Genomic DNA, 45,013 nt, shown 5'->3' with positions numbered 1-45,013 from the left:
CAGTTGCACTCCTTGGCAAAGTACGCGGCGGCCTTTTTTAAGATGTCTCGCTCTTCAGTCACGCGCTTGAGTTCTGCGCGAAGCTTGCGCAGTTCGGCTTGCTGCTCATCGTCTTGCTGACGCTGCTCTTGGGGTTTGCTGTAGAGCTTGATCCAGGCGTAGAGGCTGTGAACAGACATGCCCAGGCGCTGGGCAACATCGGCGACAGGATTGCCTTTCTCGGTCACTTGCTTGACCGCTTCGATCTTGAATTCTTCGGGGTAACGCTGACGACTCATGGCACCTCCTATTTGGGCCTCATTATGAGGCTTGGAGGTGTCTACGAAACCAGGGGCGATTCAGTTCATGTTCGCTACCGTTGCATGAGGCTGTATTCGGATCCAACCCATCGTAGATCACTTGGAAATCAGCATGCACTGATCTAAGGCTTCCGCAGATCACTCGTCCGGACTGTCAGAAACTCGAGTGATGTGGATTGCGTTCGCGCCATCGTCACCGGTCAGATACAGGCGCAGGGCAAAAAGTAGGTCTGGCGTAAGGTCACCCTCGGGTTTTTCGATATTGATCTGTACCCTGCAGGACATAACGACAGTCGATTGCGCAACGAGTTCGCTCACCCGTTCGACGCTGCGGGCCAAGGCCTTGGTTATCTGTTGATGAGGTTGGAGCAGCATCCTCAGTTGGGTATCCGCGGCATCACGCGTGCGAAGCACACCCAGCAGGAGTTCAAGCAACTCGGTGTTGGCGCGCATCCAGTTGACAGCAGCTCTGTCGCCATTGGCACTTTTCTTCTCAGGACATGGATTGATTTGACCCAACGCCAGGTTGAGAGACGTCAACACCATTGTCATTTGCGCAGAATCGAACTGCTCAACGAAGTGCCGGTCTCGCCATATCGCGCAAGCAAAGGTGCGCAGGACGCTTTCCGTGATGTTTCGCATGAGGCCCGAGAAAAGGGCTCGCTGCCAGGGTTCATCCAGGCGTCCCAGCGCGAAGCCAATGGCTTGCGGGTTGCGAATGCTGCCCTTCTCGAGCTCCCCGGCTAGGTGCTGGATGAAGGTGCTTGGGGCGTCTTTGTGCATGCAACACATCAACACGAAAATCGCGTTTTTCACCGATGCTGGAAGATCGTCCTCCTCCAGCAGCGAAACGAGATAGTCAATATGGATGCGGGCTGCTTCGGCAAAGACGCCGGGGCAGTCGGCGTCGTCGATGGAGTGACCATCGCGCCATGTCTGGATGACGGGGTAATACAGGGATTTGCGGATCTGGGTGACGAGGTTCTTGCTGGTGGTTTCGTCGAACCGCTTCAGTCGTTGCATTTCCTCGTGATGCTCGCCTGCGACGCGGCGGCCAGAACACTTGCCGTCCTGTTCGTGGCGTTCGAATGAAATGCTGTCGCCGACGCTGAAGTCCGTGTACGCATGTCCGTCCAGGATATTTTTCTGATGAACGAACACGCGTTCCTGTGTGGTGCTGGTGGTGGCGAAAGTGAAATAGCCTCCGTTCTTGTCAGGGCGCCACTCCCTGCAGATCACGGCCTTCGTCCTGGCTCTGGGGCGGATGTAGATATCCTGGTCCAGTCGCGCGATCGCGCGGGTTATCCAGTCGAGCAGGTCAGTGGTTTCACTGCTGCCGGGTTTTGGTACATGGCGCAGATCGGCCCAGGCCATAGGAGCGGGATACTCCGGAGCGGGGGCGTCGGTGACCACCAGATCCCTGGTACGCCGCCAGGTGGCTCGCACGTGTGCGAAGGCGCCATTGCGCGGGATGAACGTCAGTTGATAGGGATCGTCGGCCCCGTATTCGAAGGTCAGGTGGAGCGCACAGTCGACACTTTCCTCCAATGGAAACGCGGAAGAATCCAGGCGGGCCGAGTAGCCGAGGTCTTCGCTGCTGTCGCCAAGGAAGAGCGGGAACTGGTAGAACGGTCTCTTCGCCGGGAGGGTGAAATCTTCCTTTACCTCGATGCTGACCGGTCTGCCACGGATCGGAGTGACCGTCGTGCCGCGGGATACAAGCTGGAAGCGCTGCTGACGTCCGTCCTTGAGTGCCTTGATCGTCAGTTCAGGTATCTGGTCGCGCCACAGGGGGATCTCTCCGGCACGCTGTTGCAGCGCATGAAAATGAAGGCCTCCGGATACCGGGCTGTCCGTCACGGTGATGGAGAAGGCGAAGCCGCCGATGCGTGGATCCTGTTTCAGCATCGAGGTATCGAGGGAGGCCGGCCTGGCCGGGACAGCCGGCGGATGCCATTGGTCCTGGTCGTCGATGGAGGCGATGGCGCAGCCGGGTTCTGACTCCTGCGCAGGAGTGTCCGAGAGGATCACCGGAGGATGCCGCTCCCAGTAGAAACCTCTCGTTTCCGGGAGCTTGTCCTTGAGCGCCGGATCGAACCTGGCGACCAGTCTCGTGACGCAGGTCGTGCCGCCGACGTTGTCGATCACGACTATCGGAAAGCCAGCGTTCACTTTCGAGTAGTCCACGCGTTGAACAGCGGCGGCAATACTGCGGGGGAGCGGCACCGCGCCCTGGAAGCGAGCGTTGAGATTGCGCCGGGTGACGTCGAGTTCGAAATCACTGAGGGCATCGGGCACGAGCCAGATCAGCGTGTCGCTCCTGAACACCTCGTGCAGTCTGGAGGTGAAGGCGCGTGCAGCGCGGTCCAGATGCTCGGGAGCGGCTTTGGAGAAGAACAGATCCGTCGGGAACAGGGTCGTCACCTGTGGATGCCGATAAATCGCGTCTGAGATGAACAGGTCAAGTGCTACTTCGGTGTTCTCGCCTTGCCATTGTTGCCATAGGAAAGACCCAGGCAGGTACCTGGCCGCTTTACCCGCGGCATAGCGTGGGAGTGAAGTCGCCAGATCAACGCACACCGGTGTCCGGATTTCGATCCTTGTGTCGCGCTTGATCTTTTCCGGTACCGATTGCATCGCGACGCTGTTGAACCAGGGGCGGATCTCGAAGGTATCGAAGTCGAAGAAAATCGGCATGTCTGCCAGGTAGTGACGACCCTCGCTCCATATCCGGCTGTAGGTGATCCAGCGATGCCGGGTCTGGCGACGCGCGTGGACCTCGGACAGGTCGCGAGCGGTGTCATCCTCCAGGGTCTGCAGCCAACGCCAGGCGTCCCATACCCGTCGGTAATCGCGATGTGACAAAAGCGTGTTGTTGGGCGGCAGGTTCTCCCAGCTCCCGATGTCCCGCGTTTCTCCGGAGCGCAGCCAGGACAGGATCGTCAACAGCAGGTCGTCCTGTCGATCATGGCGCTCGCCGCACAGCTCCAAGTGTTGCGCGAGACGCACCATGCATGCCTTGAACAGGCGGTTCTCCGGCAGGTCGACGGACTGGAACCGCCGAACACCTTGCAGATAGGGGTTGCCTGCGAGCTTTTCTCGCAGGTTGCGTCCGGGGCGATTGCTCAGCTTGATGAAACTGGTGGCATCGAGTTCGCGCACCGCATGGGCGGGCAGTAACGCTTGATCCCGGCGAGGTGCTTCGTTGAGGCCGCGGACAAGCCGATCTACCGCCGCGCGGCAATGTTCGGTGATGCGCCAGAGGCGGTCGCGGCACGGGGATCCTGCCTCGGGCGGTGAGTATCTGGCGATCCTGGCCAGAAATACCGACAGTGATTGAGGCAGCGCCTGCCCGCTCCTGGGGTCGAAGTCGACGACATGGCAGAACCAGTCCGACTGCTCGAGAACCTCGCTGATGGCGGCGCTGTCTTGCGCCACGTTGCGGCGTACGGAGTCAAAGCTCAACAGGCGTTCACTGGTCATGGCCGGCGATTCTCCCTTTCCTGGCGTTTTCCTCCAACGTCCTGCGCAATTCGTTTCGTTTCTCCGGGGACTTCAGGTTCCAGACCCTGCGGCGCTCGTCCGGATCCGTCAGGCCTGTGTTGAACAGGGAAGGCGGTTCTTCCAGGGTGTTTGAGGTCGGAATGGCGGGGTGGGCGTCGTGTTCCAGCACCGCTGGCGAATCAGATGCGTTGAGATAGTTCGCCGATTGCCAGATGAACTGGCCGTAGCCCAGCTCGCAGGCTATATCGAAGTCCTCGGTGAGGTTGAAGGGACGGCCACCGATGCCATTGACCAGTTGGTTGCGGATCTTGTCGAGGCACTCCGTCTTGCTCTTGCCGCGAGTGTCGATGCCACGCAGCTTGGGCATGACCTTCTGTACCAACTGGTCTTCGAACGCAGTATGCATTGCGTCGGCAAGTCGGGATGGGGACGTGTCATTCTTGGCCGCCCGGACCTCCGGGTAGTTGGCCATGTAGTACTCGATGGATTGCCATACCCGATGGCCAAGTGCCCGACCAGACACGGATAGTGCTCCATTCAACGCCTCGATGAAGGCCATGTACGGCTTGACTTCGTCCTCCGAGAAGCTGCTGCCTTCTGCCAGCCAGCTTTGCCAGGCGGTTTTGTGCAGCGCCGGGCCGCGATTCCGGTCATCAAGCGGCAGCAATTTCAGGCGGCGTTTCAATTCGGTCGGCCGCGGGAAATTGACGATGATGGAACGGTCCAGAACCTTGTCGGAAAGAGACTTGGTGGTTTCATCCTGGTTCATCGTTCCTGTCCACAGCACATTCCGGCCCAGCGGCAGTTTGTAGGCTGGCATGCCTGCCCCGACCTTCACCGGCAGCCAGGGCACGTCGTTGCCCTTCCTGCCACGGCGCAGCTCGAGCTTGCTCAGGAACTCGGCAAAGTACAGCTCCGGATGGGCAAGGTTCATCTCGTCGAGCAGGACCAGGCACATAGCCTCGGATAAGCCGGGGTAGTCCTCGCTCCAGGGCTTCTGGCTCTGCGCGAGGAAGTTCAGTACCGGTTGGGCGTCGAACTTGTTGTCGATCGAGTTGAAGAAGCCGAGCATGGACTCCTGCGAGTCCCAGTTCGGCTGGACCGACAGCGGCTCGAAGAAAATGCCGCCGAAGTGGGCGTACAGGCGGGGCAGTTCGGACTTGCCGGTGCCGGAGACGCCCGAGAGCACGGTCAGGGGCGACCACTCGGCGGTCTTGAGCGCCGTGTGGAAGGCGTTGAGGATCCGTGGGTTGAAACTTAGGCCATAGTTTCTGCACGCATTGCTGATACCCTTGAGCCAGATCAACTCGTCGATCTCCGCCTTCACCGGCAGCGTGGCACGATCCACGGCGAAATGCGGCCGTTCGATTTCCTTGTGCCGTGCCTCGACCTCGGCAGGGCGTTCATAGGCGGCACGGAGACGGTTGAGTTCGGCTTGTGCTTCGTTTGCTGCGCCCTCGAAGATCGAAGCCTTCTGCATCAAGGACTGGTTTTCCGCGGAGAGCTCGGAGTTCTTCCGGCGTAGCTGGCCAACCTCCGCAACGGCGGTGTCATTGCTCGCGATCTGTCGGGCAAGTTCATCCGCCCGGGCCTTGTGGGACCTTATTTCGGTTTCGAGTTCGAGGGTTCGCTTGCGCATCTCCTCGGTGGGCCGGTTGGCGAGCTCCTCACGCAGGCGCTTCAGTTCATCGGTCTGACTGTTCAGGTCCCGCAGGATCTCGGACGGGTCTTTCCCTCCGAGCTGGCGCTTCAACTGCTCGAAGACGCCCAGCAGGTCGGCCTGTATGGCAAGGGTTTCACGCAGGCGCCTGTTGTCCTCGATACAGGACTGCTTCTGCATTTCCAGTGATCTGCGCGCTTCCTCTAGGTTGCTCTCGAGCTCATCGGCGAATTGTTCACTACGCCGCTTGGATTGCTGTTCGAGCCGCTGTTCCTTGCGTTCCAGATTGCGCTCGGCGGCTTCCAGTTCCATCGCACGCCCGTGTACTTCGCTCTGCAAGGCGCACAATGCCCCCTTCTGTTTAGCCAGCTCGGACAGTTCTGCATCCAGTCGTGCGCGAGCGTCGTTCTGTTGTTTCGTCCAGGCCTCACGCAGCCTGCTCAATTCGTCGCGGATGCGCTCGCGCTCGGCGTCGCCGGCTGCGGATACTTCTGACAGGCGCCTGGACCGGAGATTGGCAAGTTCTTCTTCCAGAGCCGATAGCTGCTGCTCCCGGATTTCTGAAATCCGGCGCTCGCCCTCGGCGCGTTTCTGGCGCAACTCCGCATTCAAGGCGGCGCGCTTCTCGTCATGGTCCGCTGCGTGTTGCTGTTCGGCGAACTTGAGCTGATCTTCGCGCCGGCTGAGTTCGGCGGCTTTTCTGGCGAGGGCCTCTCGCTCGGCAGCTATCAGCTGTTTTTCTTCCTCCACGGCGTGCTGGCCCTTGGCGATAGCCTCGGGGAGCGCGATCTCGGTGTCGCGCAGCAGTTGCGCGGCGGCATCCTGCTTTGTGACGTCTTCCCTATTGTCGGATTGCTCCATTTCCTAAAACTCGATCAGTGCTTTGATGATTTTGTACGATGCCTTGCGCAGCTTCGCGACATCTGTGCTTGCTAATGGCAGTGGCTCATTACCGTGTCCGCGTCTGGCTATGAGCGCGGCTGCATCGTCGACGAAGGACGGTTGGGTCGCTGCGATCGACTTGAGGAGCAGCTCGTCAGCCATCAGCAGGAAGGCGATCATGCAGGCCCCGAGCGACTGGCCGCTGCCTTGCAGCGTCTGGCGTACAGCCGAAGCCCTGACGGTGCGCAGGCTTGGCGGCAGCCGATGGCACAAGCCGGACCCGATGGCCCTGTCTTGCGCTGCCTCGATCAGCAGTGCATCTGCCATGTCCGGTGGCAGCCAACGGTTCAGCGACAGCTCGAGGACGGACTGCATTGCTGCATAGAGGTCGCGGACGAACGCCAGGACATCTTCTCCCTCCTGGCAGGACAGGAAGACCCGTTCGGCATGGACGAGCCGCTCCTTCACGTTCGTCCCGAGGCGGTTGAATGCGCCGAAGCCGAACTCGTCCTGGATGCTCGCGCGGGCATCCAGTAACACGTCCGCGTAAGCGTCAGGGTTGCTGCTGGCGGTCGGCTCGCGGGTGAAGGTCACTTCCTGCAGCATGATCTCGATGATTTCGCGCACCAGTGGTTCTGCCAGCAACTCCGATTCCGGGGCGTCGGCACTGCCTTTGCCATGTCCCTTTTCGTCACGCGCCTTCTTGATTTCGAGTAGGCGGCTGATCAGTGCAGGATCGCGCGCAGCCAGACGTCGCAAGGGGTGAGAACCATCGAGCTGCGCGCGAAGGATGCTCAAGGCAAGCACCGTTTCCAGCTCTGCCTTTCCCTCCTGGAAGTCCCGCAGCTTGCCCTCCCGAACAGGCCTGAAACCGGATCCCGGTGGTAACAGCCCGACCTCGCTGGCCGCCCGACCGAGCAACTGCGCATGCTCCGCCTGCGGGGTGAATCTCAAGCGCTCGATATCACCTTCGAAGGGGCGCTTGGCACAGGCGTAGAACAATGACCACTCCACGGAGGCATAGAGCTGGGCGATCGAGCGGAACGCGGCGTTCGGCAGCAGCCGCAAGTTACTGATGAGCTTGGGGTATCGCTGCTGGTTGGCAGGCGTGTCGAACGGTTCTTTATTACGGGGATCCTGGGATGGCGAGCGCGGCTGGCTCAGTGAGGCTTTCCACTTGCCCAGCCACTCCGTTGCGTATTCATCCTGTTCGAGCAATTGTTCGAATGCCCGTTCGAGCACCAGTGAAAACCCGTTGCCGAAGGGATCTGCGATACGGAATTCGCCGTCGCTTTTCTGAATGGCGATAGGGCAGTCCAGGTAATACCGTTCCGGCTGCTCCACGATCATGATTTTGTGCAGTGCAGGCGTTCGCTCCGCTTTCCCGAACTCCGCGGCCCTTCTTTGCATCGCTCGCGTCACCTTGATCACATCCCGCTGGGTGGGCGGCATTTGCTCGGCAGCGAGAGCGCGAATCTTGTAGGCGGCCTGCTTCTGTTCCTTCTTGCGCAGCGGTTGGTGTTCCAGCAGTTGCATGAAGGGCAGGACCTGCCCGCTGACGAGCTCGCGAAACAGCAGCGCGGTCACGAATGCCGTAGCGCCGGCTTCGCTTGCAGCGTTGCTGCCGGATGCTTCAAGGACGTCGTTGAAATCGTCGATCAACCCTCTGTCCCGAAGACGCAACAGGATGCTTTCTACCAGGTCGCGCGGAATGCAGGTTTCCTCGGCCAGTGCCTGTGAGGTCATGTTTCCAAGGGCGAGCAGGCTGAGGATGACCTGCTCGAACGGGTTGAGGCTCAGGCCGTCTTCGTCAGGCTTGGGCAGGGTGATCCGGTAGGCGTCGACGGGCCAGGACAGATTGCGGCGTCGGCCGACGGTTGCCCCGAAGGGGGCAGGGGTGCCGTAATCCAGAAGTTTCAACATTCCAGCACGACTCCTTGTTCACGGCAGAGCTTATGGAAATCAACGAGCCCAGGAATGAACTCGGCTGCCAGGTCGCCTTCCAGCAGGCACGGGTCGCCGACCACTACCAACAGTTTTTTCTGACGGCTCATCGATACATTCAGGCGGTTGTAGAGGCAGAGGTGACCGAATAGTGATTGCGCCTGTTTCTCGCGGTCATCGGTGGTGGATTTCCACGGCTGTGGCACGGTCCTCACCGTCGACAGGAAGACCACGTCGAACTCCATGCCCTGGAACGAGTCCACCGTGCCGATACGCAGTCGCTTGTCATTGTTACCGAGTGTGCCGAGTTGCTGCCTGATGTATTCGGCCTGCGCCTTGTAGAAGGAAATCACCCCGAAGGTCAGGTCCTTGCCAGCCTCGCAATTCATCCATGCGAGTAACTGGCGGACGATCAAAGTGGCCTCGATCGGGCGAATCCAGCTGGTTCCGCTGCGTCGGTGCTTGCCTTTCTCCACGGGTACCGCCAGCCACGCGGCGGGTTTGCCGCCGGTATCGGGGAGGGCGTGGGCGAAATCGACTGTAGGCCTTCCGGAGCCGAACTTCTCGGAGGGGTCGAAGCGCTCGTAGAAGTTGCGGCTGATGAAATCGCCCAGCAGCTCATGCATGCGGTACTGCCTGTCCAGCGTGACCCGACGAGTGATCTTGTCGCCGTCCTCTAGGGTCTTCAGGCGCTCCGAAAACAGGTAGTGGAACATCGACTTTTTCAGCCAATCGGTTTCCGAAGGGCCGCTTTCGCCGTCTTCCATCCGGCGTGCGACCTCGTCATCGATGATGTGCGGCAGCTGGCGGTGGTCACCGACTAGGATGATGCGCCTGCCCTGTGCCATCGGCACCATCAGGTCGCGTGGCGAGACACGTGCGGCTTCGTCGACGATCACATACTCGTATTCCAGTTGCTGCTGGTTCAGGTTGGTGTCGCCCTCCCGAATGCCCTTCTGGAATTGCATGCTCCGGTTGACGCTTTGCTGGCAAGTCGCGGCGAACGCGAAGCTATAGTCGGATACAGCCTCCAGCATGGCGCGAGGGTTGTTGTCGAGCTGGGCGAGAAACTCGGCCAGTGCGGCGGATTTCCTGTCCCGCCCCGAGTGTCCCTTGCGCTTGATCTGCTCGATTGCGAGGCCTGCCAAGGCGACGATCTCGTCGTTGGCTTTTTCGATGCGGAAAACCGGGGGGGCGCTGAAGCGGGCGAGCAGCGTTCTCTTCAGTCTTGCCAACCGTTGCAGGAACGGCGGGAGGCCATTTTCATTGCGCCACAGGCTGGCATCGTCGAGCAACGCAAGGTCCTCGCGGTCCAGCACCTCGCCGAGATCGGCCAGCGCGTCGGCTGCGCGTTCGGGACCGTCGTCGGCGAAGCTTTCAGGCCGGCAGCGGAGGCGACGCACGACGTCGAGCCATTGGTGGCTGGCGCCGTTGAGCTTTTCTTCCAGGCCCATTTTCTTCTGCAAATTCTCGGCCTGACGCACCCGCTCTTCGCCCAGGACCGCAATGCCGAGCGCTGCGATCCGGGAGGCAAGGCGGGCGCCGAGCACCCGTGTCGGCGTCTGAAGGTATTGCAGGTACAGGTGCCGGATCTCCGTTTCCTGCTCGATTTCGGCGATCTGCGGGTTTCGTTCACGCAATTGGGTGGCTAGTTTTCCACACCACCCATCGAGTCGTTCCTCGAAGAGGCTGGCGTCATCCGTGGCTGCATTGGCGCGCTTGCCAAATTTCGGAACGGGGAGGCTGTTGAGCGAGAGGCGCTCGATCATGTTCTCGACCGCGTCGTGCTGGAACCCTGTCAGCAGCACCTGGCCCTTGATGGTAGTACCACGCTTGTCTGCCATTTCGTTCAAGCGCTCGAGAATGGCAGCGATGACCGTGGTCTTTCCGGTTCCGGGGGGGCCCTGGATAAGGGCAATGTCCGGCGTTTCCAAGGCACAGCTGATGGCATCCAGCTGTTTTGGCGTGGGAGTGTTCTTGAAGACCTTGTTCAGGACGAACGCCGTCAGCGGCTTGACAGGTGACGGCCTGCGAGTCTGGGTAATGACGCCTTTTTCCTCGATCAGCGGTCCGAGCTGGGGGTTGGCTGCCCGGCCTTCGAGAATCAACCGGCGCGCCACCAGGCGGCGCTTGATCTGGGCAACTTCGCCTGCGAGTGAAAGGATGAGCATGCCCGACTTTTCTGGAAGCCGTTCAGTCTTCAGCTTGAGCGTGTTCGATGCCTTGTCGAACTCGACTACCTTGTAATGCTTGGGGTTGGCTTGTAGTTCATCCTGAGGTGAAGAGGGGGGATTTTCCGCAGAGCGCTCGATGCCGCTGGCGAAGTCCTTGAAGAGCAGGGTGGGGTCGAGCAGATAGTCCGGGAGCTCCTCGACCGACCGGAGTTCGCCGGCCTGGCCTTTATCTAGGACTTTGAGTGCGGCCTCGGAGGCCTGGGTCACGCGTACGGCCACGGTTCCGTCTCTGTTCTCGACGGCGCCAGCAACGTGCAAGACTCCCACTTGGCGTGCCTTCTCCAGCAGCAGTTCGCCTTCGAGGTCGCCGAACTCGTCCCATTTCCTCAAGTAACTGACTTGTTCCTGCGTCAAGGCTGTCATCTGGGCTTTGGCAAGGAGCCGGATATGTCCGGTTCGGCTCCAGTCGGCGAAGTGAAGCTTGCCTTTGACTAGGCGTAGCGCGCGGTCCGGGTGCTTGCGGGCCTTGGTCAAGCGCGAGGTGAGGAAAATCGATTTGCCTTGGGATAACAGCTTCTCTGTCGCAACGAAGCGCAATCCATCCCCGCTGATGCAGAACGAGTTGTTGCGGGTTGGTTGCGCGCTTCGAGCGGGCAGTACGTCGCCGGGCGTTGCGTCCTGGGCGGCTTGCGATTCCGGGTCCGACGCCAGGTCGGTGTCGTCACCGCCTGCTGCTTTCTCTTCCTGGACGGGGTCGGGCTTGAGCATTTCGTCGATGGCCGGACCTGCGGTCAGGAAAAAGAAGTCGCTGTCGCCTTGTCGAAAGCAGAAATGGCGCTCCAGCAGCTTATAGAGCTGGTCACCCTTGGGGCCGCTCCTGCGGCGCTCGAGGCTTGCCATTGCCTGTTCGACATAGTCGTCCACGCCGATTTCCAGTTCACCCATCTCCAGGCACGGGCCGGAGAAAAAGGCGATCTGCAGTTCCATGCTTCCGTCGGCAGCACGATTGGTCAGTTGCGCGAGCAGAGCGCGGCCAATGGCGAGTTCGGCGCTCAGCCGCCGGGTATCGATCGGTGTGATGGTCTGCACTGCGATCATTGCGTCCTTGAGACGCAGCTCGAACTCATCGGGACGCGAGGGATCGTTCTCGATCGAGTAGACGGCCTGGTCGCGCCAGTCTGCCGAACAGTGGTCAGCCGGTCGGACGCGGATGGTAAGGATATCGGCCGGTATGTCTTGGAATTTCATTGCACGCCCGCCTCGAAGGTGAAGGTCAAGCTGTCGGGGAAAGCAGGAGTGCCTCGTACAGGACGCGCCGTCCTGGTGTTGAAGTCGAGGTCGACTTCGTACACCTGGGTCTCGTTATGATCGAACGAGAAAGGATGGAAAAGTCGGTGCGGCAGGGGGAAGTGCCGGGTGCTGGCGGGAATCACGATCTCACCCCGCGAAGTCCGGGCGCAGGCGAACGGCGGACGGGGTGCGCCGCAGTAAGGGCAGCGGGTGTGTTCGTCGGCCAGGTAGCTCATTTTGCAGGCATCGCAGTGCAACGAGCGGTCGAACGCCTTTTTCAGTTCCAGTGCCCAGAAGGCCATGGTTGGACGGCGATGCGGCTGTAGTCTTCCGGCCCCGAAGGTTTCTTGGAAGAGCCTCCGAAGCCCGGGTGTGGCGACCAGCTCACGCGGCAGCCCGCCACCCCCGGCGTTGGATTTGTCCTGCGCGTCATCGATGAAGGGCAGATAACCCGCGTACGCCTGTTCATCCAGGTCGGCGGTCTGGCTATCTTCGTCTGGCTCGGAGTCCCAGCCGCTGTCATCTTCCTCGGGTTCGAGCACTGCCTTGCCGATGAACGGATGGCAGAGTGCAAGGGTCTTGAAGGCCATGACCGCGAATGCCCAGCAATCCGAGCGTGGGCGCGAGGCATCGGTGCCACGCACCACTTCCGGCGCGCCGTAGGCTGGTGTGTAGACCGAGACACCTCCGCGAGCCATTTCGAACCGCAGGTTGTCGGCATCGATGAGCCAGACATCGTTCGATTGCGCACCGATGAAGGCGTTGTTGCTGGAGATATCGCCGTAGACCATTCCCGAGCAGTGCAGGCGGGCGAGGATGGCAGCGCACTCCGACAGTGCGAACAGGCGACGGCGGGTCGAGCCCGTACGAGCGTAATGGACGAGACGCAACGCTAGGTCTCTGCCAGGGACCTTCGCCAGCCATTCAGGAAGGATGAGCTGCTGCACTTCGAGGACCTTTTTCGTCTTGCCGTCGAGATCGAAGACGCTGAAGGGCGTCATGTCGTTGAGCAGGCGCATCACGTACCCTGGCTGATCCCGCAGGATGGCCAGCGGTAACGACAGTGGAATGCGCGGCGGCAGGGGCAGCAGGCGGATGTTCTGGAAGCGGTGACGCAGGTCGCTGCTGGTGTCCGGCTCACCCTGGGGGTTGAGCGGTTGCTTGATGGCCAGGTCCGCGTCCTTGGTGCGGAACACGACGCCTTGACCACCCCTGGCGAGCTCATCGGCTAGCGTATGGTGATTACCGTATTCGTCGCACAGCGGCGGTGTTCCTTCAGTCTTGTCCAGGGGTAATCTCCTCGCGACAGAGACAGGCGATGGTCTTGTCGTCGCTGTGCTTTGGGGTGGGCCATTTTTCGAGCATCGTTTGAAGACGCCGGTTGGCGGTGACCGCTGTCAGCGAACGGTGCGCATCGATCACGCCGGTCACGAAGCCGGGATTGTCCTCCAAGTCGTCTGCCACGCCGTCGGAGCAGAGCAGGATGGCCAAGCAATCCCGCTCCGGCAGCGAGGCGACCTGCCAGTCCCGCTCGGACACGCGCTGGGAAAGTGCTGCCGTGATGTTGGAAAAGCCTTGCGACTTGTCGTCCGCCAGGGACATCACCGAACCATCCGATCTGATTGCGGCGACCAGGCCATCGCCCAGCATTCCCAAGTGGATCACGCCGTTTCGCGCCCGGAAGGCGAACAGGCACGTAGCGGCGCAATCACGGGGTTCGAGTGGTGCGACGAGAGACAGCCAGTTCGACGTGATGCGTTGCAGCAGGGACGCCGGGTCGGCTTCGGTGCGGGAGCGGCAAGCCTGTGCTACAGCCTGGCAGGCCGCCTTGCTGCCGAAACTGGAAAACGGCTTCGAGCCGAGGCCGTCGGAAACCACGATGGCATCTCCCCAGCTACGGTGGAAGGCTGCCCATGCGTCCTGGTTGGGGAGGCCGGCAGCCAGGTGCGCGGGGCCTGGAACGCTGGCGCCGAAGCTCTTCCACAACGTCATGCCGAGGGCGCTTCCAGCCATCCGTCCAGTGCCGCGAACAGGGCCTCGGCCAGGAAAACGTCCGGACCTTTGAGCTGCGGATTGGCATCGGCGCCGGTCTTGATGACGCGTACCGAGTCGTGGGGAAGCCCCGCCCGCCACTGTTTCAGGTGCCGGGTTTCGGTGCTGGACCAGAAACCGTCGGTCAGGAGCAATACTTTTCCGTCGGGTGAATCACCCAGCAGGCGGGTTAGGGCGGTTGCGTTGGAGGTACCGCCGCAAACGAGCATGTGTTCCGGGTAGTCGTCGGTTATGGTCCAGTCGCTGAAGACGGCTTCGCTTCCCCAGGCGCACAGCCTGACCTGTACCCCTCCGCCGGCCAGATGTATCCACTGGGCGATGGTCGTGACCGCCGTTCTCGTGATGAATGGCTTGCCCCCCTCGCTCATGCTGCCGGAGGTGTCGCACACCAGAAAGAGTGTCATGCCGGCTCCCCGGCCAGCCTGGCGCGTGCGGCGATCCCGCTCATCAAGCTATCGAGCTGCTCCAGGAAGGAACCGCCGCAACAAAGTGCCAGCTTCGCGTCGCTGATTTTTTTGCGCACCGAGTCCGACCTTGGCGGGAAGCAGCAGGCGACGATTCCACGACCTTCGACGCCACCATAGAAGCGGACGAGGTTCTGCAGCTTCATCACTTGCTCCTGCGTGACCTTGCCCCCTTTGCATTCGACGATGTATAGCGAATGTCCGTCGGTGAAGGTGACGTCGAGCTCGTTGTGTTGCACGTCGCGGTGGAATGAACCGGTCATGTCCTGGTTGAGTTGCAGGGTGAGGTTGATTCGAAGGTCCCGGATGATGCCGCGCTCTTCGTAGGGTTTGCACTGTAGATAGACGAACTCTTCGAACCAACCACCGGACATGTATTTGGCGAAACCCGTCCAGTGCTTGAAGTGCAGGTTCAGGCCGTTGCCGACAACCGATGCCTCGGCTTCCCGAGTGAGGGTGAATACGAACCCGTGGCATTCGATGCGAAATGGTGTCAGTGGCTCACCTCTTTGCAGGCTTCTTTCGTGTTCGTTGTTGTATCTGCACAAGGCGGAGTAGGCGTCAGCGATCTTGCTCCGGTATTTCCACAGTGTCTTGGTCAGGCGGCGCCGGTCCGCCGATAGCTCGTCCTGGGGATCGACGGTCGACACTTTCAGCCCATCGCCATTGAGCAGCAGGAAGGTTTCAATCGAGTCGATGGGCCGGATGGTCTCCCGACGCAGGCTGTCGACATAGGTCACGCGCTGGTTGCGGCTGTCGAAGTAGAAGGGCACGGCACCCAGTGCCCTGGCTGCGGAAAGCGCGCCTGCGAACATCAGCTTGGTGCCGCCCGTAAGGTTCACGCCGATACGCGCGCCTGGCGGCAAGGTTCTGGCATGGGCAATGATCCTTTCCTGTACGTCCTTGGCATCCCACGGGTCGACGGGGAGTTCGTAGAAGTCTGCATCCTGGATGAACGCGCGCATGCAGGTCGCTGGAAAGTCCTGGGAGTTCACGAACACATGCCGGTTCGAGGCGAACTGGCGGATGCCCAGCAGCGATGGCATGCGTTGCTCGCCGAACAGGTGATAGGTCACGGCGAACCCTTCGTGGGCATTGCCGATCGCCGCCTGGCTGGCGCCGTGGCGCTCCAGCCAGGCGGCGGGCAGGGCAATGGCTTCCGGCGGTTTGCCGACAACGGGCGAGACTATGAGGCGTTTCTTCAGGTGAGGATGGGCCAGGGCCGCCAGTGCCCACATGAACGCCATGACCGGCGTGCCAGGGCTCAGGTACAGCGTCACGAGTTTCTCGCCGGCGGCTTTGGCGACGAAATCCAGGGCGCGCATGGCACAGGCGTAGATGCCTTCTGAGTCGTTCAGCTCGCGGGGTGTTTCGCTCTTCAGCGAAATGCGCGCCTGCCTGCCGAACCTTGGCAGTTGCGCCTCCAGCCAGCGGGCGAAGTGCGCGTGGGCGGCAGGCGTGTTGGCGAAAGTGGAGACGAAATCGTTGGTAACGCCGCGATCCTGTTGCTGGTTGGCAGCATGGATCGCCGCCAGCCGGGTCGCCAGGTCCGCGCAGGTGGGTGTCGACACGTGATCCTGGAGGTCGTTTCGCGTGTAGCCAAGAATGACGATTTCGCTATAGTCCTCTGCCGCCAGCGCTGCGGCGATCGGACCTTCCGTGCTTTCGAATCCCAGCGACGCGCGAAAGTCCGTGATGCCATACCAGGTGAGTAGAAACTTCTTCATAGGGAACTCTTGGCGACGTAGGGGCGGAACCAGGTCGTTTCACAGGTCATTCGGTTCACCAGAACGGCCCGGTTGGGCTTTTCGAGACCTTTGAACTTGCCGATGCCGGTGGAGACCAGCGAGCCGGCGTCGTCTTCGCTCATGCAATACCCCAGGCGCAGTTCGAAGCACGAAAGAAGGTCCTTGCAGGTCGATGCGCAGCGCTGCCAGCGCTCGACGAAGGCGAATACGAACACCCCCTGGCGCGGGCCATCCTCGGCAATGCGCTTGAGGAGATCGCCGGGGGAGGGTGGTTCACCCGGCTTGGGGGGCCTGAACGGGGTCGGTGGGTGCAACAGTCTTTCCGAATCGAGACCGTCGATGATCAAGGCGACGCGGCGACTGCCGATGGCATCGGCTATCGCTTGCAACGGGAGTGCCGCGATGTCGTCGAACACTTGCACGGGACCGCCGGGGGCGCGCATCTCTGAGGTGAATTCGCCTTTCGCGGTGACGCCGCGGGCGTTGAAGAAGATGATCTCGTCGAAACGGCTGGATGCCACCAGGCTGGACAGCGTTGCGTTGAGCAAGCCGTCGTGGATGGCATCGTTGTAGCCGCTGAACAGGACATTGAAGGCCGGGCGCTGGATGAGCGGAACCGTGAGCATGTCGGCGTCGAACGTCAGCTGTTGCCCGAGGAGCAGGGCGCCGTCCCCTGAACAGACGTTCTGGTAGGTAGTGGCGCAAGGCGGCTCAGGCAGGCGGGCGCCATTGAAGATCCGGGTCTTGTCCACCATGCCCTGGCGCGCGGCTTGCTGCGCCAGCGTGCTGATGTGTTCGAGGCAAGTGTCGCTGTCTGCCAGGGGTATCAGGAACTTGACGTTGCCGGACCTGGCTCCGTTGGAATTGTTGATGATGCCTTCGGGCGGGCTCTGCAGCTCCGACGCGGCCCAGTTGTTCGCGCCCAGGATCATCGCCGAGTCTTCCTGGCCGCAGGCCAGGGCAATGCGGCAGCCCAGCTGGGTGATGATGCTGCCCAGGGACATGGCGTTGATGCCCTTGAGGGTCTGTGTCGCGAGCAGGACATGAATGCCGAATGAGCGCCCCTGCTTCAACAGTTGCGACAGGAATTGTTCTGCCGCCTCCGCTACCGGGCGTGTGCCGGCGAAGAGCACCTGGAACTCGTCGATGACCAGGAGGATCCTGGGTAGCTGCTCACCTGTGCTGGCGCGGAATTTGGCGAAGTCGGAGACCTTGTTTTCCTTGAATACGTGTCCGCGCCTCTGCAGTTCACCCACCAGGTGGCGAAGGACCGTGACGCCGTATTCGGGATCGCTTTCCGTGGCGACCAGCCGGGCATGGGGAAGGGGCGGGTCGGCATAGATGTTGAATTCCGTCGATTCCTTGTAATCCAGCAGGTAAAGGTCGACTTCCGCTGGCGAATAGCGCTGGCACAGGGAGTGGATCAGGACGTGCAGCAGGTTCGACTTACCTGACCCGGTCTTGCCGGCGAGCAGTGCATGGTGTTCGGACGTCGTGGCACCGAGGACGAAGGAGGCGGGCGCGCCGGCGGCCGTCCAGCCGATCGGGATGTCGAAGCCTGCGCAGGTCGTGGCGCCCTTGGAGAAACCAGACCATAGATCCTCCATGGACCGGCTGAAGCGCGCCTGCCGGGCGCACTCTTCGGCGAGCGCCGAAAGGTAGGGGCCAAGCTGTTCTTGCCTGGGCCATTGCTCGGACTTGCAGCTCGATGAAAGGCCGTTGCGCGCGACGGACGAGGTCGCGAACAGGGCGTCAAACGCTGCGACCGCCTGTGCTGCGGTTGCGCGGAATTTCTCGTAGCGCTGGTCCTGCAAGCGGTGCTCGTCGATCGCGATGATCGGCAGGACGCCGCAGCGCGGGCCGTTCTCGCACAATCGCTGGAGGAACCACAGGCTTTTTTCGGACAGTTGCTCCGGCGCATCGAACAGCACCAGCACCTTGTACGCAAGACGGCAGTCGGGGTTCTTCGCGTTGTACGCCGACCAGTTTGCGGACTCGTCATTGAAGCGATGCTGGAGCAGTTCCTCGATGTCATCCGTCAGCCGGCCGAGCGCAGACTCGATCTCGTCCGCGCGCGTCAGCACCCGTTGTTCCGGAACCAGTTGCTCGACCTTGAGCAGGGGCAGGAACGGCTCGACCGATTGTCCCAGTCGCAGCGGATCGATGAATGTCAACTCCAGCTGCGCCGGGGGCAGGGCAGAGAGCAAGCGCAGCAGCAGGCCGGATACCCACTGCGTGTGGCCCGTGTGGCCTTGGGAAAACGCCAGGGCGCTGGAGAACGGGAAGGGGATGGCATTTGGCGTCGAACAGCAGAGATCCTCGAAGCTCAGTTGCCGGGAGCCGAGATACAGGCGCGCAGGCATTTCCGTGACCGCCCATGGCGTCGTAGGGACCAGATCCGTCAACGCTGGCTGTTCGCGGCGAAGCCGCCCGCTCGCACGCAGCGCATCGGTGGCGATTCCCTCCCATTGCCGAACGAAGGCTAATCGCCAAGCCGTTGTCCGCTGGGTGCGGCTGGTGGTTGTCTGTCTTTCTTCATCAGCGAGCCGCCGTAGGGCCTCTTCCGTTGAGGCGGCCAGGGCGGTTTGCACGTCTTTGCGCAGCCCCTGAAGGGTTTGCTCTTTCCTGGTCGCGGCCGCATCGAATTCGCGGTCGATGCGGGCGAGGCCTTCCTGATAGTCGGCGATGGCTTGCATGGCCCGGGAGACAATCGGGTCCGGATGCTCCGGCGATCCCTTCATGCGTCACGCTCCCCTTGAAGTGCGCCGACGCCTTGCGCTTCCTCGAGGAGACCGTCGATGGCCGTGACCTGACGCTGGTAGTCTTCGCTGAAACTGCGCAGGCAGGCGATGTTCTCCTGGATCGGGAAGAGCACTTCGTTGGCGATGGAGGTGCCGAATCCATCCCGCACCCCAGCGTTGAACCTGTTTGCGCAGGCCGCCATCAGTCCCATGACATCGTCAAACATCGGCATCTCCCGACTCATCGTCCATGGGGAGTTCCAGGACATGCGCATCGGTGGCGATGCCTGGAAGCAACGAAGCACAACGCTCGCCCGGCAGCAGGTAACCGGATTCGAAGTCCGGATCCTCGCGCCTGATTTCGCTCAGGAACCTCTGCCACCGCTCCTCGGACAGGTCGATCGAGCGGCAGCCTGCGGTCAACTCCAGCAATTGCGCCGTGGCCTCGTCCACGTCATCCATGTCGCCGGTATCGACCGAGCGCTGCAACTGCTCCACTCCTGCCCGGACCTGTTCAAGGATGGCAGGCTCCACTACGGCAAATCGCACTTTCATGGCTGTTCTTCCTGGCTCTGGCGGATGAAATCAAGACAGGACAGGTCTATCTCGTTCTTGCTCGGCAGCATGCCTATCAGAGGCGAGCCCGCCTCGCGCAAGGCATCGCGCAGTTCTTTCTCTTTCTCGGGCGAAAGGTCCTTGATGTCCCGCGAGCAGAGCGTGCATTGCGCATCCGCTTGCTTGTGTCCTTCGGCCTGGAACACCATGTGGTCCTTCTGCGCGTAGAGGTACTGGGCCTTGCCGCACTTCACCTCCAAGGCCAGCGAACCGCCCACCGGTGCCCCCATGCCCGGACCACGCCCCAGTACGACCGGGACGCGCAGGTCGGTTATCAGCAGGTCGGTCTTGGTGTACCGGCCGTCGTCGCCAACGAACGTCCGCCCTTGTGTCTCGATGCGACCACCCAGTGGCGCCAGGGCGTGGCGAGCCAGTTGCTCACCGAATTCGCCGCACAGCTCGATGCGGACCTTGCGCACGACCCCGTTGCGCTCGACATCGCCTTTCGCGGCAACCCATTGCTCGCGGAATCTGTCGACCTTCGCCCGATACTCGGGATTTCGTTCGTACAGGTATTCCTGGAGCATTTGCCGATGCTCCGCCGACAGGTTCATTCGATCCCGCAGTACATCCGGTGTGACGACGCCACCCTGTTTCACCGGGTCCCACTTCAACCAGGAACGGAAGTCCGCAGCGACGGGATGGGTCGCGAGGTAGGCCTCCAGCGCTTGCTGGGCCGCAGAAAGGCGAGCAACACCGAGATCGATGGCCTGGCCGACGCCGAGAAGCCGTGCATTGCACTCCTGCTGCGCATGCGCCAGTGCCTGCGCAGCCATCGAGGCTGCCTGCCTGGTCATTTCCAGGCGACGTTCCATGGCCATTCGGTTCTCCATGGCCCGTTCGAGGTCGGCCCGTGCCTGCTCCAGCGCGTTGCAGGCCTGGTCCACCTCGGCCCTGGCCTGGTCAGCGCAGTCGTGCTCCCAGGAGCAATCAGGACTCGACCCGTCTTTGTCGAGCGGTTGGGCGATACAACTGGACAGCGAACTCTCGGCGGCGTCGAGACTGGCGTATGCGGTGTCCACGGCCTGCTGGGCGTCCTCGGACGCCTGGCCGGCGTCTAGTTCCTGCTGCATGGCGTCGTCCAGCAAGCTCTCGCTGTGCCAGGAGGCGTTTTGAGCGTCTTCGTACTTGTGCTCTGCCAGGGCAACCTGTGCACGGCAGGATGCCTCCAGGGCCTCATGAACGGCCTGCAGGTCGCGCACGAGGTCCTCGAGGTTTTCCACTTGTCCTATGGATACGAGTGCCATTGCCCTAGCTACGTCCTCAGCTTTGAAGGTACTCGCGCAGGCGCGACGCCAGGGCGATCAAATAGGGCACCTGTTCTGTCGCGTTCGCATTGAACTGATGGAGTTGCTGGACGAGCATGTTGAACTCCTCCTCGAACTGGGAACGTTTCTCGTCCTGCCAGGTGTCACCGAGCGACAGGAATGCGCCATCTAGGGCGCCAACACTGTCGTTGAGCGAGTCGGTGAATTGCTGTAGTGCATGCGCAAAACGCTCCAGCTCTTCCGGATCTCCGATTGCCTGTGCCATTACCAATAGCCTCCATCATCTGCATCGGGTGCCGTCGGCACCACTGAGCCCTGTCGGGCGCCGATGGTCGCTGGCTGAACATCAATCGAACTCGCTGGCGGGATGGCGTTAGGTGCCTGCGATTTGGTGCGGATGGTCACCGACATGGTCACGAACTTAAAGAAGTCCTTCATTTGCCGGGCATTCTCTGCGTAGAAAAGCGGGTTCTCCGTGCCCTCGATGAATGCTCCGAGAACTGCCTCGTCGGCGTCGGCACCGATGGCCATGGCCATGCGATCGCATTTCGCGGATCGTCCTTCGTTTACGAAATCACGCAACGCGCCTTTCCAGCTATCGCTCGGTTGTCCGTCCGAGACCAGCACTACGGTCGGACGATAAGCGCGCGATGGAACGACGTTCTTGTCTTCAATTATTGCTTTGGCCATTTCAAGCGCGACACCCAGTGGAGTCATGCCGCTGGCTGAAAGTGTTTGCCACTGAATGTCGTTGGCACTTGCTAGGGGTTGATGCAGCGTGACTTCTGAGCCGAACGTGATGATTGAGACCCAGATTTCGGTCTCGCTGGTCTCGTTGCCGCGGAACACATCGAGCATGTCGCGCACAGCGGCATTGAGGTTTTGAATCTTTTCGCCGCTCATGCTACCGCTCACATCGAGCAACAGAAGGACCGGTAGTGGCTTGGCGTTGGGAGCTGTAAATTTTGAGGGGTCAAAGGGAGTGTTCAAAGGCAAGACTCCTTAATCGATAAGAATGGATAGGCCGCGTTGCATACCGCGATGATTGCGTCGGAGGGTTGAAATATAGATGTATGCGTTGCAGAGGATCCTCTATGGAGGTGCCTCAGTCTGCTTGCGTATGGCGCTACCACTGATGTGTGGGAAACAGTGGGCTGGCTGAGTGCGCGTATCCTGATCTGGCAGGATATTGTCACCTGTTGCATGAGACTTCCTTGTTCTGAGTCGTCAACAGATAAACAGCTGTCCGAAGCCGAGGAGACCGATGTTACTCAGTTGGGTGGCGACGTGCTATCCGTTTGTTGGTGCTGGCCTTACCTGATTCATGTGTCGATGAAGGTCTGACGCTGGGTCCTGATGGCGCTCTAACTGTCAGTACTGTGATGGGTTACAGGTCTGTCGAAGATGTCCTGCACGCCACGGTTACGCAACTCGGTTACCACCTGCAACCAGAACTTGGCGCCCTCGTTCTGGGCGATCCATAGGCCGAGGATTTCCTTCTCGCCAGCCAGATTGATGCCCAACGCCAGATACACCGCCTTCACTCGCACGGCGCCTTCGCGCACCTTGGTGTGGATGCAGTCGAGGTAGACGATGGGGTAGACCGCATCGAGCGGGCGCGACTGCCAGGCCTTCACTTCATCGGCTACGGCATCGGTCACCGAGGAGATCAGGCTGGGCGACACCTCGGCACCGTACATTTCCTGCAAGTGCGCCTGGATCTCGCGCACAGTCATGCCGCGGGCATACAGCGAGAGGATCTTGTCGTCGAAACCCGCCCAGCGGGTCTGGTGCTTCTCGACAATCTGCGGATCAAAGGTGCCATGCCGGTCGCGCGGCACTTCGATGGGCAACTCGCCGAACTCACCCTTGAGTTTCTTCTTGCTGAAACCGTTGCGGGTGTTGCCAGTTGGATTGCTTACCGGCTGATGCTTATCGTGGCCCAGGTGGTGGGTCAGCTCAGCATCCAGCGCACGCTCAACCAGCTTCTTGGTCAGTTGCTTGAGGATGCCGTCAGCACCGATCAGGTCTTCAGGATTCTGGTAGTTGGCCAGGAGCTGATCCAGCAGCTCGTCGGTGATGGGATGTTGCGTCTTGCTCATGGTGTCTCCGGTTCGGAGCGACAGTGTCGCTCATGAGCCGGTTACACAAAAATTCGGACACCCTCGTACGGGGCGTATAGGGTTTGGTGCGGATATGTTTCAGTCCAAGCCGAGCGCACAAGCGCCGAAACGAACGAGAGCGGTAGCAGGCACCGTTGTCTGTCATGACGCGTTCAAAGCGGATACTCAGCCCGCGGTAGTAACGCACCGCCTGTACCAAGGCTCGACAGGCGCTGCTGCCGCGCTCGTCCTGGTGCAGGCTGGTGAAGGCCAGCCGGGACGCATCGTCGATGGCCACATGGACGAACTCCCAGCCGGCGCCATCGCAGCCCTGCTGACGATTCCCTGTCACTCGGTGGCCAGGCCTCCAGAATCGGCCAAGCTTCTTGATATCCAGATGTAGCAGGTCGCCGGCATTGGGGTATTCGTAGCGCACCACCACAGGAGCGGGTTCCAACTCGGCCAAACGATGAAAGCCTGCCTGTTTGAGACGACGCGCAACGGTACTGACGGCCACGCCGAGTAGTTGGGCGATCTGTTGATAGGTATGGCGAGATCGGCGTAGCTGGATCAACTGTGCGACCCGATCATCCGGTGTCTCATGCGGGCATGAATGCGGACGTGATGAGCGATCCATCAAACCGGACTCGCCCTCCTCACGAAAACGCCTGAGCCATTTGTAAGCCGTGCGAACACTAACTCCCGCCGCTTGTGCCGCATCCTCGGCACGCAGCCCTGTGAGCATGCGCTGGACGAGAAGGGCTCGACCTCGAGGGGTAAGACGGGCATGTTTATGCAGGTTCATCCGGGGCTCCTGGAAGGCTGTGTTGGTCGCGCTTCCAGAATTCCGGGAATGCCCCGGATGAACAACCTACTGAGAGATCACACCTAGCCCAGTGGCCGCCGCCACATCCTGACCCTGCACGGCGCTCTGCATGTCCCAGGATGCCATTGCAGCGTTGGCGTATAGGCGCTGGAACAACGCCGGCGCCGACGGCGTGGCAAAGCACAGGGCGAGGAAAGCGCCGATGGCATCCAGATGCGTGCACAGATCAGATGATACCAAGTCCCTGTAGATCTCCAGGTGCGGCACGATTTGCGCCGACGCGAGCTCGATGACTCCGTCCACGTAGACCGCACCGAAAATAGCGCTGTCCCCATAGGCGGCCAGGTAGTTGGATATGACCGTAGTGCCCAGGAACCACCCTACGAGCACGGGTTCGCGCGCACCGGTAGCAGCAATGACGGCCGCTAAATCGTCGGCCCAGCGCCGATCCTCCCGATAAGCCGCAGCATCGGACGACTTGCCGGAAAGGCCATGGCGCCCGGTTGGTCACACAGCTCTCGGTCGAGGGCTACCGCGCCGCGTGCCAGCGCGGCGGGCTACGGCTGCCAAAGATCATCCAGGCGTGAGACGTGCTGCAATACGCCTTGGCCAACTACGAGGCGGCGATGGATCACGCGGCGCGCTTGGCGCTGCACGAGAAGCCTTTCATGTCATAAGGCTTCGGCTGTAGGATCAAAAGTCATCGAGGTTGTGGAACACTGTTTCTAGCAATCTGCTCAACCGTTGGATCTGCGCATCGGTTAGGCCTGTAAAGCTGCGTTTGAATAGCTCGCTGGTAGCGCCCTGCATGCGTTCGATATTCGCAAGACCCAATGTGGTAATACTCACCTGAGTTACGCGGCCGTCTTCCGAACACGTGGCGGTGTCGACTAGGCCATCTTCTTTCATGCGATACACGATCTTGGTAATTGTCGGAAGTTTAGCGATGGCATGGGTTGAAATCTCCGATATGCTCGATTCACCATTTTCCTTAAGGATCCAAAGTACCCGCCAGCGCGGGACGTCGAGGTCGATCTTCTTCAGCACCCGCTCCATGGATTGCGTGTAGCGCCCGTGTACGCGAGCTAGCCAATAGAAGGGAAACTCCTCTTTGCAAAATTCTTCACTGGTGGGGTCGTAGCGGCTGCGGCTTTTTTTCGGAATGCTCATCAATTACTCAAGCTACGGGCAATAACAGGTCTCACAATAATAGACATTTTCAGCAAATTGAACATCACCCTCTGGACAGGGGAGTTTGCTAGAAATGGTTGTTATCATGATTCACACGTCGCTGCCATAGCCCGGTGGGCAGCTGATCCAAGCGGGCCAAGGCAGAGCCCCGGCCGGTCTTAGTGCGGCACGCCCCGACGCGCTAGAAAGACTCCGATCGGTTTGAGGCGAGAGGTTCATCCGTTTGGCTGATGTACTCAGGGCGCGCTTGCCAAAGTCCTGAGCGCTCAGCCTTCATCTTGCGCAACATCGCCTCAAAAAACTTGTTAGCAAAGCCACTTTCGCGAATCAGCATCGCGGTCAGATCTGAGCACTTGGCCGCAATGCCCGGTTCCAGTAAGTGGTCTTCGCCACCCAGCGCGCCGGCAGCGCACTGGTTTTCCGCTGCGCGCTGCACGGTCCATAGCAGGAAAAGAGTCTTCTCGATACTGCTTTCGCCTACTGCAATGCCGTGGTTGCGCAGCACCAGCACATGCTTATTGCCCAGGCTTTGGACCATGCGCGCTTTTTCATCGTCGAACAGGGTGATGCCTTCGAAGGTATGATAGCCCACCCGGCCATATAGCTGCGCGCCGTAGAAGTCCTCGTGGGTGAAGCCACGGACTTTCTGCACGACGGCGGAAATGGGCGTGGTATGGGTGTGAATCAGGCAGTGAATATCCTCACGCGCAGCGTGTACGGCGCTGTGCAGGGCAAAGCCGGCGGGGTTGGCGTCGTAGTCGGAGGCCTCCAGTTTGTTGCCGTGCAGGTCGACCTTCAGCAGGTTCCGCGGGGTGACTTCGCTGTAGTTCAATCCAAACGGGTTGACTAGATAATGATGCGCCGGGCCGGGCAAGCGCGCGGAAATGTGGTTGAAGATCGCTTCGGTCCAGCCGAACCAGTCCACTAGGTGGTAGCACTGGGCAAGCTTGACCCGCAGGGCCCATTCGTCGTCGTCGATGTGTGCCGGTTGGGTGAATCCATCGTGTTTCATACGGAGGCCTTTTGATCAGTGGGCAGGCTGGCTGCGAAAACGCGCCAGGTTTAAGATGTCGCGTGTGACCGGCATGCCCAGGCCCTGGCGCTCGGCCAGCTCCACCACTGCATCGCCAATCGCCGCCAGTTCCAAGGCGCGGCCCTGTTCGTAGTCTTGCAGCATCGAGGTACGCACCGCGCCCATGCCGGCGCCCAGCTCCATGAAGCTGGGCGGGTCGATGCTCACCCGCGCGCCGTACGCCGCTGCCGTGAGTAGAGCTTCGTTGAGCACCTTGCTCACCACGCTTTTCAGTTCTGGCTCACCATACAGCTGCGCCAGGGTGGCGCCGGTGACCACCGACAGCGGGTTGGAGGTGAGGTTGGCAATGATCTTGGTCCACAGGGCATCGCGGATGCGTTCGCTGGCGCGGGCTTCGATGCCCGCGCGTTCCAGTAGCGCACACACCTGGGCCAGGCGGGGGCTCTGCTGGTTGTCCGGCTCGCCGAGCATCATCAGGTGCGGGTTGGGCGCCTGCACCCGCCCGGGGGCGAGCACTTCGGCGGTGATGAACACCACCGCGCCGAGCACATGCTTGAGGTCGAGCGCGGCGCTGAGCGCGCCACCGGGGTCGACCGCTTCAACGTGGCTGCCGGTAAAGCGCCCGCTATCGCCATGGAAGTACCACCAGGGCACGCCATTGACCAGCGGCACCACCACGGTGTCGGGCCCCATCAACGGCGTCAGGGTGGGTAGCAAGCTGGCCAGCGCTGGCGCCTTGGTGCAGAGAAAGACCAGGTCTTGCTCACCGAACACTGTGGGGGCGCTGGCGGCATTGACCTGCACCTGGTGCTCGCCGCCGCGGTCGCTGAGGTGAATGCCGTGGGCGCGGATGGCCTCCAGGGTGTCGCCGCGTGTTAGCAGGTTCACCGGCTGGCCGCTGGCCGCCAGCCGGGCGGCGAGGGTGCAGCCAATGGCGCCGGCACCGACGATGCACACGCGGGGTGTAGCGGGGCTGTTCATAGGCAATCCTTAGCTGGCCAGCATGGTTTGGTGTTTGCTCGCCGCGCCCAGGTAGGCGTCGATCACCCGTGGGTCGTCGGCCAGTTGCGCGGCGGGGCCGTGCATGGCCACCTGGCCGGTTTCCAGCACATAGGCGTAGTCCGCCACCTTCAAGGCGGCGCGGGCGTTTTGCTCGACCAGCAGAATTGACACGCCGCTGGCGCGCAGTTGCGCGATGATGCGGAAAATCTCCCGGGTGATCAGCGGCGCCAGGCCCAGGCTGGGCTCATCGAGCATCAGCAGCTTGGGCTTGGCCATCAGTGCGCGGCCGACCGCGAGCATTTGCCGCTCGCCGCCCGATAACGTCGCGGCGGCTTGTTTGCGCCGTTCCAGCAGGCGCGGGAACAGGCTGTAGATTTCCATCAGGCTGGCGTCCAGGTAACGCTCGCCACGCCGGTAACGCAGGAAGCCGCCGAGCTTGAGGTTGTCTTCCACGCTCATGCTGGAAAACAGCTCGCGTTTCTCCGGCACCAGGCCCAGGCCGCGGCCGACCAGCACTTCTACCTCCGGTACCGCCTCCAGCCGGCCATCGAAGTGAACCTGGCCGCGTGAGCCGAGCACGCCCATGATCGCCGAGAGCAGGGTGGTCTTGCCGGCGCCATTGGGGCCGATCACCGTAACGATCTGCCCCTGGCCCACGCGCAGGCTGGCGTTGCTCAAGGCTTCGACCTTGCCATACGCCACGCTCAGGTCGCTGACATCCAACAGGGGGTTGGCTACGTTGTTCATCGCGTCACTCCACGCCGAGGTAGGCTTGCAAAACCGCCGGGTCGGTTTGAATGGTCTCTGGCAGGCCTTCGGCAATCTTCTGGCCGAATTCCATCACGGTGATGCGGTCGACTAGGCCCATGACGAAGTCCATGTCGTGCTCAACTAGCAGAATTGCAATGCCTTCATCGCGCAGGCGGCTGAGCAGCGCGGCCAGGGCTTCTTTCTCTTTATGGCGCAGGCCGGCGGCGGGCTCATCGAGCAGCAGCAGGCAGGGGTCGGCACACAGCGCGCGGGCGATCTCCAGAATGCGTTGTTGGCCCAGCGCCAGGCTGCCGGCCTCTTCGAACAGGTACTCGCCCAGCCCCACGCGCTCCAGTTGCCGGCGCGCTTCGCTGAGCAGCCGCGCTTCCTCGTTGCGCTCCAGGTGCGCGAAGCTCGCCAGTACGCCGCCACTGGCGCGCAAGTGGGCGCCGATGGCGACGTTCTCCAGCACGCTCATGCTCGGCAGCAGCTTCACATGCTGGAAGGTGCGGCTCATGCCCAAGCGGGCGATGTGCCGTGAGGGCAGGCCGTTGATGCGCTGGCCCATGAACAGCACATCGCCCGAGGTGGGCACATCGACGCCAGACAACTGATTGAACAAGGTGCTTTTGCCGGCGCCGTTGGGGCCGATCAACGCCAGAATCTCCCCGGCGTGCAGGCTCAGGTTCATGTCCTTGTTGGCCACCAGGCCGCCGAACTGGCGGGTCACCTGGCGGGCGTGCAGAATCAACTCGCCGCGCGCCGGTTGCTGGCGCGGTGCGAGGGCTTGCGGGTCAAGCGCCGGGGCCTGGCGTGGCCGGCCTTTGGCCAGGCGCACCAGCAGCGACCACAGCCCGCCAGGCAAGCGCTGCATCATCAGCACAATGGCCAGGCCAAACACGATGCTTTCATAGTTGCCCTGGCTGCCCAGCAGCAGCGGCAGCAGGTCTTGCAGCCACTGCTTGAGCAGGGTCAGCACGCCGGCACCGAGCAGGGCGCCCCAGACGCTACCCACGCCGCCGATCAGCGCCATGAACAGGTAGTCGATGCCCATGCTCAGGCCGAACGGCGTCGGATTCACAAAGCGCTGGGTGTGCGCGTACAGCCAGCCCGAGGTGGCGGCGAACAGCGCGGCGGTGACGAAAATCACCAGCTTGGCGCGAAAGGTGTTCACCCCCATGGACTCGGCCATCACCTGGCCGCCCTTGAGCGCGCGAATCGCCCGGCCCTGGCGCGAGTCGAGCAGGTTGCGGGTTATCAGCACGGCCGCCAGCAGCACCGCCCAGACCAGATAAAAACGCTTTTCGCCTTTATCCAGCAGCACGCCGAACAGGCTGATCGCGGGCAAGTCGGTTATCCCGGTTTGCCCACCCAGGCCATCGAGGGTGCCGAACAGGTAGTACAGCGACAGCCCCCAGGCGATGGTGCCCAGCGGCAGGTAGTGGCCAGACAGTTTCAGCGTCAAGGCGCCCAGCAGCAGAGCGACCACACCGGTGAGCAACAGCGCCAGCACCAGCGCCAGCCACGGCGAGCCGCCGGCCCAGGCCAGCCACGCCGGCAGTTGAGTGCTGGTGGTCAGCACCGCGCTGGTGTACGCGCCCAGGCCGACGAACGCGGCCTGGCCAAAGCTGGTCATGCCGCCTACGCCGGTGAGCAGCACCAGGCCAAGCACCACCAGCGCGTACAGGCCAATGTAGTTGAGCAGGGTGATCGGGTAACTGGGCAGCACCCAGGGCGCCACCAGCAACAGGGCGATAGACAGCGGAATTAGCAGGCGCGGGTTCATGCCTCTTCCTCCACGTGATGGCTGCGCAACGAACGCCACAGCAGGAAGGGGATGATTAGGGTAAACACAATGACCTCTTTGAAGTTGCTAGCCCAGAACATGGAGAAGGCTTCCACCAGCCCGACCGCGACCGCGCCCAATGCCGCCAGCGGGTAGCTCACCAGGCCACCGATGATGGCGCCCACGAAGCCCTTGAGGCTGATGATGAAGCCCGAATCGAAATACAGCGTTGTGATCGGCGCAATCAAAATGCCAGACAAACCGCCGATGAAACTGGCCAGGCCGAAGCTAGCCTTGCCGGCGAGCTCTGGCGAGATACCCATCAGCCGTGCGCCGTTACGGTTCACCGCAGTGGCCTGCAGGGCCTTGCCGTAGAGGCTGCGGCCGAAGAACAGGAACAGCGCGATGATCAGCATCAGCGACAACGCCAGCACCCACAGGGCCTGGCTGTTCAGCGGGATGTCGGCCAGGCTGAAGCTGGCCTGGGAGAACGGCGTGGTACGCGCCCCCTCCGGGCCGAACAGCAGCAGGCCGATACCGACCATCGCCACGTGCACGGCAATCGACACGATCAACAGCACCAGGGGCGTTGCGCCGGCAATCGGTTGAAAGAACAGCCGGTACAGGCGCGGGCCCAGCGGCACCACCAGGCACAAGGTCAGCAACGCTTGTGCGGCCAGTGGCAACTCGGCCAATGGCAACTGGTACACCGCCAGCGTCACCAGTGCGGCAAACGCCAGTGAGCCGAGCATGCCGGGGGTGACCCGCAGTCCGCGGCCGGCCCGGTAGCTGGCGGTAAGCTCCAGCAGGCACTGCACCGCGGTGAGTACCAGCAGCAACCAGGCCAGCGGGGTGGGTTTACCGGCTTGCACGGCGGCCATGGTCAGCGCGCCGTAGGTGACGAATTCACCCTGCGGGATCAGCAAGATGCGGGTGACGCTGAACACCAGCAGAATCGACAACGCCAGCAGCGCGTAAATGGCGCCGTTGGTGATGCCGTCCTGGCCGAGCAGCAGGGCTATTTGAGCATTCATGACAACACAGTCTCCAACCGCTTGCGGCAATTACTTGAGCAACACCCACTGGCCGTTCTTCACGGTGATCAGCTCGCGGCCGCGTTCATCGAAGCCGCTGTGGTCGGCAGGGCTCATGTTATAGACGCCTTGGGTGGCGGCTAGCTCGTGGGTGTTTTCCAGGGCATCACGCAGCGCCGCGCGGAACTGCGGAGTGCCCGGCTGGGCGGTTTTTTCGGCAGAGGGGATGGCCTTTTCCAGCAACAGGCCGGCGTCATAGACATTCGCACCGAACGTGGCCGGGGCTTGCCCATAGGCCTTCTTGTAAGCGTCCACGTAGCCCTGAGCGATGGCCTTGGACGGGTGGCTGTCGGGCATTTCGTCCAGCACCAGCATCAGGCTGGCGGCCAGAATGGTGCCCTCGACCTTCTTGCCGCCCAGTTGCAGAAACGCGTCCAGCGCGGCGCCGTGGGTCTGGTACATCTGGCCTTTGTAGCCTTGGTCGAACAGTGTGGTTTGCGGCATCACCGAGGAGCTGCCCGGCGCAGCGACCAGCACGGCATCCGGGCGGGCCATGAGGATTTTCAAGCTCTGCCCGGTCACCGAGGTGTCCTGGCGCTGGAAGCGCTCACTGGCGACCAGTTTGATGCCGTTTTTCTCGGCAAGGGCGCCCATCACCTTGGCCCAGTTTTCTCCGTACGGGTCGGCGGTGCCGATGAACCCCAGGGTTTTCACCCCGCGCTGGACCATGTTCTGCACCAGTGCCTGGGCGATCAGGTCGTCGTTCTGGGTGGTTTTGAACACCCACTTCTTCTGCTCGGTCATCGGCAGCACCACGGCGGCGGTGCCGACCGGGGCGAGCATCGGCGTGCCGCTTTCGGCGGCGAACTGAATCACCCCCATGGCATTGGGCGAGCCGCTGGGGCCGATGATGGCGTCAACGTGCTCTTCGTCGATCAGCTTCTTGAAGGCTTTTACCGAGGCGGTGGGGTCGCTGCCGTCATCCAGGGTGATGTAGCGCACGGTTTGGTCGCCGATCTGCGTGGGCATCAGCGCCACGCTGTTTTTCTGCGGAATGCCCACCAGGGCAATCGGGCCACTGGCGGAGGTGATCACGCCGATTTTTACCTCGGCAACACTGGGCGCGGCCCAGCCAAGCGCCAGGCCGGCGGCGCCAGACAACAGGGCGGCGGTCATCAGTTTCTTCATAAGGCTCTCCATCAGGGCAAGGCGGCGTGGGCGACGAATAGCCCGGTGTGGTGAAGGGGCGATAGCAGGTTGCATGCCAGCGTTTGGCGAGCAGGGTGCTGGGCCGGCGCTGAAACACAGGGGCTGAACGCGTAAGGGCAGGGAGGCCGAAAGGCCGGGAATTACACGCTTTGTAGGCGCTTTTTTGTCTGTTTTTTGATTATTTTTAAAGTGATTTTTTCACGCCTGAAAATTATTTTTAGAGGGGCGTTGTGGGGCTGGAATCTGCGTCTGTGGTACGCCGTTCGTCAACGCAAAATCCATTCAAAACGATGTTGCTTTTAAATAAATTACTTATTTATCAATGACTTAAAGCTATTCAACTGTCGTTTTTAATTATTTCCGAAAATGCGCGGTTACGGTGCCTTGGCGGTTTTTCTGCACCATTTTGGAGTTGAATATTCCATTGAAAAATCAGTTGACGATTCACGTAATTTTGCCTGATGTTGGAAAAAGGCCGGGGAGCACGCCCTGGCAATGGATCAGTGATGAGAGGCCCGCATGGCAATCGTGGTAGCGCAACTTTCCCTGGGCGGCAGCGGCCCTCGGGTGATGGTCAAGGACACCCTGGATGTCGCCGGCAGCCCCACCCGAGCCAGCAGCCGTGCGCTGGAAAACGCTGCACCTGCCAGCGCCCATGCCGAGGTGGTTGAACACCTGTTGGCGGCGGGCTGCCAGTTGGTCGGTAAAACCAGCTTGCACGAGCTGGCCTTTGGCACCACCGGCATCAATCGGTACACCGGCACCGCCGCCAACCCACGTTTCCCCGGGCGCATTCCAGGCGGTTCCTCAAGTGGTTCGGCCGCCGCCGTGGCCGCCGGACTGGCCGATTTCACCCTGGGCACCGACACCGGTGGCTCGGTGCGTATTCCGGCGTGCTGCTGCGGTGTGTTCGGCTTCAAGCCGAGCTTCGGTCGGGTCAGCCGCCAGGGCGTCATGCCGACTCACAGCAGCCTGGATTGCGTCGGGCCGTTTGCCAACAGCCTGGCGATGCTGGAGACCGCCATGGCCGCCATCGACCCGCGCTGGCAGGCCCAGGCCGCGCCCACGGCGCTGCGGATCGGTGTGCTGCAGGTCACCGCCAGTGCGCCGGTACAGGCGGTGGTCAGCCAAGCGCTGGAGCGCTCCGGCCAGGCATTGCACATGGTCACCCTGCCCAGTTTTGACGCCGCCTATGCCGCCGGCATGGTGGTCATCAACCGCGAAACCTTCGAGGCCTGCGCCCCGTTGCTGACCACCGGCAAGGTGGCGGCCGATGTCGCCGGCCGTCTTGAAGCGGCAGGCTCCACCACTGACGCCGCGCTGGCCGAGGCCGAAGCCGTCCGCGCGCGTTTCACTGCCGAGGTAGACGCGGCGCTGGCGCAGTACGACGTGCTGGCGCTGCCGACCATGCCGGACTTCCCCCTGCGCCTGGAAGACGCCGCCGACACCCGCGCCGTCCTAAGCATGACCGCCTTCGTGCGGCCGTTCAACCTCAGCGGCCACCCGGCACTGAGCATCCCGCTGGGCAGCCCTGAAGGCCTGCCGGTGGGCCTGCAACTGATTGGCCGCCAGGGCGCTGATGAAGCCCTGCTGGCGGCGGCGAGCCTGTTGCTCGCGCGCCTGTACTGAACCTGTAGCGTAACGATGGAGCTCAACATGAATTCGCTCAGTGCGCCGGCCCCCGCCGTCGCCTTATTGGCCAGCGGCCCGGCCTTTGAAGCACTGCTGAATAATGTGCGTGAACGCGCCCGCCGTGGCGAGTTCGACCGCCAGCGGCATATTTCCGCGGATGTGATCGAGGCCTTCAAGGCCCACGGCGTCTACCGCGCCCTGGTGCCGGCGCGCTTTGGCGGGTTGGAGTGTTCACCCGCGCAGTTCTGCGAAATGATCGAACGCATCGCCCACGCCGACGGCTCGGCCGGTTGGGTAGCCAGCTTTGGCATGAGCCCGGTGTACCTGGCCGCATTGCCGCTGGACACCATTGCGCACCTCTATGGCAACAGCCCGGACACAGTGTTTGCCGGCGGGATCTTCCCGCCGCAGCCGGCCGAGGCCGTGCCCGGTGGTTTCACGGTCAACGGCCGTTGGAAGTACTCCAGCGGCTCGATGGGCGCCGATCTGGTCGGCGTCGGCATCGCCCCGAAAAACGGCGACACCCTCGACCTGCCGCGCCTGGCGGTCATGCCGCAAGCCAGCGCGCGCATCGATGCCACCTGGGACACCGTGGGCCTGCTCGGCACCGGCAGCCACGACCTGGTGGTCGAGGACGTGTTTGTCCCTGAGGACTGGACGTTTGTACGCGGCGGCAAGCCTAACCTGGACGAGCCGTTCTTCCGTTACCCGTCGTTGTCGTTCGCCACGCAAGTGCTTTCAGTGGTGGGCCTGGGCGTGGCCCGCGCGGCGCTGGACGAACTGGCCGGCATGGCCAGCGGGCGCATTTCCGTGACCGGCGCCCCGGCGCTGGCCGACCGTCCGCTGGCGCAAGTGGAGGTGGCCAAGGCCGAGGCCGACCTGCGCGCCGCCCGGGCGTTTTTCTACGAGGCCATCGAGCAGGCCTGGGCTCACGTGCTGGCCGGCGACCCGGTACCGGTGGCGGTCACCAACCTGCTGCGCTTGTCCTCAACCCACGCCACCCGTGTCGCGGCGCAGGTTGCACGCAGCGCACAGATGCTTTCGGGCATGAGCGGCGTGTACCACAGCAGCCCCCTGGCGCGCTGTGTCAACGATGCCCAGGTGGTGACCCAGCACGCCTTCATGGGCGATGTGACCTATCAAAACGCCGGCGCGATGTTCTTCGGCAAACCGCCCCTGCCGGGCTACCTGTAACTTTTTTGAGGACTCTCCCATGAGCGAGAAAAAGCCGTTGCGCGTGCTGTTCTGCATGGGCATCAACCAGAACTTCTTCGACGCCCCGCGTGACGAGCAACTGCAGGTGTGGGGCGCGTTCAGCGCCATGTGGAACGGTATCCACGACCTGGCCGGAGTAAACGTGCTGGGCAACATGGATGACGACCAGAGCATGGTCGGGCCGTCCGATGGCTTCCCCTGGACCACCTACCTGCTGGCCGATGTGCCGGACATCGAGACGGTGCATGCCGCCTGCAACCTGTTCCGCAGCACCGCCGTGGGAGAGGGGCCGTACAAACTGTGGCGCTACGCCAAGGTCGAGGCCCGGGTGGGCCGCGAGCTGATCATCCAGCGCGCCTGAGGCCATCGCCATGAATGAACAGGACCTCGAGCGCCTGCACCGCCTGGAAAGCGAGCACGCCATCCGCGCCTGCATGAACCGCTACATGGCGCTGTGCGACGCACTGGATGAACACACACCGCTGGACGAACTGGCCGGGCTGTTCACCGAGGGCGCCGTGTGGGAAGGCAAGGGCGCCAAGTACGCCAGCAGCTTTGGTGGCTACCAGGGTCGTGCAGCGATTCGCGCCATGTTCGCCACCTACATGACGCCGCCGGCGCACTTTGCCTTGAACGTGCACTTTCTCACCAGCGAACTGATCACCGTGAACGCCGAAGGCGCCCACGGCAGTTGGGTGATGCTGCAAGCCAGCACCTTTGCCAGCGGCGCCTCGCACCTGAACGCGGCGCGCTTGAGCGTGCGCTTCGCAGTCGAGCACGGCCAGTGGCGTATGGCGCATTTTCAAACCGAGAACCTGTTCGGCCGGCCCATCAGCGCCTGGAACAGCCAGGCACCGTTACCCGTACCCGAGACGCACTGAATTGACCAGCAGCCGGCCAATCGAGGCCGGCGAGGAGACACCGTGAGTAACCTGATTCCCGCCACTAATCTGGCCGTGGACCCCGCTGAGCTAGTAAAGCCCGACCGCGTCCACACCTCGCTGTACAACGACCCCGCGCTGTTCGACGCGGAGCTGGCGAAGATTTTCTACAGCACCTGGGTGTGGGTCGCCCACGACAGCGAAATCCCGGACAACGGCAGCTATAAAACCACCTACATCGGCAAGCAGCCGGTGATCGTGGTGCGCGACCGCAAAAAAGACGTGCACGTGCTGCTCAACCGCTGCCGCCACCGCGGCGCCACCGTGTGTGAGCACAAGAAGGGCAAAACCAACAGCTTCGTGTGCCCTTACCACGGCTGGGGCTACGCCTTGGACGGTTCGCTGCGGGGCATTCCGCACCCGGAGAGCTACGGCGACTGCATCGACAAAAGCGAACTGCCGCTGGTCAGCCTGCGCACCGAAAGTTACGCCGGGATGATTTTCGCCACCTTCAAAGACGACATCGAGCCGCTGGTGGACTTCCTGGGCCCAGCGAAAAAGTGGATGGACCTGTTCATGAAGCAGGGCGCCGGCTACGGCATCAAGGTGCCGGGCGAGCACCGCTTCCGCTTCCCTGGCAACTGGAAAATCCAGTTGGAAAACACCACCGATGCTTACCACTTCCCGCTGGTGCACAAGAGCTTTTTGAGCTCGGTGGACGAAGAAACCCTGGCGCTGTTCGACTTCGTCGAAGGCACGGGTTATGTCGAAGACCTGGGCAACGGCCACAGCGTGATGGTGATGATCCCCGACCTGATCGACCTCGAAGCGGACCTCGACCGACCGATCCCTGAGCGCTTCGAAACCCTTGCCGCCGAGCTGCGCAGTGAAGGCATTGACGAGCAGCAAGTACGGCGCATTGTCCGCGCGGTGGGTGGCACCGGCTTCAACCTGAACCTGTTCCCCAATGTGGCCTGCTCGATGGCGTTCTTCCGTGTGCTGCAGCCGATCTCGGTGCATGAAACCGAGATTCACCACTCGGTGATCACCATGGACGGCGGCCCGGCGGTGGCCAACCGTTACCGCCTGCGCCTGCACGAGCACTTCCAGGGCCCGATGGGCTTTGGGACCCCGGACGATTCCGAAGCCTGGGAGCGCGTGCAGAAGGGCGCCAAGGCCGGCGAAGACTTGTGGATCATGCTCAACCGTGGGTTGCCGGGCGAGAAGGCGAGTGAAGATGGCCTAGTCTCCGACGTGAGTGCCGAAACCGGTATGCGCGCCGCCTACCAGCAGTGGAAAAAAATGATGTCGGTGGAGGCCCAGTAAATGAACCTGCAACTGCTTAACGAAGTGACCGCGTTCATCTGGACCGAAGGCGACATGCTCGACCATGGCGAGTACGCCACCTGGCTGAACCTGTGGGCCGACAAAGGCACGTACATCATCCCGATCGACCCCAAGGCCGAGGACTTCGAAAACACCCTCAATTACGCCTACGACGACCACCACATGCGCGAACTGCGTGTGCAGCGGTTGACCGGCGGTGAGTCGATTTCCACCAGCCCGGCGCCGCGCACCGTGCGCACGATTTCGCGCGTTCGCGTGCTGGCCGACGACGGCGCCACGGTGACCGTGCGCTGCGCGCAGAACCTGCGCGAGTTCCGCAAGGAAACCCTCAAGCACTACAGCGCCGACCTGGTCTATGAATTGGTACGCGCAGAAGGCGGTTTCACGATCCAGCGCAAGCTGATTCGCCTGATCAACAGTGACGATACCCTCGCCGGTATCGGCTACATCCTCTGAGGGCCGCGCCATGAATCACGTTGCGTTAGTGACCGGCGCGGGGCAGGGGCTGGGTCAGCGGTTTGCCGCGCGCCTGCTCGCCGCCGGCTTCAAGGTGGTGGTCAGCGACCGTGACCTGGGCGCCGCCCAGGCCTCGGCGCAGGCCTTGGACGCCAGTGCTGAACGGGTGCTGGCGGTGCAGCTGGACGTGGGCGACAAGGCCCAGTTCGAGGCGGCCCTGGCCGCTACCCTGGCACGTTTCGGTGCCTTGCACGTGGTGGTGAACAACGCCGCCGTGACCAAAACCACGCCGCTGATGCAGATCACCCCCGAGGAGTTCGACGCGGTGGTCGGGCTGAACCTGCGCAGTGTGTTTCTCGGCTGCCAGGTGCTCGGTGCCTACCTGGCCGAGCAGGGTTACGGGCGCATCATCAACATGGCCTCGCTGGCCGGGCAGAACGGCGGCACCGCCACCGGCGCGCACTACGCCGCAAGCAAGGGCGCGATCGTCACCCTGACCAAGATCTTCGCCAAGGAATTCGCCAGCCGTGGCGTCACCGTCAACGCCATCGCCCCGGGGCCGATCGACTCGCCGGCGGTGCACAGCGCCGTGCCGGCCGAGCGCCTGCCCGGGCTGCTGGCGAACATTCCGGTGCAGCGCCTGGGCGATGCGGATTTTCTCGGTGACGTGATCGTGCAACTGGCACAACCCAACGCCTACTTCACTACCGGGGCCACCTGGGACGTGAACGGCGGGCTGTTCATGCGCTGATGTTTTTCACAGGTAACCTGCCATGACTGAACAACTGTTAGACGTAATCGTGCGCAAGCGCGAACTGCAGGGCGACGGCGTCGTCGTGCTAGACCTGACCCGCGCCGACGGCGGCCTGTTGCCCGCCTTCGATGCCGGCGCGCATGTGGATATTCACCTGAGCGAAGGGCTGGTGCGCCAGTACTCGCTGTGCAGCGACCCCAGCGATGCCCGCGTATACCGCCTGGGCGTGCTCAAAGACCCGGCCTCGCGCGGCGGTTCGCTGGGCGTGCACGACACCCTGCTGGAAGGCCGTGAAGTGCGCATCAGCGCGCCGCGCAACCTGTTCCCGCTGGCCAGCGACGCCCGTCGTTCGCTGCTGCTCGGCGGTGGCATCGGCATCACCCCGATGATCGCTATGGCCTATGCGCTGCATCAGCGCGGTGAAGCCTTCGAGCTGCACTACTGCGGGCGTTCGCGCAACCGCAGTGCGTTCCTTCAGGAGCTGGCCAACGCGCCGTTTGCAGCGAATGTGGTCACCCACTTCGACGACGAAGGCAGTGCACTGGACCTGCCCGCGGTGCTCGGCCAGGGCCAGGCCGGCGTGCACATGTACACATGCGGCCCGGCCGGCTTCATGGACTGGGTCATCGCCGGGGCCCAGGCCCAGGGCTATGCCGAAAGCCACATCCACAAGGAGTACTTCCAGGTCGAGGTGGACAACAGCGGCGCCAGCTTTGAAGTGGTCGCGGCGCGCAGCGGCAAAAGCGTTCAGGTGGCTGAAGGCCAGAGCATTCTGGAGGCGCTGAAAACCGTCGGCATCAAGATCGATATCTCTTGCGAACAAGGCGTGTGCGGCACGTGCCTGTGCGATGTGCTCGAAGGCGAACCGGACCACCGTGACGTGTACCTGACCGACGAGGAAAAAGCCGGCAACGACCAGATTCTGGTGTGTTGCTCGCGGGCCAAGTCGAAAAAACTCGTGCTGGATATTTGAGGAGACCCCCATGGTTGAGGTAGCAGAGTTTCGTAATGCCATGGCCCTGCTCGGCGGCGCGGTGTCGGTGATCACCACCGACGGCGAGGCGGGGCGCTTCGGCTTCACCGCCTCGGCGGTGTGCAGCGTCACCGATTCACCGCCCACCTTGCTGGTGTGCATGAACCGCGGTTCGCACTCCAACGCGCAGTTCAAGGCCAACGGCGTGGTGTGTGTAAACGTGCTGGCCGGTTCGCACCAGGGCTTGTCCGGGGCCTTTGCCAACAAGGCGCTGAGCATGGATGAACGCTTCGCCAGCACCGCCTGGACCACGGTCGAGACCGGCGCCCCGGCGATGGTCGAGGCGTTGGTGAACTTCGACTGCCGCGTGGCCCAGGTGCATGAAGTGGGCTCGCATAGCATTTTCTACTGCGAAATACAGGGCATCCGCCACGGCGGCACCGACGAAGGCCTGGTGTATTTCAACCGTGCCTACCATCGCTTGTGTGACGCCTCAAAGGCCCTCTGAGTCAACCCGCAGCGCTGCTTAAAACAACATCAAGAACAGTAAGCCGGCAGCCTTCGAGGCTGCTGGCGAGGGTCACCGCACCCCCACGCCTGACCATGAGCCGCGCCACCAGAGCGCGCCGTGGCCTTTCCTGCCGAGTTTCACCTTGTTGACCTGCTCTCACCACCTATAAGGCCCGCGCTGGGCCAGAGAAGGAGCATCACATGTTGTACTCGTGCATTGCACGCAGCATCCGTTTTGCCAGTGTCATGGGGATGACCTTGGTACCCTTGGCGGCCCATGCGGACCTGTTGGAAGACAGCCACCTGAAGGTGGACATGAAAAACCTTTGGCTCGACCGCAACTTCACCGAAAGCGGCGCCACCACCAACAAGGTGGGCAACTGGTCGCAAGGCTTCGACCTGCAGTTCACCTCGGGCTACACCACCACCTCGTTGGCCTTTGGCCTCGACCTCGATGCCCAGTACGCCTACGTCTTCGATTCCACCGGCAACGACGGCTCGCTGCCGTACGACGCCAAGAACGGCAGCCCGGACGAGTACAGCCGCGCCGGCGCCACCTTCAAGATGAAGTACTCGAAAACCGAGCTGAAAATCGGCGACATGCGTCCGGAACTGCCGATCGCCTGGCACGACCCCAGCCGCCAACTGGACACGGTGTTCCAGGGCGCGGTGATCGAATCCAAAGAGATTCCCAACCTGACCTTGACCGGCGGGCGCTTCTGGTCGGCCGTGACGCGGGATTCGTCCGACCACGAGAAATTCTACAAATACGGCTCCACCGATAACCTCGACAGCGACGGCCTGGATTTCGGTGGCGCCACCTACAACCTGCGCCCGAACCTGCAGGCCAGCTATTTCTACGCGGTGATGCACGACATCTACAAGCAGCAGTACTACGGCCTGACGCACTTAGCCGACTTAGGCGGCGGCTTCAAACTGCGCACCGATGTGCGCTGGTTCGACAACAGCGAAGACGGCAAGGCGGTGGCCGGCGATGTCGACAACCGCGCGTTGTCGTCCGGGTTCACCCTTACGCAGGGCGGGCACAAGTTCATCCTGGCCTACCAGCGCATGTACGGCAGCACCATCTTCCCAACGCCCAATGGGTACATTCCGCAGTTCTTCCTGTTGAACTGGGCCAACCAGCCGTTCATGCGCCCGCAGGAGCGCTCGGTGGGGCTGGGTTATGCCTACGACTTTGCTGCGTTGGGTGTGCCGGGCCTGAGCGTCAATGCGCGCTACATAAAAGGCACCGACATCCTGCGTGCCGGGCTCTCCGACGGCACCGAGAACGAGCGCGACCTGGGGGTGCGTTACGTGGTGCAAAGCGGGCCGCTCAAGGGCCTGGGCTTTGAATGGAAGAACTACCTGGTGCAGCAGAACTTCGGCAGCGACTTCAAGGAGAACCGCTTCTACACCACCTACACTTGGAACGTCTGGTAAGGGAGCCGGCCATGAGCACTGCAACCCCGCTGCGCCGCATTGTCACCGCGTCGGTGATTGGCAATGCGCTGGAATGGTACGACTTCTTTCTGTATGGCACGGCGGCGGCGCTGGTGTTTGGCCCGTTGTTCTTTCCGGCGGGGACCGACCCGGTGCTCGGCACCCTGGGCGCATTTGCCGGCTTTGCCGTGGGCTTCGTCGCGCGGCCGGTGGGCGGGGTGCTGTTCGGCCATCTGGGGGATCGCCACGGGCGCAAGCTGGCCCTGGTGATTACCCTGGCAATGATGGGCCTGGCCACCTTCTTGATGGGCTTGCTGCCCACCTTCGAACAGGCCGGTTACCTGGCGCCCCTGGCGCTGGTACTGCTGCGGCTGGTGCAAGGGGTGGCCTCGGGCGGCGAGTGGGGCGGCGGGGTCTTGATGCTCAGCGAGAGTGCCCCGCCGGGCAAGGCCGGCTTTTACGCGGCCTGGAGCCAACTGGGCGTGAGCGGCGGGTTTGTGCTCTCGGCGGCCGCCTTCTACCTGGTGCAACAGTTGCCGGCGGAGCAATTCATGAGCTGGGGCTGGCGCGTGCCGTTTCTGGCCAGCGTGGTGATCTTCGGGGTAGGGATTTACATCCGTCGTTCGCTCCCGGAAAGCCGTGACTTCAGCAATGCAAAACCGGCGGCCAGCGAGCATTTACCGGTGATGCAGGTGCTGCGCGAGCACCCCAAAGCGGTGCTGCAAGCCATGGGATTGCGCCTGGCGGAAAACGGCGGGGCGTATATCTTCCTGTCGTTTTCCATGGCCTACGCGAAATTCAGCGGCCTGGCCACGCAGACCGTGCTGATGGGGGTGATGCTGGCCATGGTGGTCGAGGCCTTCGCCATTCTGTTCTGGGGCTGGCTGTCGGATGTCATCGGCCGCCGGGCGGTGTACCTGTTCGGCTCGCTGGCCCTGATGGCGTTGGCCTTTCCGTTCTTCTGGCTGTTCGACACCCATGACCCGGCGCTGGTGTACCTGGCCTTGGTGCTGGGTTTGCCAGTGAGCCACGGGGCGATGATCGGCACCCAGCCGGCGCTGATGGCCGAATTGTTCCCCACCCACGTGCGCTACACCGGGCTGGCCCTGGGGCATGAGATCGCCTCGATTTTTGCCGGCGGATTTGCGCCGTTGATCGCCGCCGGGTTGTTTGCCAGTGTGCATGCGGTGTGGCCGGTGTCGGTGATGTTGCTGGTGTTTGGCCTGGTGACCAGTATCACGCTGCTCACCTTGCCCCGTCAGCGTGAAGCGACGCTTATGCAGTCTGCTTGACCTTTGTTTTCGTCGCCCGGATGCTCGACGGGCTTTTTTCTTGAGGCCTGCCTGTGGGCTGTTTCTATCGTGGCAACAACCTTTCCCGAGTCCACAGCGTCGATGAATTGGCTGGCCTCACCTGGTAGCGCTTACCTCATTTCGCCTGGGAATACCTTCAGGGAGGTGCCGAAGACGAGCTGGGCCTGAGCGCCAACCGCGAGGTGCTCAAAACTACGCGCCTGCACGCCCATGCGGTGGTTTTAAGCCAATCGCTGGGGACGGCTACGACCCTTTGGACCATCACCCCGCTGTGGCCGTTTCTAATTGGCCTTACCGGCTACAAGGGTAAGCTGCATAAGCACGCCGACCCGCACCTTGCGCGTGCGGCGGCTGCGGTTGGGGTGCCGTTTTGCCTGAGCACAGTGGCCTGCTAAGCCATCGAGACCCTCGCCGAACAGGTGGCGGGGTTGAACGCTTGGTATCAGGTATAGATGCGCGATGCCCAGATGAAACAGAGTTTTTTCGACCGTGCCGGTGCCGCCGGGGTCAGCAACCCTGCTGGTGATCAGCGATGCCATGGTGCTCGGCAAACGGGGATGGGAGCGGCGCCGCTTTGCCAAGTCATGCGTGTTGTCGTTCCGACAACGCTTTAACATGCCGGGTAACCCGCGCTAATTGAAGCAGGCGTTGTAGCCGCAGGGCTTACCCATGGTCGGCGCAATTAGCGCCTGTTTTTGCCGATTGATGAGCAGCGTGCGTTGGGTTGGATGATCTTATCTGTGCGCAAATGGACAGTGCACTGAAGCGGGATTTTTTCGCCCGCCCGCGCGCAATGGCCCAATAGTTACTGCTAAAAGAGGTGCTGCGTCCAGCCTATGCTGAGCGCTGCGGTACGTTCGGCCTAGATGCATTGTGGTCAGCAATTACGGTGGACGCCAACTGGATGGCGCGTTGAGCAGCCTGGAAGCGCTGACCGCGATTGCACCGGTGGCGCACGGCAAACTCCCGCTCCTACTGGACTGCGGTATTCGCCGCGGCGCGAACGTCGCAAAAGCACCATGTCTACGGGCCGGTGCAGTCCTGCTTGGCTGCGCCACATTGTACGGTGTCGCTGTGGCCGGTCAGGCCAGTGCTGCACGAGCGCTGAGCTTATTGAAAGAGGAAGTGGAGCGCTGCATGAACCTGATAGTTTGCCGTTAACGACCGAACTGGCGCCCTCGTAGGTGGCTGGAAACGCTGGAACCATCTTTAGCTTGTCCGAGACCTCGTATGCATTTGTATGAATTGATCCGTTTTACTCTGCGCGTCCGTACCCCGGTCCAGGCCTTACCACGCTTGCGCGCCGCCTTGACGGAGGCCGGCACGGGGGTGCAGTTGATGGGCTGCTGGGTGTCGGAAATTGGCCCACAAAATACCGTAGCGGTGTTGCGCGGCTTTATCGATAACCAGGCGCGCCAAGCCGAGCGTGAACGGGTACTGCTGGCGGCGGATGCCTTTGGCATCGGCGAATTCGTATTGCACCAGCACATCGATGATTACAGCTTGTTTCCCTTCCTAGAACCGCTGGCACCTGGCGCCCATGGCCCGTTCTATGAGCTGCGCGAGTACAACTTGACCACCTCCGGCCTGGCCCCGACTCTCGCCGGATGGCGCAATGCGGTAGGGCCGCGCACTCGAGTGCAGTATTCACCGGTCTATGCCGCGTTTTATGCCACCAGCGGCTTTCTGCCAAGGTACCTGCACATCTGGCCTTACGAAAGCTTGGAGCAGCGCTTGCATGTGCGCACTCAGGCTGTTGCCGACGGTGTTTGGCCCCCCGAGAACTCGGCGTCGCAGTTGCGTGAAATGCATTCTGTGGTGTACCTGCCTGCTGAGTTTTCACCTTTGAATTAAGCGCCGCCGGCGTGCCATCACGTGCAGACAACAACTCGCTTAGCTTGAACAATGTTCGCCCGATCCGCCTGGGGTCCAATGCGAGTGATTCAAACGACTGTTCCGAGAGCGAGGCCTGCATGTCCACCCCAAGTTACGACCACATCGTCATTGGGGCCGTATCGGCCAGCTGCGTAGTAACAGCCCAGTTGATCCAGGAAGCCAACGCCAGTGTGCTGGCGCTCAAGGCCGGCGGGCGAGATAGCAGCCCGTTCCAAACGATGCCGGCCACGGTGGTGAGGGTGTTCCAGCAAAAGTCATGGCCCTACACGACGGTGCTCCAGCCGCATTGTAATCATCGCGAAACGATCATCGCCCAAGGCAAGGTGCTCGGTGCCGGTAGCTCGGTCAACGGCAAGCTCCTCATATCCGTCGTCAAGGGTGGCGACGCTCTCGTCGCTGCAGACGCACAGCACGCGCTCCAGATCCGATCCAACTCGGCGTTGCTTATCTAGGCCTGCAGCGTCTGGCTGACCAGCGCGAGCGAGGGTAGAAAAATGACGATGCTTTGAGCATCGAGCGCCGCTGCGACACCCTGCGCAAGCTGAGTCTTGCCGGTCCCACACGCCATATGCACCTGCAGCCGGGCTCGCCGCTTGAATCCGTCCAGGATGCAGGCGCGAGCTTCGAGCTGGTGAGGGGCGAGGAGGCTGGAGGAAAACTGCATCGGTAGTGGGCGGCGGTGAAGTGATAGGGGAGGGGGGTGATTATCGCACCGAATCGGCTGGTGCTTCAGGTGCGCGCCGGCGCACAGGGATACCCCGGCGCTGACGGGCGCTGGCATATCGGGCAGGGGTCCCTCCATGCTGCGCCGCCAGGTCCTCATCTGACCAGGTACCTAACAGGCCGGTGATTTCCCTGAGCGGCGTCTTGTTCGAAAGCACCTGCTCGCCGCGGCGGATCGCCTGGATCTGCACCACGCCGCAGCCAGCCCGGGCGGCTAAGGCCTCGTCAGATAGAAGGGGTAGCAGCGCCTGCAACTCGGCCGTCCAGTTCAGGGCGTCGCGGGTCGCCGGAATGCC

The 45,013-nt window shown here is 62.1% G+C and carries 40 protein-coding genes and 3 pseudogenes; 15 read left to right on the top strand and 28 right to left on the bottom strand.

The window, feature by feature from the left end:
* The 25 genes and pseudogenes from BMZ43_RS27005 to BMZ43_RS24120 all read right to left on the bottom strand — a co-directional run.
* Nucleotides 1–278, bottom strand: a pseudogene (locus BMZ43_RS27005) (transposase); the annotation flags it as partial.
* A gap of 159 nt (nt 279–437) precedes the next feature.
* Nucleotides 438–3,782, bottom strand: coding sequence for a cold shock domain-containing protein (locus tag BMZ43_RS24235; RefSeq protein WP_143075328.1), 3,345 nt, complete (start codon nt 3,780–3,782; stop codon nt 438–440).
* Entirely contained in the window at nt 3,772–6,324 is a 2,553-nt protein-coding gene (locus tag BMZ43_RS24230) for a chromosome partitioning protein ParA (RefSeq protein ID WP_093257396.1), read from the bottom strand. The genes BMZ43_RS24235 and BMZ43_RS24230 overlap by 11 nt, the downstream gene beginning before the upstream one ends.
* A 3-nt stretch (nt 6,325–6,327) precedes the next feature.
* Entirely contained in the window at nt 6,328–8,268 is a 1,941-nt protein-coding gene (locus BMZ43_RS24225; RefSeq protein ID WP_093257393.1) for a helix-turn-helix domain-containing protein, read from the bottom strand.
* Nucleotides 8,262–11,711 carry a DEAD/DEAH box helicase gene (locus tag BMZ43_RS24220; RefSeq protein ID WP_093257390.1) on the bottom strand — a complete coding sequence of 1,150 codons (3,450 nt, stop codon included), beginning with the start codon at nt 11,709–11,711 and terminating at the stop codon, nt 8,262–8,264. Before BMZ43_RS24220 ends, BMZ43_RS24225 begins: the two co-directional genes overlap by 7 nt.
* A complete protein-coding gene (locus BMZ43_RS24215) occupies nt 11,708–12,949 on the bottom strand; it encodes a protein kinase domain-containing protein (RefSeq protein ID WP_231357427.1) in 1,242 nt (413 codons plus the stop codon). The genes BMZ43_RS24220 and BMZ43_RS24215 overlap by 4 nt, the downstream gene beginning before the upstream one ends.
* Before the next feature lie 79 nt (nt 12,950–13,028).
* Entirely contained in the window at nt 13,029–13,745 is a 717-nt protein-coding gene (locus BMZ43_RS24210; RefSeq protein ID WP_093257384.1) for a PP2C family serine/threonine-protein phosphatase, read from the bottom strand.
* Entirely contained in the window at nt 13,742–14,209 is a 468-nt protein-coding gene (locus BMZ43_RS24205; RefSeq protein ID WP_093257381.1) for a vWA domain-containing protein, read from the bottom strand. The genes BMZ43_RS24210 and BMZ43_RS24205 overlap by 4 nt, the downstream gene beginning before the upstream one ends.
* Complete coding sequence (locus BMZ43_RS24200; protein ID WP_093257379.1) at nt 14,206–15,996, bottom strand: Card1-like endonuclease domain-containing protein; 1,791 nt, start codon at nt 15,994–15,996, stop codon at nt 14,206–14,208. The genes BMZ43_RS24205 and BMZ43_RS24200 overlap by 4 nt, the downstream gene beginning before the upstream one ends.
* The gene (locus tag BMZ43_RS24195) at nt 15,993–18,758 is read right to left on the bottom strand and encodes an FtsK/SpoIIIE domain-containing protein (protein ID WP_093257375.1); all 2,766 of its coding nucleotides are present in this window, start codon (nt 18,756–18,758) and stop codon (nt 15,993–15,995) included. The genes BMZ43_RS24200 and BMZ43_RS24195 overlap by 4 nt, the downstream gene beginning before the upstream one ends.
* Complete coding sequence (locus BMZ43_RS24190) at nt 18,755–18,985, bottom strand: hypothetical protein (RefSeq protein WP_093257373.1); 231 nt, start codon at nt 18,983–18,985, stop codon at nt 18,755–18,757. Before BMZ43_RS24190 ends, BMZ43_RS24195 begins: the two co-directional genes overlap by 4 nt.
* The gene (locus tag BMZ43_RS24185; RefSeq protein WP_093257371.1) at nt 18,978–19,313 is read right to left on the bottom strand and encodes a hypothetical protein; all 336 of its coding nucleotides are present in this window, start codon (nt 19,311–19,313) and stop codon (nt 18,978–18,980) included. The genes BMZ43_RS24190 and BMZ43_RS24185 overlap by 8 nt, the downstream gene beginning before the upstream one ends.
* Complete coding sequence (locus BMZ43_RS24180; RefSeq protein WP_093257369.1) at nt 19,310–20,620, bottom strand: hypothetical protein; 1,311 nt, start codon at nt 20,618–20,620, stop codon at nt 19,310–19,312. The genes BMZ43_RS24185 and BMZ43_RS24180 overlap by 4 nt, the downstream gene beginning before the upstream one ends.
* Nucleotides 20,621–20,636: 16 nt before the next feature.
* Entirely contained in the window at nt 20,637–20,906 is a 270-nt protein-coding gene (locus BMZ43_RS24175) for a WXG100 family type VII secretion target (RefSeq protein WP_093257366.1), read from the bottom strand.
* A complete protein-coding gene (locus tag BMZ43_RS24170; protein ID WP_231357426.1) occupies nt 20,906–21,631 on the bottom strand; it encodes a vWA domain-containing protein in 726 nt (241 codons plus the stop codon). Before BMZ43_RS24170 ends, BMZ43_RS24175 begins: the two co-directional genes overlap by 1 nt.
* A 410-nt stretch (nt 21,632–22,041) precedes the next feature.
* Nucleotides 22,042–22,743, bottom strand: a pseudogene (locus BMZ43_RS24165) (IS256-like element ISPa46 family transposase); the annotation flags it as partial.
* Between the two features lie 64 nt (nt 22,744–22,807).
* Nucleotides 22,808–23,548 (bottom strand): annotated as a pseudogene (locus tag BMZ43_RS24160) (leucine zipper domain-containing protein); the annotation flags it as partial.
* 66 nt (nt 23,549–23,614) lie between these two features.
* The gene (locus BMZ43_RS24155; RefSeq protein ID WP_177344861.1) at nt 23,615–23,872 is read right to left on the bottom strand and encodes a hypothetical protein; all 258 of its coding nucleotides are present in this window, start codon (nt 23,870–23,872) and stop codon (nt 23,615–23,617) included.
* Between the two features lie 390 nt (nt 23,873–24,262).
* Nucleotides 24,263–24,739, bottom strand: a complete 477-nt coding sequence (locus tag BMZ43_RS24150) for a MarR family winged helix-turn-helix transcriptional regulator (protein WP_093257363.1) — start codon at nt 24,737–24,739, stop codon at nt 24,263–24,265.
* A gap of 202 nt (nt 24,740–24,941) precedes the next feature.
* A complete protein-coding gene (locus BMZ43_RS24145; protein WP_093257360.1) occupies nt 24,942–25,772 on the bottom strand; it encodes a class II aldolase/adducin family protein in 831 nt (276 codons plus the stop codon).
* A gap of 15 nt (nt 25,773–25,787) precedes the next feature.
* Nucleotides 25,788–26,774 (bottom strand): ketopantoate reductase family protein, encoded by a 987-nt coding sequence (locus tag BMZ43_RS24140; RefSeq protein WP_093257356.1) that lies wholly within the window; start codon nt 26,772–26,774, stop codon nt 25,788–25,790.
* A gap of 9 nt (nt 26,775–26,783) precedes the next feature.
* Complete coding sequence (locus BMZ43_RS24135) at nt 26,784–27,542, bottom strand: ABC transporter ATP-binding protein (protein WP_093257353.1); 759 nt, start codon at nt 27,540–27,542, stop codon at nt 26,784–26,786.
* A gap of 4 nt (nt 27,543–27,546) precedes the next feature.
* Nucleotides 27,547–29,331 (bottom strand): branched-chain amino acid ABC transporter ATP-binding protein/permease, encoded by a 1,785-nt coding sequence (locus tag BMZ43_RS24130; protein WP_093257352.1) that lies wholly within the window; start codon nt 29,329–29,331, stop codon nt 27,547–27,549.
* The gene (locus BMZ43_RS24125) at nt 29,328–30,365 is read right to left on the bottom strand and encodes a branched-chain amino acid ABC transporter permease (RefSeq protein WP_093257349.1); all 1,038 of its coding nucleotides are present in this window, start codon (nt 30,363–30,365) and stop codon (nt 29,328–29,330) included. Before BMZ43_RS24125 ends, BMZ43_RS24130 begins: the two co-directional genes overlap by 4 nt.
* Before the next feature lie 30 nt (nt 30,366–30,395).
* Nucleotides 30,396–31,553 (bottom strand): ABC transporter substrate-binding protein, encoded by a 1,158-nt coding sequence (locus BMZ43_RS24120; RefSeq protein ID WP_231357425.1) that lies wholly within the window; start codon nt 31,551–31,553, stop codon nt 30,396–30,398.
* Nucleotides 31,554–32,093: 540 nt separating this feature from the next.
* On the opposite strand from BMZ43_RS24120, the gene BMZ43_RS24115 reads away from it, so the two are divergent.
* The 12 genes from BMZ43_RS24115 (at nt 32,094) to BMZ43_RS27550 (ending at nt 42,493) form a co-directional block, all read left to right on the top strand.
* Nucleotides 32,094–33,203, top strand: coding sequence for an amidase (locus BMZ43_RS24115; protein ID WP_093257345.1), 1,110 nt, complete (start codon nt 32,094–32,096; stop codon nt 33,201–33,203).
* A gap of 27 nt (nt 33,204–33,230) precedes the next feature.
* The gene (iacA, locus tag BMZ43_RS24110) at nt 33,231–34,400 is read left to right on the top strand and encodes an indole-3-acetate monooxygenase (RefSeq protein WP_093257342.1); all 1,170 of its coding nucleotides are present in this window, start codon (nt 33,231–33,233) and stop codon (nt 34,398–34,400) included.
* A 19-nt stretch (nt 34,401–34,419) separates the two neighbouring features.
* Complete coding sequence (locus BMZ43_RS24105) at nt 34,420–34,782, top strand: IacB protein (RefSeq protein WP_093257337.1); 363 nt, start codon at nt 34,420–34,422, stop codon at nt 34,780–34,782.
* A gap of 10 nt (nt 34,783–34,792) precedes the next feature.
* The gene (locus BMZ43_RS24100) at nt 34,793–35,302 is read left to right on the top strand and encodes a nuclear transport factor 2 family protein (RefSeq protein ID WP_093257334.1); all 510 of its coding nucleotides are present in this window, start codon (nt 34,793–34,795) and stop codon (nt 35,300–35,302) included.
* A gap of 42 nt (nt 35,303–35,344) precedes the next feature.
* Entirely contained in the window at nt 35,345–36,628 is a 1,284-nt protein-coding gene (locus BMZ43_RS24095) for an aromatic ring-hydroxylating oxygenase subunit alpha (protein WP_093257332.1), read from the top strand.
* Nucleotides 36,629–37,105 (top strand): aromatic-ring-hydroxylating dioxygenase subunit beta, encoded by a 477-nt coding sequence (locus tag BMZ43_RS24090; protein ID WP_093257330.1) that lies wholly within the window; start codon nt 36,629–36,631, stop codon nt 37,103–37,105. It abuts the gene before it with no gap.
* 10 nt (nt 37,106–37,115) lie between these two features.
* Nucleotides 37,116–37,856, top strand: coding sequence for an SDR family NAD(P)-dependent oxidoreductase (locus BMZ43_RS24085; RefSeq protein ID WP_093257328.1), 741 nt, complete (start codon nt 37,116–37,118; stop codon nt 37,854–37,856).
* Nucleotides 37,857–37,878: 22 nt separating this feature from the next.
* On the top strand, nt 37,879–38,832 hold the full coding sequence (locus tag BMZ43_RS24080) for a PDR/VanB family oxidoreductase (protein WP_093257326.1): 954 nt from the start codon (nt 37,879–37,881) through the stop codon (nt 38,830–38,832).
* 10 nt (nt 38,833–38,842) lie between these two features.
* Nucleotides 38,843–39,340, top strand: coding sequence for a flavin reductase (locus BMZ43_RS24075; RefSeq protein ID WP_093257324.1), 498 nt, complete (start codon nt 38,843–38,845; stop codon nt 39,338–39,340).
* A 203-nt stretch (nt 39,341–39,543) separates the two neighbouring features.
* Nucleotides 39,544–40,785, top strand: a complete 1,242-nt coding sequence (locus BMZ43_RS24070; protein WP_093257322.1) for an OprD family outer membrane porin — start codon at nt 39,544–39,546, stop codon at nt 40,783–40,785.
* An 11-nt stretch (nt 40,786–40,796) separates the two neighbouring features.
* Nucleotides 40,797–42,077 carry an MFS transporter gene (locus tag BMZ43_RS24065; RefSeq protein WP_093257320.1) on the top strand — a complete coding sequence of 427 codons (1,281 nt, stop codon included), beginning with the start codon at nt 40,797–40,799 and terminating at the stop codon, nt 42,075–42,077.
* Nucleotides 42,078–42,256: 179 nt separating this feature from the next.
* On the top strand, nt 42,257–42,493 hold the full coding sequence (locus BMZ43_RS27550) for an alpha-hydroxy-acid oxidizing protein (RefSeq protein WP_371913903.1): 237 nt from the start codon (nt 42,257–42,259) through the stop codon (nt 42,491–42,493).
* On the opposite strand, the gene BMZ43_RS26325 is transcribed toward BMZ43_RS27550, so the two are convergent.
* The gene (locus tag BMZ43_RS26325) at nt 42,380–42,637 is read right to left on the bottom strand and encodes a hypothetical protein (RefSeq protein WP_143075327.1); all 258 of its coding nucleotides are present in this window, start codon (nt 42,635–42,637) and stop codon (nt 42,380–42,382) included. The genes BMZ43_RS27550 and BMZ43_RS26325 overlap by 114 nt on opposite strands.
* A gap of 334 nt (nt 42,638–42,971) precedes the next feature.
* Here BMZ43_RS26325 and BMZ43_RS26320 point away from each other — a divergent pair, with 334 nt between their 5' ends.
* The 3 genes from BMZ43_RS26320 (at nt 42,972) to BMZ43_RS24050 (ending at nt 44,446) form a co-directional block, all read left to right on the top strand.
* Nucleotides 42,972–43,259 (top strand): alpha-hydroxy-acid oxidizing protein, encoded by a 288-nt coding sequence (locus BMZ43_RS26320; protein ID WP_231357424.1) that lies wholly within the window; start codon nt 42,972–42,974, stop codon nt 43,257–43,259.
* Nucleotides 43,260–43,328: 69 nt separating this feature from the next.
* On the top strand, nt 43,329–43,952 hold the full coding sequence (locus BMZ43_RS24055) for an NIPSNAP family protein (protein ID WP_093257318.1): 624 nt from the start codon (nt 43,329–43,331) through the stop codon (nt 43,950–43,952).
* A 119-nt stretch (nt 43,953–44,071) separates the two neighbouring features.
* The gene (locus BMZ43_RS24050) at nt 44,072–44,446 is read left to right on the top strand and encodes a GMC family oxidoreductase N-terminal domain-containing protein (protein WP_093257316.1); all 375 of its coding nucleotides are present in this window, start codon (nt 44,072–44,074) and stop codon (nt 44,444–44,446) included.
* Here BMZ43_RS24050 and BMZ43_RS26645 read toward each other — a convergent pair.
* Nucleotides 44,443–44,658, bottom strand: a complete 216-nt coding sequence (locus BMZ43_RS26645; RefSeq protein WP_177344860.1) for a DEAD/DEAH box helicase family protein — start codon at nt 44,656–44,658, stop codon at nt 44,443–44,445. The two genes, BMZ43_RS24050 and BMZ43_RS26645, sit on opposite strands and share 4 nt — an antisense overlap.
* A 40-nt stretch (nt 44,659–44,698) precedes the next feature.
* Nucleotides 44,699–45,013, bottom strand: a 315-nt coding sequence (locus tag BMZ43_RS26640; protein WP_177344859.1) for a hypothetical protein, incomplete at its 5' end; no start/stop codon positions are given.

Source organism: Pseudomonas sp. Snoq117.2 (assembly GCF_900110545.1).
GTDB lineage: Bacteria > Pseudomonadota > Gammaproteobacteria > Pseudomonadales > Pseudomonadaceae > Chryseomonas > Chryseomonas benzopyrenica.
This window is presented reverse-complemented; position numbering and strand designations above follow the sequence as displayed.

Excerpts from the sequence above, each read along its gene's own strand:
- BMZ43_RS24055 (WP_093257318.1), top strand. The coding sequence starts at position 43,329 with ATGCATTTGTATGAATTGATCCGTTTTACTCTGCGCGTCCGTACCCCG.
- BMZ43_RS24190 (WP_093257373.1), bottom strand. The coding sequence starts at position 18,985 with ATGTTTGACGATGTCATGGGACTGATGGCGGCCTGCGCAAACAGGTTC.
- BMZ43_RS24070 (WP_093257322.1), top strand. The coding sequence starts at position 39,544 with ATGTTGTACTCGTGCATTGCACGCAGCATCCGTTTTGCCAGTGTCATG.
- BMZ43_RS24235 (WP_143075328.1), bottom strand. The coding sequence starts at position 3,782 with ATGACCAGTGAACGCCTGTTGAGCTTTGACTCCGTACGCCGCAACGTG.
- BMZ43_RS24175 (WP_093257366.1), bottom strand. The coding sequence starts at position 20,906 with ATGGCACAGGCAATCGGAGATCCGGAAGAGCTGGAGCGTTTTGCGCAT.
- BMZ43_RS24195 (WP_093257375.1), bottom strand. The coding sequence starts at position 18,758 with ATGAAGGGATCGCCGGAGCATCCGGACCCGATTGTCTCCCGGGCCATG.
- BMZ43_RS24105 (WP_093257337.1), top strand. The coding sequence starts at position 34,420 with ATGAGCGAGAAAAAGCCGTTGCGCGTGCTGTTCTGCATGGGCATCAAC.
- BMZ43_RS24075 (WP_093257324.1), top strand. The coding sequence starts at position 38,843 with ATGGTTGAGGTAGCAGAGTTTCGTAATGCCATGGCCCTGCTCGGCGGC.
- BMZ43_RS24230 (WP_093257396.1), bottom strand. The coding sequence starts at position 6,324 with ATGGAGCAATCCGACAATAGGGAAGACGTCACAAAGCAGGATGCCGCC.
- iacA (WP_093257342.1), top strand. The coding sequence starts at position 33,231 with ATGAATTCGCTCAGTGCGCCGGCCCCCGCCGTCGCCTTATTGGCCAGC.
- BMZ43_RS24150 (WP_093257363.1), bottom strand. The coding sequence starts at position 24,739 with ATGAGCATTCCGAAAAAAAGCCGCAGCCGCTACGACCCCACCAGTGAA.
- BMZ43_RS24185 (WP_093257371.1), bottom strand. The coding sequence starts at position 19,313 with ATGAAAGTGCGATTTGCCGTAGTGGAGCCTGCCATCCTTGAACAGGTC.
- BMZ43_RS24145 (WP_093257360.1), bottom strand. The coding sequence starts at position 25,772 with ATGAAACACGATGGATTCACCCAACCGGCACACATCGACGACGACGAA.
- BMZ43_RS26325 (WP_143075327.1), bottom strand. The coding sequence starts at position 42,637 with ATGGCATCGCTGATCACCAGCAGGGTTGCTGACCCCGGCGGCACCGGC.
- BMZ43_RS24090 (WP_093257330.1), top strand. The coding sequence starts at position 36,629 with ATGAACCTGCAACTGCTTAACGAAGTGACCGCGTTCATCTGGACCGAA.
- BMZ43_RS24130 (WP_093257352.1), bottom strand. The coding sequence starts at position 29,331 with ATGAACCCGCGCCTGCTAATTCCGCTGTCTATCGCCCTGTTGCTGGTG.
- BMZ43_RS24050 (WP_093257316.1), top strand. The coding sequence starts at position 44,072 with ATGTCCACCCCAAGTTACGACCACATCGTCATTGGGGCCGTATCGGCC.
- BMZ43_RS24210 (WP_093257384.1), bottom strand. The coding sequence starts at position 13,745 with ATGACGTTGTGGAAGAGCTTCGGCGCCAGCGTTCCAGGCCCCGCGCAC.
- BMZ43_RS24080 (WP_093257326.1), top strand. The coding sequence starts at position 37,879 with ATGACTGAACAACTGTTAGACGTAATCGTGCGCAAGCGCGAACTGCAG.
- BMZ43_RS24120 (WP_231357425.1), bottom strand. The coding sequence starts at position 31,553 with ATGAAGAAACTGATGACCGCCGCCCTGTTGTCTGGCGCCGCCGGCCTG.
- BMZ43_RS24140 (WP_093257356.1), bottom strand. The coding sequence starts at position 26,774 with ATGAACAGCCCCGCTACACCCCGCGTGTGCATCGTCGGTGCCGGCGCC.
- BMZ43_RS24065 (WP_093257320.1), top strand. The coding sequence starts at position 40,797 with ATGAGCACTGCAACCCCGCTGCGCCGCATTGTCACCGCGTCGGTGATT.
- BMZ43_RS24100 (WP_093257334.1), top strand. The coding sequence starts at position 34,793 with ATGAATGAACAGGACCTCGAGCGCCTGCACCGCCTGGAAAGCGAGCAC.
- BMZ43_RS24220 (WP_093257390.1), bottom strand. The coding sequence starts at position 11,711 with ATGAAATTCCAAGACATACCGGCCGATATCCTTACCATCCGCGTCCGA.
- BMZ43_RS24200 (WP_093257379.1), bottom strand. The coding sequence starts at position 15,996 with ATGAAGAAGTTTCTACTCACCTGGTATGGCATCACGGACTTTCGCGCG.
- BMZ43_RS26645 (WP_177344860.1), bottom strand. The coding sequence starts at position 44,658 with ATGCAGTTTTCCTCCAGCCTCCTCGCCCCTCACCAGCTCGAAGCTCGC.
- BMZ43_RS24085 (WP_093257328.1), top strand. The coding sequence starts at position 37,116 with ATGAATCACGTTGCGTTAGTGACCGGCGCGGGGCAGGGGCTGGGTCAG.
- BMZ43_RS24205 (WP_093257381.1), bottom strand. The coding sequence starts at position 14,209 with ATGACACTCTTTCTGGTGTGCGACACCTCCGGCAGCATGAGCGAGGGG.
- BMZ43_RS24115 (WP_093257345.1), top strand. The coding sequence starts at position 32,094 with ATGGCAATCGTGGTAGCGCAACTTTCCCTGGGCGGCAGCGGCCCTCGG.
- BMZ43_RS24225 (WP_093257393.1), bottom strand. The coding sequence starts at position 8,268 with ATGTTGAAACTTCTGGATTACGGCACCCCTGCCCCCTTCGGGGCAACC.
- BMZ43_RS24125 (WP_093257349.1), bottom strand. The coding sequence starts at position 30,365 with ATGAATGCTCAAATAGCCCTGCTGCTCGGCCAGGACGGCATCACCAAC.
- BMZ43_RS24180 (WP_093257369.1), bottom strand. The coding sequence starts at position 20,620 with ATGGCACTCGTATCCATAGGACAAGTGGAAAACCTCGAGGACCTCGTG.
- BMZ43_RS24135 (WP_093257353.1), bottom strand. The coding sequence starts at position 27,542 with ATGAACAACGTAGCCAACCCCCTGTTGGATGTCAGCGACCTGAGCGTG.